We start from the raw sequence: 57,671 nt of genomic DNA, 5'->3' as shown, positions 1-57,671 counted from the left end.
GCGCACGACCTCGCCGTCGCGGATCTCGCCGCGCCAGCCCTCCACCCCGTCCGGGTCGAGGATCGTCCGCGTCATCACGTGGCGGCGGAAGTGCTTGAGCTCCAGACGCACGCGCCGTCCCTGGGCCCGCCACAGGTTGCCGGTCCGCTCGAACAAGCCCTGCGGTCGGTACTCCAGCACCAGGAGGATCCGCGTGAGGTTGGGTGCGAGCTCGTGGAACGTCACCGTGCCGTCGGCCGAGCCCTTGTCGCCCTTGGAACGCCACACGATCAGCTCGTCCGGTACCTGTTCGACGATCGTCGACTCCCAGGTGCGGTGCGAGAGGAAGATCCCGGCCTTCCAGGTGAGCTTCTCCTCCGACGTCTGCTCGACCCGTTCGAGGCGCTTGGTGTACTTCGGGAAGTCCTGGAACTGGGTCCACTGGTTGTACGCGACCCGGACCGGGACACCGACGTCGATCCCCTCCACGATGTTGGTGACCTTGATCTTCTTTCCGCCGCCTCCGCCGCCCTTGCCGCCCCCGCCGAGCTTGCCGGCCACGGCCTGCTTCACTCCGGCGGCGCCCACCCCGAGCAGCGTCTTCGCCATCGACGGCTTGCCGTCGCCGCCCCCGTGGCCGCTGCCGCCGCTCTCCACGTAGTCGACGAGCCGGTCGGTGACGTCCCCGACCTTGTCGGTCGCCACCGCGACCGCCCGCTCCGCCAGCACCGACATCAACTCGCGGGACTGTTCCATCAACCGGTCGGTGGGCAGCGCCTCGAGCGCACCGCCCAGCCCGGCGTTCCGCTGATCAGACTGCCTGGCCATCTGGGTCACCCCTGCCTGCGCGCCGATGTCCGCGTGCCGGCGCTCTTACGGGCCGGTGTGCTGCCCGTCGCCTTCCGCGCGGACGACGAGGACGCCGTCTTCTTCGCGGCCGCCGTGCTCTTGCGCGGCGCCGCCGTCTTCTTCGCCGGGGCCTTGCCCGCGGTCTTCTTCGCGGCCGGCCGTGTCGCGGTGCGCGCCGTGCCGCCCGAGGCCGCCTTGCGCGCCGTACCGCCCGACGCCGCCTTGCGCGCCGTGCCACCGCCGGACGCCCGGCTCGACGCCGTCTTGGACGCGGTCCCGGCGTCGGTCTTGGACGCGGCCTTGGACGCAGTCCTCGACGCGGTCCCGGCCCCGGTCTTGGACGCGGCCTTGGACGCAGTCCTCGACGCGGTCTTCGCGGCGGTACCGGACGCGGACGACGCCGTCCGCTTGGTGGCGGCGGAGGCGCGCTTGGCAGCGCCGCCGGCACTCGACGTCCCACTACGGGACGGCCGGCGCGCCGCCGGCTTCTCCTGCTCCTCCTCCTGTTCGCCGTTCTCCTCCTCGTACTCCTCCTCCGTCTCCGGTTCTTCCTCCGCCTCCGGTTCGTCCGTTCCGCCCGTTCCGCCGCGGCCCTCGCGCAGGGCGTCCGTACGCTGCTGCAGGCGGTCGGTCAGCGCCTCCATCCGGTTGCTCGCCGCCGCGACGGCGGCCTTCTTGCCCGCTTCCTTCAACTCGCCCCGCACGCCGTCCGCCAGGTGGCGCAGCTGTGGTGACGATTCCATGAGCTCCCCGACGAGCACTCCGGGATTGGCACTCAGTTTCTTCCCCGCCGCCATACCTGCCAGGGCCAACGCCCACCGGGCCTTGTGCCAGCGCCCGAGGAGGTAGCCCGCAGCCACCGCAACGGCAAGCTTCGCATTCTTCATGACCATTTCCCCGCATAAAGGCGACGGATCGGTTTCACACGTCCGATCCGGTTCGACGACCACTCCGCCTACCCCGCCCGCCGCGAACGACACACCCTGGCGCCCGGGTCCGGGACCCCGGTCCGGGGACCGCCGGTGCGACCGCGATCCGGCCGTGGTCCTGCCGCGGTGCGGCCGTGGTCCCTGGTGCGGTGCGGCCGTATTCCGGCCGGTGGTCCACGGCGCGCTGGGTAGGCGCGCTGCGGACGAGTTCCGGCTCGCGGCCTTGACGACAAGGGAGACCGTCATGAACCCCGTCGAACGCGCCCTCCGCGCTCTCGACCGCGCCCAACAGCGCCGCACCGCGCCGGGGATGGTCGTCGGCGTGGTCAAGAAGTACGGGGACGACCGGGGCGGCCTGCTCGCGGCCCTGATCACCTACTACGGCTTCGTCGCCCTCATCCCGCTGCTGCTCCTGCTCAGTACCGTCCTCAGCTTCGTCCTGCACGGAAGTCCCGGGGCGCAGAAGGCCGTCGTCGACTCCGCGCTCGCGGACTTCCCCGTCATCGGCGACCAGCTCCGTGAGAACGTCCACACCGTGCAGGGCAGCGGCCTCGCCCTCGTCGTCGCCCTGGCCGGCCTGACGTACGGCGCGCTCGGCATCGCCCAGGTCCTCCAGCACGCCATGGCGGAGGTGTGGAACGTGCCCGGCGTCGTCCGCCCCGGCTACTTCCCGCGCCTGGCGCGCAGCCTGCTGCTGTTCGTCACCCTCGCCGTCGGCCTGCTGCTGGCGACCGCCGCCGCCACGCTCGTCGCCACCACGCTCGGCGGGGTGGCCGCCCGCATCGGCGGCCTCGTCCTGTCCGCCCTGGTCAACACCGCCCTGTGCCTGGCCTGCTTCCGCATCCTCACGCCCAAGGCCGTTCCCACCCGCGCGCTGGTGCCCGGATGCCTGATCGCCGGGCCCTTGTTCACCGTCCTGCAGGCCTTCGGTGCCCTCCTGGTCGCCCACCAACTGCGCCACGCCACCGCGATCTACGGCTTCTTCGCGACCGTGATCGGCCTGCTCTCCTGGCTCTACCTGGCCGCCCAGGTCACCGTGTACGCCGCCGAGACCAACGTCGTCCTGCGGCGGCGGCTGTGGCCGCGGAGCATCCTGCAGCCACCGCTCACCGCGGCGGACGAGGAGGTCCTGGAGTCCATCGCACAGCAGGAGGAACGGCGCCCGGAGGAGCGCGTCGACGTCGGTTTCGAGGACGACCAGGACGACCAGGACGAGGACGAGGACGACGAGGGCGAGGACGACCAGGACGAAGGCGAGGACGCGGGCGGGGCCGGGAAGGACGACGAGGACGAGGGCGCGCCTCCGGCGTCCGTCCGCCCACGCCGGACGGACGCGTGATCCGGCCATGGACCCGATCGAAGCCCTGCGGCGGATCGCCTTCCTCCTCGAGTGGTGCGGCGCCTCCCCGTACCGGGTGCGGGCCTTCCACACGGCGGCCGACGCGGCCCGGAGCCTGCCGCCCGGTCCGGTGGACGCCGCCCGGGCCCGGGAGCTGCGGGGCGTCGGCCCGGTCACCGCCGAGGTGATCGCCCAGGCGGCGGCCGGCGCCACGCCCTCCTACCTCGCCCGCCTGGAGGAGCGGGCCGGGCCGGCCGGGCGGGCCGGCTGGGAGCTGGCGGCCGCGGCGTGCGGCGACTGCCACCTGCACTCCGACTGGTCCGACGGCGGGCACCCGATCGAGGAGATGGCCGAGGCCGCCCGCGCGCTCGGGCACCGCTGGGCCGTGCTCACCGACCACTCTCCGCGGCTGACGATCGCCCACGGTCTGAGCGCCGAACGCCTGCGCCGCCAACTCGCCGTGGTCGCGGCCTGCAACGCCGGGGACGGGGCCTTCCGGCTGTTGACCGGGATCGAGTGCGACATCCTGGAGGACGGTTCGCTGGACCAGGAGCCGGACCTGCTCGGTCAGCTCGACGTCGTGGTGGTCTCCGTCCACTCGAAGCTGCGCGCGGAACCGGAACCGATGACCGCCCGGATGGTGGCTGCGGTGCGCAACCCGCTGGCCGACGTCCTCGGGCACTGCACGGGCCGGATCGTCACCGGGCGCGGCAGGCCGCAGTCCCGCTTCGACGCCGAGGCCGTGTTCACGGCCTGTGCCGAGTCGGGGACCGCGGTGGAGATCAACTGCCGCCCCGAGCGCCGCGACCCGCCCGACGACCTGCTGCGCCTCGCGGCCGACGCCGGCTGCCTGTTCGCCGTGGACACCGACGCCCACGCCCCGGAGCAGCTGCACTGGCACACCTCCGGGTACGCCCGCGCGGCGCGGCTCGGCCTCGGGCCGGACCGGCTGGTCACGACGTGGCCGCGCGAACGGCTGCTCGCCTGGACCGGCCGTTCCCGGCCCGGGGCCGCCGGACCCGGCTGATCACGCGCCCCGGCCGGGCGGGCGTCCCGGTCACCGGGGCGTTTGGCGGAGGCCGCACCGGACAGACGCCGGTTCGGAGGTCCTCGACCGGAGGAGGGAGCGCCCCATGCGCGAATCCATGCGCGCCCCGAGGCACGACACGAAGCGCGACACGAGGCGTGGCCCGAGGCGTGGCCCGAGCGTCCTGAGCGGACGGACGGCCCTGGTGACCGGCTCCTCCCGGGGCCTGGGCCTGCTGCTCGCGGGCGAACTCGCGAACCGCGGCTGCCGGGTGATGCTCTGCGGCCGCGACGAGCTCGCGCTGGAGCGGGCCCTGCGGCGCCTGGGCGGCCGCGCCGGCGAGGTGGCCGCCACGGCGTGCGACCTGACGGCCCCGCAGTCACCGAACCTCCTGCTCGACGCCGTGCGGGACCGCTTCGGAGCCGACGTCGACGTGTTGGTCAACAACGCCGGCCTGATCCAGGTGGGCCCGGTCTCGGCGATGCAGGAGCAGGACTTCCGGCGGGCGCACGAGCTGATGCTCATGGCGCCGCTGCGGCTGGTCCAGGCGGTGCTGCCCTCGATGCGGGCCCGCGGCGCGGGCTCGATCGTCATGATCGGCTCCATCGGCGGCCGGATCCCGGCGCCGCACCTGCTGCCGTACGTGACCGCCAAGTTCGCGCTCACCGGGTTCTCGGAGGGGCTCGGCGCGGAGCTGGCCCAGTACGGGATCCGGGTCACCACCGTGCTGCCGGGGCTGATGCGCACCGGCTCGCACACCGCCGCCGAGTTCGCCGGGCAGGCCGCCGACGAGTACGCCTGGTTCGCCACCGCCGCGTCGCTGCCGCTGGTGTCGATGGACGCCGGGCGGGCGGCGCGCCGGATCGTCCGGGCGGTCGAGGACGGCCGCCGCGAACTGGTGCTGACCCCGCTCGCCAAGGCGGCCGTGCTCGCCCACGGGGTCGCGCCGGCCACCACGGACCGGCTGCTCGGTCTGACGGCGCGGATGCTGCCGTCGGCCGGAGGAGCCCCGGAGCACGGCGTGTCCGGGGTCCGGGCGGCGGCCCGGCACCCCCGCGGCGGCCCGGTCGACCGGCTCACCGTCCTGGGTCGCCGCGCCGGCCGGGCCCACAACGAGCCGACGGCCTCCTGACAACGGACTGTGGTGCCACCGACCCCGGCGCCCGGCCGCGCTCCCGGTCAGCCGTCCCTCCGGATCAGCCGGCCCCTCCGATCAGCCGTCCCCTCCGGGGTCAGCCGTCAGGGTGCCATTCGGTGAGCAGGATGGTGGCGTCGTCGCGCAGCCGGTGCTCCTGGTGCGCGAGGATCCGCAGCATGAGGCGGCGCAGCGCCTCGGGCGCGGGCAGGCCGTCGGCCATGGCTCGGACGACGGTGTCGGCGAGGCGGTGTTCGCCGAAGAGTTCGCCGTCGACGCCGCGCGCCTCGGTGACGCCGTCGGAGTACAGGAGGATCCGGTCGCCGGGTTCCAGCTGGGCGGTGTGGAGCTCGGCCCGGTGCGCGTGGAAAGCCGCGGACACGCCGAGCGGGAGGTGGGGGCGGCGTTCGAGGGCGTGGTCGACGATGCGGCGGTCGCGGATCAACAGGGGGGCGGGATGCCCGCAGTTGATCCACGTCAGGCGGCCGGTGACGGTGTCGAGGTCGGCGATGACACAGGTGAGGAGGCGGTCGGGGATCCAGCGCGCCATGGCGGCTTCGATGGTGTCGGCGATGTCGGGGAGGGTGCCGCCGCCGCGCCGGGTGGAGCGGCAGGCGGCCAGGGCGACGGCGCTGCAGCCGCCGGCGGCCAGGTCGTGGCCCATCGCGTCGACCAGGGTGAGGTGGAGGCCGTTGCCGGCCAGGTTGTGGTCGAAGGCGTCACCACCGATGTCGTAGGCCGGTTCCAGGACCGCGCTGGAGGTCACCCGGTGGGTCCCGATGGTGCGGGGTGGCACGAACGCCCAGAGCAGTTCGGCCTGCAAGGTCATCCGACGGCTGCGCACCGTCTGGACGAGGACGTCGCTGAACAGGGTCTTCGTCGCGATCAGCAGTGCCACCGCGGACGCCAGCGTGCGGCAGTCGGCCAGGAGGCGGTCGTCCAGGGCCGGAGCGGCCACGCGGAGCACGCCGATCCGCCCGATGCCGTCCACCAGCGGCAGCCAGGCGACCGTGCCGGTGGGCGGCACCGGCGCGTCCTCGGCGTCCCCGTCCGGGCCGGGACCGGCACCGGCGCGGATCGGCCCGGAACCGACCTGAAGGGTTTCGGTCCGGTACGCGCGCCCGGCGAGCGAGCCGTCGATGTCCACCGTGTCCGAATCCGGCGGCGCGCCCGCCAGGGCCTGACTCGGCGCGTCCGGTCTGGGGAGGGCGACCAGCTTCTCCTGCTGGACGTCCGCGAGGTAGATCCAGGCGTGGCTGACGCCGATCCTTCGCCCGGCCTGCCAGACCAGGCCCGGAACGTCCCGCGGCCCGGCCCGGTGCGCGGCCTCCAGGAGTTCCGCCATCGCCGGGCCCAGCGGCCCGCCCTCACCGGTGTGCACCGTGATCCTTCCTATCCCCGGGACCTCTGTCCCGGGACCTGGCGGGTGCCCGGTGTCGGTCGGGCCCCGCCAGGAGGCCCCGCTCGCGGGCCCACTCTCACGCCTGCCCGCCCACGCCGGTCTAACGCATCGGCCGGGCATGCGCTCTCGGCCGCCCGGTCCGACCGGGGGTGGCCCGCGCTCGGCGGGCGGGTGGCTTCGGGCCGGCGGGTGCCGTCCGGCCGGTGGCTTCGGGCGGGCGGGTGCCGTCCGGCGGGTGGCTTCGGGCCGGCGGGTGGCCGTCCGGCGGGTGGCTTCGGGCCGGCGGGTGGCCGTCCGGCGGGTGGCTCGGCATCGGTCCAGGCCGCTCTCGCCGTGCCCGGACCGGTCCGAGCATGGATCGGCGGGCCGCCCGCCGCGTGGAGCGGCAGCAGTGCGAGCGCACCGGTGGGACACCACGACAGCCAGCCGGGCCCAGGGACCGTCAGCCGGCACCGGAGCGGTGAGGCGCGACGCCTCCAGCCGGTCGTCCGTGGTGCGCGAACCCCTGGAGGACGGCGACACCGCCGATTCGACGCCCTGCGGCGTCATGGTGGAGTCCGTCCTGCGGTAGCGACGAATTCCGCCTGCGGCGCACTCGGCTCCGGGCGCTCCGGCCCTCGAAACCGAAAGGGTATGGCCTTTTGCGGACATGGCCACAAAAGGCCATGTCCTGATTTCGCCGGGACCGGTCCCGCCGGAAGCCTGCGGAGCCTCCATGTCCTGAAGCGGCCACCGCTGCCTGCGTCGTGCGTGGACGTCCGGACCCGGCGGGAGGGCGACGGGTACGTCAGCGGCTCAATTCCGGGCCACGCGGCGGCTCATGGCGGTGAAGGCGTTCGCTATCGGCGCCGGCACCCCGTACTCGCTTACCGGTTAATCGTGGGAGAACTGTGGCTGGAGAGGTCGTCAGGGACTTGACGGGCCGAAGGTTCACCGGAATGCTGACGGAGGCACCGAGCAGCCGAGGTGCCGAGGGACGGCTCTGCGGGACACCACACCGGCAGAGCGCTCCGACGATCCGGTCGAGCACGCAGCGGACCGGCGTCGGGCCAATTGGGGGAGGCGGAATGAACGGGCGGGTGTGCGGCGCGCCGCGCGGCGGACCTGCCCGTTGTTCCGGCCGCCCCCCGGCGCCGGGCAGGCGCCGGGGCTGGTAGGTCAAACAGCTTGTGACGTCGGCCGTTTGCGCCGGGAGCCGTGGGGACGGCGACCGGTGCGGGCGGTCGGCGCACGGCTGCGCCCGACGCGCCGGGGCGAAACGGCGCGATCGTCTTGCGGCGCTGTGAATCGGCGCCGCGGTGAATTGTTCATAACCAGTGGGGGATTGTTTCAATGGCGAAACCGCGCGTTCTGGTTATTGGCGACAGCATTCGACTCGTCAGCAAGGCCGGCCCGGCCGGCGTCGACGTCGTCTACGCACAGAAGCCTTCGCAATTCGATCCGGCGGTCATTCCGCACTGCTCGCAATTGCTGCTGGTCGACTACCAACAGGTGCCGACCGTGGTCGCCCTGGCCCGGGCCCTGCACGAGGTGCGGCCGTTCGCCCGGGTCGTGACGCAGTCCGAGGCGGCGCAGCTGGTCGGCGGCCATCTGGTCGACCTGCTGGGACTCCAGGGCAACGGCGCCCGGACGACGCGGCTGCTGCACGACAAGTCCGCGATGCGCGCGCTGCTGAACGAGCGGGGGATCGCGGCGGTGCCTTTCGCGGTGAATCCCACCCGCGAGCAGCTGGCGGAATTCGTCGCCGCGCACGGTGCCGCGATCGTCAAGCCGACCAAGGGGTCGGGCAGCCTGGGCGTCCGTCCGGTGCGCTCCGCCGAGGAGGTCGACGAGGTCTGGGCCTGGTGCGAGGAGTTCGGCATCGGCGACTTCCTGGTCGAAAAGCTCTTGGTGGGGCCCGAGTTGAGCGTCGAGGCGTTCTCGGAGGCGGGCCGGCACACGGTGGTGGCGGTGACCGCGAAGGACACCGACTCCGGTGTGGTGGAGCTCGGCCACGTGGTGCCGGCGCCGTTCCCCGCCGAACAGCTCGACGCGATCCGCGATCTGACGATCGATCTGCTCGACGCCGTCGGTCTGCAGGACGGGCCCTCGCACACCGAGATGATCCTCACGGCCGAGGGGCCGCGGATCGTCGAGTCGCACTGCCGGCGTGGCGGCGACTTCATCAACGACCTGGTGCGCATGGTCCACGGTGTGGACCTGGAGGAGGCCACCTACCGGCTCGCCGGGACCGGGGCGCCGCTGGCGGACCTGCACCCGGCACGCGGCGCGGCGGCGGTCCGCTTCCTCACCGCCGAGCCCGGAACGGTCGTCTCGGTGGAGGGGCTGGCGCGGGCGCAGCGCATGGAGGGCGTGGTCCGGGCCGTCGTGAGTGTGGAACCCGGGTCCGTCGTCGGCGAGTTGCGCTGGTCGGAGGACCGCTGCGGCCATGTGATCGTGCACGCCGAGGACGCCGAGACGGCGGTGCGGCTGGCCCGGAAGGCGGCCGACTGCATCGTGGTCACCACGGAGCCGGATCCGGCGGCCACCGCCCGACCGGCCACCCTGGACGGTCTGCTGGGTGCCTTCGACGAGGTCCTGGACCCGTTCGAGGCGCGGCCGGCCGAGTAGGCCGCCGGGCAGCCCCGAACCGCCGTACGGGCCCGGGCGGCCGCAGCCGCCGCCGCCCGGTGCACCGGCACGCCCTCACGCCCCCGGCCCCGACGCCCGCCGGTCCGCCCCACCCCGCTCGTTCCGGCCCGGCCCCGCCCCGACGGGCCGCACCGCACCACCCGGCCCGGCCCCGACGCCCGGTGGCCGTGCCGATCCCGGCGCCGCCACCCTCCGGCCCCGTGCCCCGGCCTCACCCCGGGTCTCCCACGTCTCCGGCAAACACGCCAGCCCGTTCGCAACAGATGGAATCATGATCATGAGCCCTGATCCGCACGACGACGGTTTCCTCTCCTACACCCAGGAAAGCCTCTGGCTGTTCCAGCACCTCGCCCGTCCGGACGAGCCCGCGTACAACGAGTCGCTGGCCTTCGAGCTGACCGGCGCGGTCGATCCGGCCGCCGTGCGCACCGCCGTGCGGGCGGCCGTCGAACGCCACGAGGCGCTGCGGACCAGATACCTCACCGGCCCGGACGGCCGGCCGCGCGCCGAGGTCCTCGCGCCGGCCCCGGACGCTCCGGACGCCCTGCACTTCGCCGATCTGCGCGCACTCGCGCCCGCCGACGCCGAGGCCGACGCCGAGCGGCTCCTCGCCGACCACCACCACCGGCCGTTCGACCTCGGCGCCGCCCCGCTGCTGCGCGCCCTCCTGGTGGCCCTGCCCGACGACCGGTGGCTGCTCGCCCTGACGGCCCATCACATCGCCGTCGACGACTGGAGCCTGCGGCTGCTGCTGACCGAGATCGGCGAGGACGTCCGGGCGATCGCCGGGACCGGCGCCCCGGCCGTGCGCACCGCGCCGGCCACCACCTTCCGTGACTACGTGCGCCGGAGCCGGGCCGCGTTCGAGCGGGGCGAGTACGCCGAGCAGATCGAGGCCTGGCGGCAGTCCCTGGCGCACAGCCCGGACCTGCTCGGCATGCCGCTGGACCGGCCGCGGCCGGCCCGCCAGACCTTCCGGGGCAGCAGCCGCACGCTCACCGTCCCGCGCTCCGACGTGGAGCCGCTGCTGGAGGCGGGCCGGCGCGAGTGCCGGGCGACGGCGTTCCCGGTCTTCCTGGCCGCCTACGCCGTCCTGCTCAACCGGTACACCGGACAGGACGGGTTCGCGATCGGCACCACCGTGCTGAACCGGCCGTCCGCCGAGGACCTGGACGTGGTCGGCTGCTACGTCAACACCCTGCCGCTCCACCTGCCGGTCGACCGCGACGCCACCACCTTCCGCGACCTGCTCGGCGCGGCCCAGGAGGCCACCGACCGGCTGCTCGACGACGGCGACGCCCCGTACCCGAAGGTGCTGGAGGCGCTCGGCGCCGAGCGGGCCGTCAACCACAACCCGGTCTTCCAGACCATGCTGACCCTCCTCGGCCCCCAGCCGGACCTCGACCTCGGCCCCGCGGTGTCCGCCCGGTACCGCCCGGTGCGCCGGACCGCCGCCAAGTTCGACCTCATGCTCTACGTCGGGCAGACCGGGGACGACTACGAGTTCGAGATCGAGTTCAACACGGACCTGTTCGACCCGGAGACCGCCGAGCGGCTGCTCGGCAACTACGCGCGCCTCCTCAAGGCGCTCGCCACCGCCCTCGACGCCCCGGTCGGCAAGCCGTCGATGCTCGGCGAGGACGAGGAGCGGCTGATCCTCGACGTCTGGAACGACACCGCCACCGAGTACCCGCCCGGCACGGTCGTCGACCTGATCGAGGAACGGGTCCGCCGCAACCCGGACGCCGTCGCCGTGGAGTACGGCGGACAGCTGCTCACCTACGACCTGCTGAACCGCCGGGCCAACCAGGTCGCCCGGACCCTGCGCGCCCGGCTCGACGGCGCGGGGACCGGGACCGGCCCGTTCATCGGCGTCTACATGGAGCGCTCCGTCGAGATGGTGGTCGCGCTGCTGGCGATCGTCAAGGCGGGCTACGCCTACGTGCCGATCGACCCGGACTACCCGCGCGCCCGGATCGAGTTCATGATCCAGGACGCCGCGCTCCCGCTGATCCTCACCCAGGAGCGGCACCGCGCCGCACTCGACGACGCCGGCACCACGGTCCTGGTGCTGCCGGACCCCGCCACCGACCGGGCCGACGACACCGACCCCGTGCGCGAGCTGCGCCCGGACTCGCCGGTCTACATGATCTACACCTCGGGCTCCACCGGGCAGCCCAAGGGCGTGATCAACCGGCACGACTCGCTGGCCAACCGGCTCCTCTGGATGCAGGACGCGTTCGGCCTCACCGGCGACGACAAGGTCCTGCAGAAGACCCCGTACAGCTTCGACGTGTCCGTCTGGGAGTTCTTCTGGCCGCTGATGTTCGGTGCGGCGATCGTCGTCGCCGAGCCCGGCGGGCACCGGGACCCCGAGTACCTGAAGCGCACCATCCGCGACCACCGCGTCACCACGGTGCACTTCGTCCCGTCGATGCTGAACGTCTTCCTGGAGGCGGAGCAGCTGGCCGAGCACTGCGGCTCGCTGCGCCGGGTGGTCTGCAGCGGGGAGGCGCTGCCGCGCCGCACCCTGGAGGTGTTCGCCGAGGCGCTCGACTGCGAACTGCACAACCTCTACGGGCCGACCGAGGCCGCGATCGACGTGTCGCACTGGCCCTGCACCCTGGACTACCCCGGCCAGGTGGTGCCGATCGGCAAGCCGATCGCGAACGTCCGGCTGTACGTCATGGACCGCGATCTGACCCTGCAACCCGTCGGCGTGCCGGGCGAGTTGTGCATCGGCGGGGTGGCCGTCGCGGCCGGCTACCACCGGCGCGACGAGCTGTCCGCGAAGGTGTTCGTCACCGACCCGTACGGCACCGGGCCGGACGCCCGGCTCTACCGCACCGGCGACCTCGCGCGCTTCCTGCCCGACGGGCAGATCCAGTACCTCGGGCGCATCGACAACCAGGTCAAGCTGCGCGGGCTGCGCGTCGAACCGGACGAGGTCGCGGCGGTGCTGCGCGGCCTGCCGGGGGTCAAGGACGCCGCCGTGATCGTGCACACCACCGGCGCCGCCCAGGCGCTCGCGGCGTACGTCGTCCCGGCCGCGACCGGTGCCGGCCCCGAGGGCGCGGGCGCGGACGGGTCCGTCACGCCGCCCCTCGACCAGGAGGGCCTGCGGTCCGCCCTGCGCGGCCGGCTGCCCGAGTTCCTCGTCCCGCAGTACCTGGTCGCCGTCCCCGACCTGCCCACCACCCCGAACGGCAAGCTGGACCGGCGCGCCCTGCCCGACCCGGTCGCCGCCGGCGCGGCGGACCGCGTCGCCGCGCGGCTCAGCGGCGTCCGCCAGCACGAGGTGGCCCGGGTCTGGCGCGAGGTCCTCGGCGTGCCGGCGGTCGGCGCCGACGACCGGTTCTTCGCCCTCGGCGGCGACTCCATCCTCGCCCTGCGGGTCGCCGCCCGGCTGCGCGAGGCCGGCTGGGCCGTCGACCTGCGTGACGTGATCGCCCACCCCACCGTCGCCGAACTCGCCACCGCGCTGACCGAACGCGACCCGGCCGCCCCGGAGGAGGCCCCGGTGGAGCCGTTCGCGCTGCTCTCCCCCGCCGACCGGGACGTGCTGCCCGCCGACGCCGAGGACGCGTGGCCGCTCACCAGGCTCCAGTCCGGCATGATCTACCACTCGCTGCTCGACGAGGACTCGCCGGTCTACCACGACATCTTCGACTACGAGTTCGCCGGCGCGGCCCGGCCCGAGCTGCTCCGCCGGGCGGTCGCGGCGACGGTCGCCCGCCACCCCCAGCTCCGCTCCCGCTTCGACCTGGACGAGTACGGCGAGCCGCTGCAGATCGTGTCGACGCGGGCCGACGTCGAGGTGGAGGTCACGGACCTCACCGGCCTCGACCCCGCGGAGCAGGACCGGGCCGTCGCCGAGTGGGTCGAGCGGGAGAAGCTCCGCCCCTTCGACCTGTCCCGTCCGCCGCTGCGCTTCCGCGTCCACCTGCGGGGGCCGGAGCGGCTGAACCTCGGCGTCTCGTTCCACCACCTGATCCTCGACGGCTGGAGCGTGGCCCTCGTGGTCGCCGAGATCCGCCGCCGGTACGCGGCCCTGCTCGCCGGCCGGCCGGAACCCGCCGAGGCTCCGGCCGTCCGCGAGCCCGGCTACGGGACGTACGTGGCGCTGGAGCGGGCGAGCCTGGCGAGCGAGGCGGACCGGGAGGCCTGGCAGCGGCTGCTCGCCGGGTTCCCCGCCACCCGGCCGGCCGGCCCGCAGCCGGACGGGTCGGTCGAGACGGCGACCGTCGAGCGGACCGTCCCGGCCGACCTCGCGGACCGGGTACGGAGGTTCGCCGCCGAGTTCGGTGTGCCGGCGAAGTCGGTCCACCTGGCGGCGCACTGCGCGGCCCTGGCCGACCTCACCGGAGGCGCCCGCCTGATCACGGGCCTGGTCGGCCACGGGCGCCCCGAACTCCCGGGCGGCACCGAGATGGTGGGCCTGTTCCTGAACACCCTGCCGTTCCCCGTCGAGGTGCCGGAGACGCCGGGTCCGGAGCTGGTCGGCGCGGTCTTCGCGACCGAGCGGGCGATCGTCCCGCACCGACGCCTCCCGCTCGCGGAGATCGAACGCCTCCTCGGCGGGCCGCAGTTCGACGTGGTGTTCAACTACACCGACTTCCACGCCTACGCCGAGGCGGACGAGGGCTCCCCGGCCGACGGCGGCGTCCGGATCGACGGCGCGCGGTACTTCGAGCTGACCAGCTTCCCGATGACCGTGCACGTCCACCAGGACCAGTTCGACGGCGTGCTGCGGCTGGACGTCTGCCACGACCCCGGCCGGATCAAGACCAGCGTCGTCGAGGGCTTCGTGGACGGCTACCTGGCCGCCCTGGAGTCGCTCACGGCGGGCGTGGCGCGGCCCGAGCCGGCGCCGGTGGCTTCGGGCGCCGCGCCGCAGGAGCGCACCGCGCGGTCGGAGACGGCGGTCGCCGAGATCATCGCCACCGCCCTCGGCGCCGGCACCCTGGCCGTGGACGCCAACTACCTGGACGCCGGGGTCGACTCCATCACCTCGATCCGCGTCCTCGCCAAGCTCCGCAAGCTGTTCCCGGCGGCCGTCCTGCGGGACGTGATCGAGTCGCGGACCGCCCGCGCCCTGGCCCTGCGCCTGGAGAGCCACCCGGACGCGGCCACCGCGCGGGCCGACGGCGGCGAGGAGGCCGGCGCACAGCCGGCCGCGGCCGCCCCGGCGCCGGCGGCCCTGCCGGACGGCGTCGAGGACGCCTACCCCGCCACCGCCATGCAGCTGCGGATGATCGAGGCCACCCGCCGCGACCCGGCCCAGTCCGCGTACCACGACGTCTTCGCCTACACCGTCGAGCTCCCGCTGGACGAGGCGGCGCTGCGCACGGCGCTGCGGGCCATGACCGACTCCTGCCCGACCCTGCGGACGGCCTTCCTCCTGGACGCCGACCCGCTGCCGCTCCAGCACGTCCACGCCGCCGTGGAACCCGACCTCACCGTCGTCGACGCCACCGGACGCCCGGACGCCGCCGACGAGTGGTTCGAGCGCGAGCGCGGTTCGGGCTTCGCCTGGGACCGCCCCGGGCTGATCCGCTTCGCCGCGCACCGGACCGGACCGGAGGCCTTCGTCCTCTCGCTCGGCTTCCACCACGCCGTCGTCGACGGCTGGAGCCTCTCCCTGCTCATCCGCGACCTGCTCACCTCGTACGCGGCCGCCGTCACCGGCACCGCCCCGCAGCCGGGCGCCGAGGGCGAGCCGGCCCCGTCCGGGTCCAACCCGCCCGTGCCCGCCTACCGCGACTTCGTCCGGGCCGAGCTCGCGGCCCGCGACGCGCAGCAGTCCCGCGCCTTCTGGCGCGACGTCCTGCGGGACCACGCGGGGACGGTGCTGCCCGGCTTCCGGCCCGACGGCACCGGCCGGCGCTGGACGGAGTGGACCGTCACCGTGCCGGAGGCCCGGGAGGAACGGCTGCGCGAGATCGCCCGGCAGGTCGGCTACCCGTTGAAGCACCTGATGCTCGCCGCCCACCTGCGCGCGCTGGCCCTGGTCACCGGCGAGGCGGACCTCGTCACCGGTGTCTTCACCCACGGCCGTCCGGAGGCGGAAGGCGCCGAGCGGATGACCGGCATGTTCCTCAACTTCCAGCCGCACCGGGCCCTGCTGGCCGGACGGACCTGGCCGGAGCTGATCGAGGAGGTGTTCCGGGCGGAGGCCCGCGCCCTGCCGCACCGCCGCTACCCGACCTCCGCCATCGCCCACGACGCCGGGCGCGAGGAGCTCTTCCCGGCGCTCTTCAACTACACCGAGTTCCCGGCCTACGCCGAGGCGGCCGACGGCGGCGCACTCATCACCGACGTCCGCTGGTTCGAGCACACCGACGCGCCGTTCCTGGTCAACGTCGGCCGGGACATCAGCCAGGCCCGGCTCGAACTGACCGTCAACGCCGACGGCCGCCTGCTCGCGCAGCCGGTCACCGAGGCCCTCGCCCGGCTCCACACGGCCGTGCTGGGCCAGATCGCCGCCGACCCCGAGGGCGCCGTCCTCGGCACCACCGACGAGCTGCGCGCCGTCGAGGCCGAACTCCGGGCGTACGCGACCACCGGCCTGCCCGCCCTCACCGAACCGCTTTCGACCGACACCCCCGGAAAGGACACCCCGAAGCGATGACCACCACCCACGACCCCGCCACCGAGCAGGTGCTCAGCTTCGAGCAGCCCGACGGCTACCGCACCCACTACCGTGTGTGGGGCCCCGACCGGGCCGCGGACCTCGTCGTCATGCTGCACGGCGGCATGAGCCACTCCGCCTGGCAGGCGCCGCTGGGCACCCGCCTCGGCCGGCTGCCCGACACCGCGTTCGCCGCCGTCGACCTGCGCGGCTCCGGCCTCAACGCCGGCCGCGGCCACATCCCCTCCGGTCAGCTCGCGGTCGAGGACATCGCCAACCTGCTGCGCCACCTGAAGGGCTCCTACGACCGGGTCCACCTGGCCGGCTGGTGCTTCGGCGCCCAGGTCGCCACGGTCGTCGCGGCCGGCCTCGCCGGCCAGGACGTGATCAGCAGCGTGGTCATGACCTCGCCCGGCTTCTTCTTCACCGACCGGTACGGCGACGTGCTCGACCGCTCCATCGACGCCGCCCTGACCGTCGTCGAGGAGCTCGGCCTGACCCCCGAGCCGACCCGCGCCTTCATCCAGATCCCGCTGCGGACCCCCGACTTCACCGACCGCGAGGAGTGGCGGGAGTTCATCGACGCCGACGAGCTGCGGCTGCTGCGGGTGACCGTGGGCACGATCGACGCCTGGGAGGACATCGCCGTCCGCTCGGAGAAGGACTACGCCGCCATCGGCCCCGTCCCCGTCCTGGCGGTGTTCGGCACCCGCGACAAGCTGGTCGACAACGCCCGGGTCCACGCGTTCCTGACCGCCCACGAGGACCTGCGGGTCCACGAACTGGACACCGGCCACGCCCTCCAGTTCGAGGAGCCGGACGCCCTGGCCGGGCTGATCGGCGACTTCATCGGTCACCCGGTGGCGGGCTGATCCGATGACGGCAGGACGTGAACCCGAGGACGGCGCACCCGAGGACGGCAACCGCTACCGTCAGGCCCTGTCCACCCCCGGCGCGCTCGGCTTCGTGCTCCCCGGGCTGCTCGCGCGGTTCCCGATCGGCATGACGGGCCTGAGCATCCTGCTCCTCGTCAAGTCGGTCCGGAACGACTACGGCACCGCCGGGGCGGTGTCCGCCACCTCCGCCCTCGGGTACGCGGTGGCCGCGCCCCAGCTGGCGCGGGTGGCGGACCGGATCGGCCAGCGCCCGATCCTGCTGCTCTGCGCCGCGCTGTGCGCGCTCGACGGCACGGCGTTCGTGCTCAGCGTGCAGCACGGGGCGCCGCTGTGGGTGCTGTTCCCCACCGCGGCGCTCCTCGGAGCCGCCACGCCCGCGATCGGCTCCATGGTCCGGGCACGGTGGAGCGGGCTGCTCTCGGGCTCACCGGTCCTGGCCACCGCCTTCGCGCTCGAATCGGTCGTCGATGACGTGATCTTCATCCTCGGACCGGTCATCGCCACCGCCCTGGCCGCCGGGTCCCACCCGGCGGCCGGGATCATCTGCTCGCTGGTGCTGGTGTGCGGCGGCAGTGCCGTCCTGGCACTCCGCCGTGACACCGAACCCCCGCTCGCCACCGGCCCCCGGCCGACCGGCAGCGCGCTCCTGCTCGGACCGGTGCTCGTCATCGGTGCGGTCAACGTCTGCCTGGGCGCCATGTGGGGCTCGGTCGACGTCGCGACCGTCGACTTCACCGCCGACCTCGGCCACCCGGGCCTGGCCGGCGTGCTGCTGGCGGGCTACGGGATCGGCAGCACGGTCGCCGGCCTGGCCTACGGGGCCCGCGAGTGGAACCTGCCCACCACCCGCATCCTGCAGGGGGCGACGGCTCTGATGGCGCTCGGCATCGCGCCGATGCTCCTGGTCGACGGCCTGGTCGGCGGCGCCCTCGTGCTCTTCCTCGCCGGCGCGGCCTCGGCGCCCGCCATGGTCGCGGGCATGCTGCTCGTCCTGGACGGCGTCCCGGCCTCGCGCCGCACCGAGGCCATGGCCTGGCAGTCCACGGCGATCTGGCTCGGCGTGGCCTCCGGCTCCTCGGCCGGCGCCCGGCTGGCCGACACCGTGGGGCCGCACGCCGCCTACGGCTGCGCCCTGGCCTTCGGCGGCGTCGCCTTCGTCGTGGCCGCGGCCGGGCGGCGCCGGGTCGCCCTCGGGCCGGCCGTGGAGGCGGTCTGACGCTCCGGCGTCCCGGTGTCCCGGCGCCCTGGTGCCGGGACACCGGGACGTTCCGATGTCCTGACGTTCTGATGTTCGGATTTTCCGCCGTCCTGACATTCCGACCTTCTGACGTTCTGACCTCCTGACATTCCGACGGTCGGCGCCCACCGCTTCCAGGCTCCGACCACGCGTCGGCCCGCGGCCGTCGCCCACCACCCCGTCCGCTCCTTCCCACCAGAGATGGACCGATGACCGACACGACCTCCCCACTCCCCCGGACCGGTTCCCCGCTCACCGGGACCGCCCACACCTGGGTGCCGGACCTCATCGACGCCCGGGCCGACGCCGACGGCCCGGCGGTCGCCCTGCGCACCGCCGACGGCGAACTCGGCTACGCCGAACTCCGGGACCGCGCCGACCGCACGGCCCGCGACCTCACCGACCTCGGCGTCGGCACCGGCGACCTCGTCGGCATCCGCCTGCCCGCCGGGCCCGCCCTGGTCGTCGCGATGCTCGCCGTCTGGCGGGCCGGCGCGGCCTTCCTGCCGATGGACGCCGCCGCCCCGGACGAGTACTGCGCCCGCCTCCTGCGCGACTCCGGCGCAGCCGCCGTCTTCGACCGCGGCGAGCGGCCGGCCGCCCTGCCCACCGCCCGGCGCGGCGCCGCCCTCGACCCGGCGCCGGCCCCCGGCGACCGGCCCGCCTACGTGATCTACACCTCCGGCTCGACCGGCGCGCCCAAGGGCGTCGTGGTCGGGCACCGGGCGCTGGCCGGCCACGTCGCCGCCGCCGTCGACCTGTTCGCGCTGGACCGGCAGGACGTCGTCCTCCAGTTCGCCAGCGCGGGCTTCGACGTCGCCCAGGAGGAGATCTGGCCGACCCTCGCCGCCGGCGGCACCCTCGCCTTCCGCAGCGCCGGCGCCCCCGACGCGGCCGCCCTGGCGGCCCAGGCCCGCGCGCTCGGCGTGACCGTCCTCCAACTGCCCACCGCCTACTGGCGCCTGCTCTGCACCGAGACCGCGGGCGGCCCGGACGGCCCGCGTGGAACCGGCGCCGCCTCCGGGGACGCGGCCGGCCCGGACTTCACGGGCGTCCGCACGGTGGTCATCGGCGGCGAGAGCGCCACCGCCAACGACGTCGACGTCCACCGGCGTGGACCGCTCGGCCACACCACCCTGGTCAACGGCTACGGCCCGACGGAAACCGTCATCACCGCCACGGCCCTCGTCCTGCGGCCCGGGCAACCCGTCCCCGGGAGCACCGGACTGCCGATCGGCGGCCCGCTGGGCGAACGGCTGCTGTACCTCCTCGACGAGGAACAGCGCCCCGTCCCGGACGGCGTGCCCGGCGAGCTGTGGATCGGCGGCCCGCTGCTCGCCGCCGGCTACCTCCACGACCCCGGCCGCACCGCCGAGCGCTTCCGCCCGGACCCGTTCGCCGCCCCCGCCGGGACGGGCTCCGGCCCCGACGCCCGGATGTACCGCACCGGGGACCAGGTCGTCCGCCGCGCGGACGGCGAACTCGAGTTCCTCGGCCGCCTCGACAACCAGGTCAAGGTGCGCGGCCACCGGATCGAGCTCGACGAGGTCGACCGCCACCTGCTGGACACCCCCGGCGTCACCGCGGCCGCCGCCGTCACCCTCGACGACGGCGCCGGCGGCCTGACCCTCGGGGCCGGCATCTCGCGCACCCCCGACGGCCCGACGGCCGAGGAGCTCCGCGACCGGCTGCGCCCGCGCCTGCCCGCGTACATGGTCCCCGGCCCGATCTTCGTCTTCGACCGGCTGCCGCTGACCCCCTCCGGCAAGATCGACCGCCGGGCCGTCGCCGCCCTGGCCGCCGCCGAACACACCCCGGCGCCGGCCGACCACCCGGCGCCGGAGGGCCAGGCCGGCGCGGACGCACCGGTGGTGGACCAACTCCTCGGCCTCCTCCGGGAGCTGCTCCGCGATCCCGCCTTCGGAGTGGACGACGACTTCCTCGCCCACGGCGGGGACTCGCTGATGGCCCTGCGGGTCAGCGGCACCCTGCGCGAACGCGGCTGGCGCCTGCGCCCCTCCGACCTGCTGACCGGAGGCACCGCCCGCGTCGCGGCCGAACGCGCGCGGGCCCTGACGGTCACGGCGTAACGGCCCGGACGGCGGTGCACGCCCGGGCGGCCCGGACGGCCAGGCCGCCCGGGCCGCTTCGCGTGGCCGGCGGCGGCACCGGCCGCGCGAAGCGGGGGCCGGGGCTCAGACGAGGCCCGCCCGGCCGCCGGAGGCGATCGGCACGGTGGCGAGGAACTCCTCCGGCAGGTCGAAGGCGTCCGCCAGCGTCAGCGCGTGCGGGGCGAGGCGGCCGATGACGGCGCTGACGGTCGGCGCGAGCGCGCGGACGTGGTCCGCCGTCAGGTGGCCGTCCGCGAGCAGGAGCCCGGTGTGCGGGTCGAGGTGCCGGAGCAGGAAGAGCCGGCAGAGGTCCTCCAGCAGCTCCCGCGCCCCGGCGGTGGCCGCGTCGGCCGCGGCGGCGATGAACGCGTCGGCGGCCTGGAGACAGGCCGCGGCCTCGATCATCTCCAGGGCGGGGCCGGAGGCCTCGTTCCAGCGGTCGAGCGGGTCCCCGGAGGGGCCCTGGCGCAGGGCCTCCCGGGCCCGGGCCTGCCGGCCCGCGACCAGCTCGGCCAGCAGGCCGCGCAGGAAGGCCGGGTCGGTCAGCGGCCGTCCCTCCGGGGCGGGGGCGGCGGGGCGGTCGGCGATCGTACGGTCGAAGAGCAGTTCGGAGGCGGCCTTCAGCCAGATCACCAGGTTGTCGCCCTCGGCGGTGATGCCGCCTTCGATGTTCTGCCCCAGCTCGGAGAGCCCGTTGGCGGGGAACAGGCCCTGGGCGCCGCAGCGCTCGCGGGCCTCGGCGGTGATCGCCCGGGCCTGCCAGGTGATCCAGCCCTTGGCGATGGCGATCCGACGCGCGACGTCCTCGCGCTCCTCCGGCGTGTGGCGCACCCACCGGTCCGTCACCGACCGGTGCAGGAACGTCATCGCGTAGGCCGTGGCCATGCCGTCCAGCAGCCGGGAGTGGTGACTGCGGTGGGCCATCAGCGGCACGCGCTGGCCGAGCCTGGGCCCGCTGACCTGCCGGGTGTGGGCGTGGCGCACCGCGAAGACCAGGGCGGCGCGGGCCATCCCGAGGGTGCCGCCGCTCATGCAGAGCTTGCCGGTGGTGACGCGGTCGATGGACTCCAGTAACCGCTTGCGCCGGCTGCCGACGCTGCTGGTGAAGGTGCCGTCGGGTGCGACCCGGCCGTGGTCGGCCTGGAGCATGGCCTCCCGGGGCAGCCGGACGTGGTCGAAGGCGGTGAGGCAGTGGTCGACGGCGGTGCCGGTGCGGTAGGGCAGTCGGCGCACGTGCACGCCCGGCAGGTGGCCGTCGGCGTCGCTCAGGGGCGTGAGGAAGAGGAAGACGCCCCGGTCCGTGCCGTCGACCAGCAGCCGCGCGGCGACCACGGCGCTCTTGGGGCCGCCGGCGAGGCTGGTGTTCGGCATGAACTTCTGCGCCCCCTCGGTCGGCGTGTTCAGGACGAACTCCCCGGTGGCCCGGTCGAACTCGGCCGTGGTCTCGAGGGCGGAGGCGTCGTTGCCGTGGTCCAGCTCGGTGCAGAGGAAGGTGCCGGTGCGGCGCAGCGCGGTGTACTCGGAGAGGTCCCGGCCGCCGGGGCCCTCCTCGTGGTCGAGCAGGCTGCCGAGGAACAGGTTGTAGTGGATGCTGGCCAGCGTGCACAGACCGCCGTCCACCACACCGGTCCACTCGTGCAGCGCGGCCAGCCGGCGCGGGTCGCGGGCGAGGTCCTCGGGGGCGCCGGCCACCGCGTTGACCGCGCGCAGGCGCTCGTAGGAGAGCCCGACGCGCTGCCCGGGCGTCAGACCGTCACGGTGGTGGAACGTTTCGTCGGCGAGCAGGGCGCGCCAGGGGCCGTGCACCCGCTCGCGGTCCTCCCGGTCGAACAGCAGGCCGGTGAGTTCCCGGACGAGCGCCCCGGCCGGCTCCCGGGCTCCGGCCCGGCCCCCGGCCCCGGCGGGCCCGCCCGCGTCCCGGTCGGACGGGAGGCCGACGACCTCGGACGAGGTCTGGTCGCGGAGTATCGCAGTGGTCATGGAACCCTCGGTATGACGACGGGTAGAAAGGTGGAGGTCCCGACCGTTGCAACAAACGTACCAATCGGTTTGGACCGGACCTGGCACATCTTGCCGGGAACCGCGGCCTTCGGTAAAGGTCGGTTCGTACTTGAGATACCGATCGATCGGTTTTAAAGTGGCATCGACCGGTACCATCTGTGAAAGGATCGGACTTCCCCGGGGTCCGGGGCTCGTGCCTGCACCCGCGGTCCATTGCGACGGCGGACGCTGAGCAACATGCCGAATGGTTTCAAGACTCCCGGAGGTCGGGGCGGTGGCGCTGCAAGAACGTGCGGTCAGGACGAAGCGGGCGATCCTGGTCGCCGCGGCCGAGGTCTTCGACGAGCTCGGCTACGAGGCCGCCACCATCTCCGAGATCCTCAAGCGCTCCGGGGTGACCCGCGGCGCGCTGTACTTCCACTTCAGCTCCAAGGAGGAGCTGGCCCAGGGCGTGCTGGCCGAACAGGTGGGCGCCCTGCCGCCCGTCCCGGGGCGGGACCTCAAGCTCCAGCAGTCCCTGGACGAGGCGCTGCTGCTGACCCACCTGCTCCAGCGCGACACCGGGGACCCGATCGTCCGGGGCAGCGTCAGACTGACCGTCGACCAGGGCCCGGCCCAGGGCGGATTCGACCGGCGCCTTCCGATGCAGGGCTGGATCGAGCACACCCACGCGCTCCTCGAAGAGGCCAAGGCCAACGGCGAACTGCTGCCCTACGTCGACACGCTCAGCCTCGCCAAGCTGACGGTCGGTGCGTTCACCGGCGTACAGGTGCTGTCCGACATCATGACCGGCCGGACCGACATGCCGGAGCGGGTGAGCGACCTCTACCGGGTCCTGCTGGCCTCGGTCGCGGCGCCGACCGCGCTCTCCCAGCTGGACTTCAGCCCCGAGCGCGGACTGCGGGTCCACCAGCAGATCATGAAGCTCCGTCAGGAGGCGGAGGAGTCCCCCGAGGCGTAGGGCCCGCCCGGTGGATTGGCGCCGGTCAGGGCCGATCCACTAGAAACAGGCCCCGGGCCCGTCCTCGCGTTCCCGCCGGCCAGGCGGCTCCGGGGGCGGGCCCGAGGGCTCGTGCGACCGTGCCCGGCGGGAACGGTCGGACGCGCCCGAGGCCTCGCGGCGCGGTGCCGACGGGGGACGAAACGGCGCGAACGCCGTTGCATGGAAGAGGCACTGATGGAGACCACGACCACCTGCCCGTACGCGCTCGACGTCCTCGGGCGCGATCTGAACGGCGAGGCGGCGATGCTGCAGGGCCGGGGGCCCGCCGTCGAGGTCGAACTGCCCGGCGGGGTCCGCGCCTGGGCCGTCACCCGCCAGCGGTACGTCGTACGCCTGCTCACCGACCCGCGGGTGTCCAAGGACGCCCGTCAGCACTGGCCGGCCTTCATCGAGGGGCGCATCACCTCCGAGTGGCCGCTCTACCCGTGGGTCGCCAACGAGAACATGCTCTTCGCCTACGGCGATAGACACACGCGCCTGCGCCGCCTGGTCGCCGGGGCGTTCACCGCCCGCCGGACCGAGGCCCTGCGGCCCGCCATCGAGCGCAACGTCGCCGAACTGCTGGACGACCTGGCCGCCCTGCCCGCCGGAGAGCGCGTCGACCTGCGCCTCGCCTTCGCCAAGCAGCTGCCCATGCGGGTCATCTGCGACCTCTTCGGCGTCGCCGAGGAGCTCCGCGAACCGCTGTGCACCGCGCTGCAGCTGGTGTTCAGCACCTCGACGTCCGCGGAGGAGATGGCCGCGGCGCAGCTGGAGGTCTTCGGGATGCTCGGCGAGCTCGTCCAGGAGAAGCTGCGCGAGCCCGGCGACGACCTGACCTCCGCGCTGATCTCGGCCCGCCACGAGGGCCAGACGCTGAGCGAGCAGGAGCTGCTCGGCACCCTGTACCTGATGATCGCGGCCGGTCAGGAGACGACCTGCACGCTGATCGCCAACGCGCTGGGCGCGCTGCTCGCCGACCCGGCCCAGCTGGAGCACGTGCGCACCGGGCGGGCCGGCTGGGCCGACGTGATCGCCGAGACCATGCGCAGCCGCAACCCGGCCGCGTACTCGCCGATGCGCTTCGCGGTGGAGGACATCGACCTGGACGGCGTGCTGATCCGCAAGGGGGAGCCGATCCTGGTCTCCTTCGCCTCCACTGGCATCGACGCCGAGCACCACGGCGAGGACGCCACCCGGTTCGACCTGCTGCGCCCGGGCCGGCGGGACCACCTCGGCTTCGGGCACGGCGTGCACTTCTGCGTGGGCGCGCCGCTGGCCCGGATGGAGGCCACCGTGGCGCTGACCGGGCTGTTCGAGCGGTTCCCGCAGGTGGCGCTGGCCGTCCCGGCGGACGAGATCGAGCCCATACCGTCGTTCATCGTCAACGGCTACGGCTCGCTGCCCGTGGTGCTGGGGGCCGCTGCGGAGTAGCACGGCCCGGGGGGGTGGCGTGGCGGGCGCGGGCCGTCCGTCACGCCGCCACGGCCGCCATGGGCCGCCACGGGCCGCTGCGGTCGCCGTGGGCCATGGCGAGCCGCCGCGAGCCGCCGCGAGCCTCCGTGAGCCCCACCCATGACGCCTCTTCAGAAGAAACCGACATGATGGTTTAATATTCGTGTAGTCCGGGTGAAGGTTCCCGCCGGACGGTCGGGATTGGGTCGGGCCGCTGCCTCCGCGCAGCCGGCCCGCGGTCAGGAGGCCTCGCGATGGTGAAAATGGTGAAGCAGAAGCGCGCCGCCCAGACCCGACGGGCGTTACTTGTCGCCGCCGGCGAGGAGTTCGCCACCGAGGCCTTCGAGACCGTCTCGCTCGCCCGGATCGCCAAGCGGGCCGGAGTCAGCTACGGCGGCCTGCACTACCACTTCGGCACCAAGCAGGACCTCGCCACGGCCGTCGTGGCCGAGGCCGCCGCCGTACTGCGCGACGAGGTGTGCGCGCCCGGTGGCCTCACCGGCCCCGGCCGGCTCGACGCCCGCCCGCCCGCGCTCGGGCGGCTGGTCGAGGCCACCCACCGGCTGTTCGCCCGGCTGGACCAGGACCCGCTGATCCAGGCCGGGTTCGCGCTCACCCGGGACGCCGGCCGCCCGCTGGGCGAGGACCTTCGCGAGCAGTGGCGGCGCTGGGTCGAGGAGGTCCTGGCCGAGGCCGAGCAGGCACGGGAACTCGACGAGGGCGTCGCCGGAGCCGACGTCGCGATCGCCGCGGTGGCGGCCGCGGCAGGCTTCGCGGCGCTGGCCGTGCGCGACCGGTCCTGGCTGAAACCCGATGTCACCGCCCGCTTCTGGGGCCTGATCCTCCCCCGGATCGCCTCCCCCGAGGCAGCGGCCGCAGCCGAGCTGACGGCCGCCGCGGCCCGCTAGAACCACCGGGAAGCGTCATCGCCCTCCTGTTCTTCCCCGGCCGGGGCCTACTGAACCGGGCCGGCCAGGGTTTCCACCGGCTGGAACGGCCACTTGGGCGCTTTCCGGGTGAGCGCCGCCAGGTCCTCCGGCGGTTCGGCGCCGTCCCGGACGACCGCGACGTACGCCTTCGCCTGCTGCAGGCTGAGCCGCGGCGCCTCCTTGCGAAGGTGGCTCATCGCGGCCACCACCCCGGCGGACCGCACGAGTTCGCGGACGGCGGCCGCCAGGGGGTCGGGCGGCCTGACGCCCCTGGTCTGCCACAGGTAGTCGTCCTCCCACCCCTCGTCCAACCCCCTGACGGCGGGGACGAAGTGGATGCTCCCGTCGTGACGGTCCACCAGGTAGTGGCTGCTGCTCCCGAAACCGAGCCGCGCGTCGCCGGTGCGGGCGAACTCCGCCGTGTCCCAGTAGAAGACCCAGCCGACCGAGTACTCCTCCACGCTGTGGATGGCCAGCTCGGGAACGGGACTCCACGGCCACGTCATTTGCTCCCTGGCCAGGAGGGATTCGGCGAGCTCGACGGCACGTTCCTTGGAGATCACGCCTTCATCCTCCCCCACCGGTCAACCGGTCTCCGCCGGAGGGCACCGCCCCGATCGCGAGCGGGCGGCGCGTCAGCTCGCGACGGCGGCGACGGGTGGTCCCGCTCGCCGGGCTCCCCGCGCCGGGTGCTGGCGGCGGGCTTGAAAGTCCGTTCACCGGTCCCCTCCGCACCGCCCTGGCCGCGCAGGACCCTCCACCGGCGGGTCGGCGTTGTCCCCCCGGCCACCTGGCTGCGATGACCCTCGCCACCCGCGGCGACCTCGTCTGCCCGGTGTCCGCCGCATCCCCGGCGCAGCGCGAACCCACTCCTCAGAACCAGTGCAGGCAGTGCGGGGGGCGCTCGGCGCGGAAGAGGGTGTCGGCGAGGGCGGCCGCGCCCGGGTGGTGGGCCCGGATGTGGCCGGCCCGCACCAGCGTGCTCAGGGTGGTGCCGCCGAGGTAGACGGAGCCCAGGTCGCTCACGTCCAGGGACAGGTCTGGCTCCCGGTCGGTCGGCACGCACTCGGCCTTGCCGTCCCGGACGGTCAGCAGGTAGCGGCCGTGCTCGCCGAGGAACGGGTCGTCGACGTCGAGGACGAGCTCGCCGTCCGTGAACCAGCCGCGCGCGGTCAGCGCCCGCGGGACGTCCAGCAGCCGCACCCAGAGCCAGTCGGTGTCGCCGCTCACCTCGCCGGCGCGGAAGTCCTCGAACTGCCAGCGCAGCGGGTGCCCGGTCGGGACGTGCTTGAACACGACCTTGGTGACCAGGTCGTGTTCGAGCAGGAACCGCGCCAGGGCGGTGTGGACCCGGTCGTCGGCGGCCACGGTCTCGTCGACCGTCAGGGTCTCGGACTCGCCGATCGAATAGCTCGCGTACCCGTCCGGGACCCCGTCGGCGTCGCGGTGGACGGCGACGTAGCGCGGTGCCGGGGCGATCGGGGGCTGCCCGGCTCCCGAGGCCCACCAGCGGTGCGGCCGGGACAGCGCGCCGGGCTGCGAACGGCGGTACCGGTCGTAGACCTCTTCCAGGATCGCGCCGCACTCCGCCCGCCGCAGCACCTCGACGGTGCCGGCCTCCGGGCCGCTCGCCGGCGTGTCGGCCGTCCCCCGCGCCCGGGGACGGGCGAGGGACGCCTGGTGGCGCGGCACCGTCAGCCGCGCGGTGTACGTCGCCGGCCCGTAGCCGAACCTGCGGTAGATCAGGGCCTCGGAGGCCAGCAGGACGGAGAGGAACTCCCCGCGGTCACGCAGCTCGGTGAGCTGACGCCGCATCATCGCGGTCAGCACGCCCCGGCGTCGGTGCGACGGCAGGACGCCGACGGCGGTAACCCCGGCGGTCGGGGCGATGACCTCACCGGGCAGGGTGAGCTCGAAGGTGTACGCGCCGGCGGTGCCGATGGGCCGCCCGTCCGCCGTCACGGCGAGCAGGCCGCGGTCCATCTCGAACACCGACCACCACACCCCGCGCCCGCCCTCGCCCGGGGTCTCCGGGAAGCGCCCGAACGCGGCGTGAAGGGTGTCGACGAAGACGTCGAGGTCCTCGTCGGTGGTGGAACGAATCTCCATCCTGCCGTTGCCTCCCGGATATCGGCACCACGACGCGTGGTGTCCCCCGCACAGTGCAGCGCCACCGCTCCGCCGGGTCAAACGAATTACGGGCAGGGGGCGGCGCAGTACCGGCCGCCGGGAAATGCGAGAGGACCCGGGAGCGTAGCCAGCTCCCGGGCCCCTGTGTGCCGCCCAATTGCGCACACCGGCACGTTTAAGGGTCGCGGATCAGATTGAAACCGACGCGTTCTACCTTTGAACTACCGTGCCACGGAGCGGCACAGACAGGACTTGAACCTGCATTCGTCGATATTCGTCCACACCCCGTCGATCCGGCGTTCGGCGGCGAATGCTGAGACTGGAGCGAGAGTCTGAGGTTCACGAGGTCTGCCTCTGCCTGCTTGGGCTACCCCGGCTCGTGGTGCCGGGGGGAGGGATCGAACCTCCACTGTGACCCCTGGTCAGCTTCAACATCAGTGTCAGCTTTTCGCACCGCGCAGCGCCCCCGCCCGGCTCCCCGGGCCTGGGTTCTCGGCGCGCCCGGTGCACCCGCCCGGCTCCCCGGGCGGGCGATCATGGGGCTACCGGAACAGGTAGCCGAAGACGGCGTCACCCACCCGCTGGTCGGTGACCTCCACGGCGTTGGCCTCCTCGCGGGCGAACTTCACCGCCTGCTGGAGCTTCTCCACCCGCTCGGCGAGCTCGTTCACCCGGCGGGCCGGCAGCGCGCCCGAGAACTTGACCGTGGTCCAGTAGCCGACCGCGATGTCCTCGTAGTAGACCTCGACCTGGGCGGGGTGCTTCTCGGTGGCCTCGGCCTTGACGTGGTTGCGCGGCACCTTCTTGGTCCGGATGGTGCGCACCGGCTCGGTCTTCCACGAGTCGGTGGACGGGTCGAGGTTCCACGACTCGGAGGCGTCCAGCACCGGGAGCTTCTTCACGAAGGTGAACAGGTCGGTGAGCTGCTTCTCCAGGAAGAGCAGGTACGGGACCGGCACCTGGGCGAGCAGCACCTGGCCGTCCACCACGACGTCCGCCCGGGCGCCGATGTTGGCCCAGTCCTTGGTGGCCGTCACGTCGAACAGCCGGGTCAGGGTGGCCGCGGTGGACCGCAGGATGTCCTCGGCCTTGAGCTGCACCCGGGTCGACTCCGGCGGCAGCTGCTCACCCTCCTCGTCCTTGGGCTGGTACGTCCGGGAGATGCCGGCCAGCAGTGCGGGCTTCTGCAGGTCCTGGTGGGCCTGGGTCAGCTCCTGGAAGGACTTGGACTTGACGCCCTTTTCAACGGCGATGATCTGGTTCAGCTTTGCCACGTCGAGGACGCTACCAGCGCCGAACTGGTGCGCGACACCGAATTGTCGATCGAGGCCTCGCCGAGTCCCCGCCGATCCGCTCCGGCCGCGAGCGGGCCGGGGCGGATCGAGGACGAGGGGCGGCCGGCCGCGGAGGTGCGGCAGCGCCTGGCCGCCCGCGCGGCCGCACGTCCGGCAGCAGCACGCGCTCTTATGACAACAGCATTGACGTGAAACGGGTGCGGCGGTTTCATGGCCACCCACCGGCCGTTCGGCCGCCCCCACCCCCCATCACCCCCTCACGCAAGGCGGTGTTCCCTTGGCAGAAACCGTCCAGGACACGGGTACCGGTCCGAGAGCCCACTCCGACTCCCCCGTCTCCATGCGCAAGTCCCTCGGCCTGCTCGACGGGGCGGCGATCGCCGCCTCCAGCACGGCCGCCACCAGCAGCATCGGCATCGGCCTCGGACTGACGGCCGGCATCGTCGGCCTCCACCTCCCGGCGATCATGCTGCTCGCCTTCCTGCCCGTGCTCGCCATCGCCGGCGGCTACGGCCGGCTCAACCGGGTCGACCCCGACGCCGGCAGCAGCTACCGCTGGGTCGGCCAGACGCTCAACCCCTGGCTCGGCTTCCTCACCGGCTGGGTCAACACCGTCGGCACCGTCGTCTTCATGGCGTACACCACCACGGTGACCGGCTCGGCGATCATCCAGCTCCTCGGCCAGGCCGCCGTCCACTCCGTCGCCGGCCTGCGCCTGGACCCGGACTCCACGCTCCAGTGCACCCTGCTCGGCCTGGCCGTGCTGATCGCCGCCGCACTGGTCGCCGTCCGGGGCCTCGAACTCGCCGCCCGCCTGCAGAAGTACCTGCTGGTCTTCGAGTACGGCGTGCTGCTCGCGTTCTGCGGCTACGGCCTCTTCGCCGGCGGCCAGCCGTTCTCGCCGCAGTGGTTCAACCCCTTCGACATCCCCTCGCTCAGCGCGCTCGCCCAGGGCATGGTGCTCGCGGTGTTCTGCTACTGGGGCTTCGAGTCGGTGTTCAGCGTCGGCGAGGAGGTCCGCGACCCCGAGGACGCCTCGCGCGGCGGCCTGCTCGCCCTGGTCGTGATGATGCTGCTCTTCGTCCTCGCCGGCACCGCCTTCCAGCGCGTCCTCCCGCTGGACGAGCTGGCCGACAACGGCGCGCAGGGGCTCGCCTACTTCGGCACCAGGCTGGCCGACCAGCCGCTCGCCGCGCTGCCGCTGATCGCCCTGACCTTCTCCGCCGTCGCCTCACTGCAGGCCTCGGTCATCCCCACCGCGCGCGGTCTCTACGCCATGGGACGCGACGGCGTGCTCGGCCCGGTCTGGACCCGGCTGCACCCCCGGCACGGCACCCCGGCCGTCGGCACGCTGCTGATCACCGGCATCGCCTGCGTGCTCGCCCTGCTCTCGATCGCCATCCCCACCGTCGGCGACCTCATCTCCGCCGCCGTCAACGCGATCGGCATCGTGGTCGCGCTCTACTACGCGCTCACCGCCGTCGCCGCGGCCGTGCGCTTCCGCCACCTGCTGCGCACCGCGCCGCTGGAGGGCCTGCGCGCGGTGGTCGGCCCGCTGCTCGGCGCCGCCGCGCTGCTGCTCGTCGGCGGCTACCTCGCCTGGACCTTCTACGCCTCCGCCGACCACTTCGAACTCGCCGCCGACAACGGCTGGTTCGAGCTGCTCGTGCCAGTGCTGATGATCGGCTCCGGCCTGGTGGCGGCGGCCTGGGCCCGTTGGCGGCGCCGCTCGGACTACTTCCTCCGGCCCGTCGGCGAGGGCCCCGCACCGGCGGCCCCCACCGTCTGACCAGCGAGGCGGGTGCCACAGGCGCGTCCTGCGGCACCCGCCTCCGCCGAACCCGTCCTGCGCCACTCCCGCCACCCTCGCCGCAGGACCCACCGGACCACCCGCACCCCAACCGTCTGGAGCACCACCATGAACAAGGCCGACCTGGTCTTCACCCACGGCCCCGTCCACACCGGCGACCCCGCCCGCACCCGGGCGAGCGCCCTGGCCGTGACCGGCGAGCGCATCACCGCCGTCGGGCACGACGAGGTGCGGGAGCTGATCGGGCCGGGGACCGAGGTCGTCGATCTCACCGGCAAGCTGCTGATCCCCGGGTTCCAGGACGCACACATCCACGCCGTCTACGGCGGCACCGAACTCGCGGGCTGCGACCTGACCGGCACCGTCGGGGTCGACGACTACCTCGACCGGCTCCGCGCGTACGCCGACGCCGAACCCGGGCAGTCCTGGATCACCGGTAGCGGCTGGTCGATGGAGAGCTTCGAGGGCGGCCTGCCCACCCGGCAGCTGCTCGACTCCGTCATCCCGGACCGCCCGGTCTACCTCGTCAACCGCGACCACCACGGCGCCTGGGCCAACACCCGGGCCCTGGAGCTGGCCGGCCTGACCAAGGACACCCCCGACCCGGCGGACGGCCGGATCGAGCGCGAGCCGGACGGCACCCCGAGCGGCGTCCTCCAGGAGGGGGCCACCAAGCTGGTCGCCCGGCACGTCCCGCCCGCCACCGCCGCCGACCGGCTCGCCGGCCTGCTGCGGGCGCAGCGGCTGCTGCACTCGCTGGGCATCACCGGCTGGCAGGACGCGCTGCTCGGCGAGTTCAACGGTCAGCCGGACCCGTCCGACGCCTATCTCGCGGCCGCCCGGGACGGTTCGCTGACCGCCCGGGTGACCGGGGCACTCTGGTGGGACCGCGAGCGCGGGGCCGAGCAGATCCCCGAACTCGTGGCGCGGCGGGAGGAGTTGCGGGCGGGCCGGTTCCGGGCCGGCTCGGTGAAGATCATGCAGGACGGCATCGCCGAGAACTTCACCGCCGCGATGACCGCGCCCTACCTGGACGGCTGCGGCTGCGCCACCGCGAACTCCGGCCTGAGCTTCGTCGACCCCGAGGCGCTGAAGCGACACGTCACCACGCTGGACGCGCTCGACTTCCAGGTGCACTTCCACGCCCTGGGCGACCGCGCGGTGCGGGAGGCGCTGGACGCGGTGGAGGCGGCGATCGCGGCGAACGGCCGGCGCGGCAACCGGCACCACCTCGCCCACCTCCAGGTCGTCCACCCGAGCGACATCGGCCGGTTCGCGCAGCTCGGCGCGATCGCCAACCTCCAGCCGCTCTGGGCCGCGCACGAACCCCAGATGGACGAACTCACCATCCCCTTCCTCGGCCCCGAACGCGCCACCTGGCAGTACCCGTTCGGCGACCTGCTGCACGCCGGCGCCACCCTGGCCGCCGGGAGCGACTGGCCGGTCAGCAGCCCCGATCCGCTCGCCGGCCTCCACGTCGCCGTCAACCGGATGGAGCCGGAGGCCACCGACGGCCGCGTCTTCCTCCCCGACCAGCGCCTCGACCTCGCCACCGCCCTCGCCGCCTACACCGCCGGATCGGCCCACGTGAACGGCCACGACGACGCCGGCAGCCTGCGACCGGGCCACCTCGCCGACCTGGTCGTCCTCGACCGCGACCCCTTCGCCGCCCCCGCCGAGGAGATCGCCCAGGCTCGCGTCGAACGCACCTACGTCGGCGGCCGGTTGGTGCACGCCGCGGACTGACCCTCCGCAGCTGGGCGCGGCCCGAGGGGGTGGAGAGCCCCCCTCGGGCCGTCGCGGCCGGCTGGGCCGGAACCTTGAATCCGGCTCCGTCATGGCCGACCGAACCTCAGGAATCCGCCCCGGCACATAGCTTGAGCACAAAGCTCCTTCGGCGCCGTCCCGTGCGAGAAGTTCGCCGTCAACGGGAACGGCACGCAGATCACCTGCTACCCGCCCTCGGGAACGGTCGAGACCAGGTCTCCCGCTCGGCGTCGAGCTGTGACGACACGCTGCCAGGAGCCCTCCGCATCGGTTGCACCACGATCTGCCGGCCCTCCGGTAGCCGATCCACGCCACGGCCGAGCTCGACCGCGTCGTCCCCGAGCCGGAAGGTCAGTCCAGCCAGATCTCGCGGACGGCGCGCAGCGGGTCCTGCTCGACGTGTGGCTCGTCGTCCCAGAGCATGGTGGCCCGGCCGGCCGCGTAGCGCGGCCAGTCCCGGCCCGGGTCGAGGTCGCGGACGAAGGCGACCCAGGCGCCGTGGATGGCCTCGGCGAGCCGCTGCGGGGGCTGCCCGCCGAGTGCCGCCTCGACGCCCTCCGCGTGCAGCAGGTCGAAGGCGAACGGCAGGTCCGTGCAGTGGTAGGCCTGCCCGGCGCGGCCGGGGGCGGTGCCGGACCAGTCGAACTGGTAGAGCCAGGTGGGCAGTTCACGCGCCGCGCGGGCCTCGGCGAGCGCCACGGCGGGGGCGCGGAACAGCAGGTCGGTGATCGCCTGGCCGCCGACCGTCCGGGGGTCGGCCGGCCGCCCGGTCGCCCGGTGGTGGGCGAGGAAGCGCGCGGCGTGCTCCTCGTCCAGGCCCAGTTCGGCGAGGAGCCCGGACAGCGCCGGCCCGTTCGCCGCCATCGGCACCGCCGCCGCCTCCGCCGCCACCGCCGCCGCCTCCGCCTCCGCCTCCGCCTCCGGGGCGAACTCGTGCGCGGTGAAACCGATCAGCAGCGGCACGTCCGCGCCGGCCTCCCCCTCGACCAGCGCCTCCGGCAGCGGGACCGGGATCAACTCGCCGTCGGCGAAGGGCCCGAGGAGCAGCGGCGGCAGCTCGTCCCGGCCGGGTCCGGGGGCGTTCAGCGCGTCCTGGAGGGCGAGCAGTTCCCCGTCGGTGGCGTCGCGCAGGGCGGCCGCGGTCGCGGGCACTCCGGCCCGCGCGGCGAACAGCCGGGAGACCGCCCGGGCCGTCTCCCGGTCCTGCGGTCGCGGCACCGCGCCGGAGGCCGAGACGGCCGCGCGGAACAACCCGCGCGCCGCCGGGGTGGCGAGCAGGGTCTGCACGGCACCGCCACCCGCCGACTGGCCGGCGATCGTGACCTTGGCGCCGTCCCCGCCGAAGGCCGCGATGTTGTCGCGGACCCACGCCAGGGCGGCGATCCAGTCCAGCACGCCCCGGTTGTCGGGGGCGTCCGCCAGGTGCAGGAACCCCTCGACGCCGAGCCGGTAGCCCACCGAGACCAGGACCACGCCGTCCCGGCTGAAGGCCGCGCCGTCGTACCAGGGGCTGGCGGAGCAGCCGGCGACGAAGCCGCCGCCGTGGATCCAGACCAGGACCGGCAGCCCGGCCGAAGGGTCCGCCGCGGGAGTGAAGACGTTCAGGTTGAGGACGGCCTCGCCGGGGACGGTCGGCTCGGGGATGGTGGTGACGCCCGCGAGCGGGCGGCGCTGGGCGGTCGGACCGTACGCGGTGGCGTCGAGCACCTCGGTCCACGGCCGCGGCGGGACGGGCGCCGCGAAGCGCAGGTCGCCCACGGGCGGCCGGGCGTAGGGGATGCCGAGGAAGCGGAGGCCGCCGGCGCGGCGCTCGCCGCGAACCGGGCCGCTGCGGGTCCGGACGACGGGGTGGTCCTGCCGTGCTGCGCTGGTCATTCCGGGCTTCCCTCGTGTGTGGGGGTCGCGGCTCCTCGGCACCGCGCTCCTTGGCACCCTAGGCACGATCGGCGTCGACGGGGGTGGTTGACGGGGGTGGTTGACGGGGGTGATCGCCATCATGGCGGCATGAGCAACCCGCATCTGGCCGCCGGCAGTGTCTGGCGGCTTCACCACGACGGCCAGGAGATCGCCCGGCTGTCCGTGACCGACGCCGATATGCCCTGGACCCACGCCGAGGTCGAGGCACTGCCCGGCTTCGCCTCGTTCCGGCCGCTCTTCGCGGCGCAGGAGCGGGCCGTCGAGGAGGAGGACTGGGAGGGGGCCGACGCGTGCTACACCCAGATCCGCCGTGCGCTGACCATGACGTTTCCCGACGGCAGCCCGGTCGCCGAGTTCATGCTGCACATCCACGACGACGGTACCGCCGGCTGGCGCTGGCACGACGAGCCCTTCGACACCGCGGACGAGTGACGCGCCGGCGGCTGACCGCGGAGCCGCCCGTCTCGGAGCGGGAGGGGCGAGGTGATCCGCGGCTACCCGCTCAGCACCCGTCAGCGGCCCGGTTCCGTACCCGGAGCCGGGCCGCGGCGCGTCCGGTTCGCATGGCCGGCCTCGGGCACGGCCGTCGTCCTGACGCCCTGCTAGATTCGGCGCGCTTTTGACAGAACCACGCAAAGGGGGGGGCGCATGAGGCGCGCACGAACGGGGGCGGCACTCGCCACCGCCATGACGATGGCGGTGCCCGTCTGGCTGGCACAGCCGGCCGAGGCGGCACAGCCCCGGGCGAGCATCGTCCAGATCGTCGCCCACGAGGACGACGACGTGCTGTTCATGAATCCCGATCTGGCCAACGGCATCAAGGCCGGCGTGCCGATCACCACCGTCTACCTCACGGCCGGCGAGAACAACTCCGCCGCCCGGGCCGGCGCCGGTCTGACGGACGTCGGTTACGCCAAGGCCCGCCAGGACGGTGCCAAGGCCGCGTACGCTCAGATGGCGGGCGTGTCGTGCCCGGACAACTCCTGCTGGAGCGGCGGTGACCTCCCGGTCGGCCAGAACGTCGTCGAGCACTACCGGCTCAACGGAGCCGACGTCCACCTGTACTTCCTCGACCTCCCCGACGGCGGGGAGGACTCCTACCAGGGTGGCGGCGCTCTCCGCCGGATCTGGACCGGCAGCTCGCAGTCCGTCGACACGCTGACCATGTCGGACAACGGGAGTTGGCCCCAGCACTACAGCCGCTCCGGCCTGCTGGACGTCCTGACCGCGCTGATCGGCACCAGCGGGGCCACGCTGGTGCGGGTACAGGACCCAGCGCCGGACCCGCTGCTGCTCGGCGAGCTCCCCGACCTGCCGGAACACGACAACCCGGACCACGTCTCCGCCGCCTTGTTCGGCGACGAGGCCGTCCGCCGCTACGCAACGCCGCAGACCCCCCGGGTGGTCCTGGACCACTACCGCGACTACAACATCCAGGACACCCCCGCCAACCTGTCCGGGGCGGCGACCGCCGAGAAGGTCACCACGTTCGAGGGCGCCTACGCGCCGGACGACGTGCTGCTGCCCTGGGGAACCGGAACGCCCCCCACCACCTGCGACCCGGCCACCCGGTACTACCAGTGCTGGGAGTCCCGGGAGCAGTTCCGGACGCCCCGCTCCACGCAGTCGGTGACCAGCGACCCCAACGGCCGGCTGCACGCCTTCGCGGTGGAGAGCGGCAGCCTCTACGAGTGGGCCGAGGACGCCGACAAGGTGTGGCAGGGCCCGTTCGCGCACGGCAACCAGGGCGGGCCGCTGACCGCTGCCGTGACGGTCGGGCGCGACCAGGACGGCCGTCTCGAGGTCTTCGGCCAGCGCGCCGACACCGGCGAGATCGTCTCCAACTACCAGTCCACCGCCCCCGGTGGCTGGAGCTGGGGTTCCCTCGGCAGCCCGAACCCCGGCCCGGGTGACGCCCTCCAGGTGAGCGCGCCCACCGTCGCCTCGAACGGCGACGGCCGGCTCCAGGTCTTCGTCCGCAACCGGGGCGGCGGGATCAGTTCGACCTGGCAGACCTCCCCCAACGGGGGGTGGAGCGGCTGGCTCGCCGACCTGGGCGGCAGCGGGATCCAGGAGGCACCGGCCGCGTTCACCACGCGGGACGGCCGGATCGAACTCTTCGCCTGGGCACCCACGACCAGCACTGCCTCGGTCCTGCACTGGTTCCAGCCCGCGCCCAACCAGTCGTTCCAGCGCGACGGCGACTTCCCGTTCGTCGCACCGACCAGTGCGCCGACGGTCGCGATGGACCTGGACGGCAGGCTGGAACTGCTCTACCGCCAACTCGACGGCCAGGAGCCGCTGACCCAGACCGCGAACTCCTCCACCATGACGCTCTGGCAGACCTCCACCGGCGGCGGGTGGACACGGGCGGCCGGCGCGCTCGGCGGCGGTCCCGACCAGGGCGGAATCGGCGCGCCCGCTGCGGTCACCGCAGGCGACGGGCGAATCGTCGCGGCCGTCCGCAACCGCGGCGGAGGGGTCAGCGTGACCCGCCAGGCGAGCCCGAACTCCGCGTTCGGCGGCTGGACCGACCTGGGTGGCCCCGGCGTCGGCATCATCGCGGGCGTCCCCGCCGCAAGCGTCGACCGCAACGGCCTGACCGACCTGGTGGTCATCGGCCTCGACGGTCGCCTCTACGACAACCGCCAGCGCACCGACGGCTCGTTCGCCGGCTGGAAGGCCATGGGCACGTCCTGACCGCGCCACTCCCCGGACGTGCCCGGCCCGCCCCTGCGGCGGGCCGGGCACGTACGCCGTTCAGACGCCGCGGGCCGCCTGTGCCGTGGCCGACGACCTCCTCCCGTACCTCCGCACCGGTGGCACCAGGCCCCGCCCTCTCCCGCTGTGAGTGACTGGGCGACAAATCCCGAGACGCGAACACCCTCGCCGCTGCCGTAAGCGGGGCGGGGAAGTGAGCCAACGGGCCATGTATCGGTACACCGGGCGACTTCCCGAGCGGGCTCCTTTTCGCCCGTCGGCAGCGTCACCCGAGGTAGACCCTCTGCCACTCCAAGGAGGTCATGGTCAGTGCGGCCTCAGCAAGGGTGCGAGCCGACTCGGTTTTGAGGCTGCCGAGGCTGCTGTCGATCCACGGCTGAACGTTCTGGTATCCCTGCTCGCGGTACTCCACAGCCTGAATCAGACATTCCAGCTTGTCCGCGTCGTGGGCGACGGTGACTTCCAGGCTCTCGGCGTTCTCGTACTCCTCCACGATTGCCTGCACCCCGGCAACGACGGCCGGGTGAGCAGCGCTGACCTGGTCGGCGGTCACGCGTTCGTTCGAGGCGGCGGTGAGGTAGCGCCGGCCGATGTGCGGGATGTCGCTGACCCGGGTCTCCTGGGTGTCGTGGAAGAGGCACAGCAGGGCGACCTTGGCCGGGTCGGCCCCCTCCATCATCGCGAGCACCGCGCCGACGACACCCGTCCGGAACGAGTGCTCGGCGATCGTCTCGGGGTCTTTGACCCCAGCGATCCACCAGCCGGAGCGCTTGGCCCGCTTGAGCATGCCCGCCTCGAACAGGTAGCTCGCGGTGCCCTTCGCCTGCTTGTCGTCCGTCATCGCTGTCCTTCACTGTCGGATCGGTTGTCGCGATAACCGCCTACCCGCAGACCGTAGTGCACAGACTCCAGCTCGCGGCGGGACTGCTGTGAAAGGCCGTCACCATCAAGCAGCCTGACCACTCGTGCGGCCAGGTCACGGGCTGTACGAGGGTCCGCGTCGGCCAGGCCACTTCGGGTCAGCATCAGTGCCCAGATCGAATGGACGTAAAGGTCGGTGTACTCGCCCGCACGGTCCAGCCGGATGGCGAACTGTCGCAACAGCGAGGAGGCGTCCCACGCCGGGCGCTCGTGCTCGGCCATGAAGTCGTCGCTGGTCTGGGGACGTGAGTCGAGCCCGAGCCAGTGAGCCCAGTAGTTCAGGTTCGCGGTTTCGAAGTCGTCGTTGTCAGTGATCGAGCGGGCGATGAAGTCCCGGAGTAGCTCGGGATCCCCCTGCCGCGCCAGTGCCGCCGCGACCGACCGCGCCTCGGCCCAGCGGGGTGACCACCCCGAGCCGGCCGAGGGGATCCGGCCTCGGCGCCGCATCCCACCGAACCACTCGCCCACATCGCGGGCCCGGTCGTAGGAGGACAGGTACCAGACCTGTCTACGGAGCAACGCGGCCTCCTCACCTCCGGCCTCCACCAGGTCGGCGGTATGCCGGAGATTGTCGAAGAAGCGCGAGCGCACGTCTTGCCCGAGGAGCGGCGCAGTGGAGACCGGCCCGCGGCGGGCGGCAGGGATGCTCAGCTCGGCGGCCACCGCGCCGGGCAGAACCCCGCTGACGGCCCAGCCGATCATGTGCGTGGTGTCCCGGGTAAGCACCCACCCGGCCAACGGATGCTCCAGAACCTCGGAGCTCGTAGGCCGTGACCGCAGTATCTCGCCGAGGACGAAGTCCGCGTCCATCGCGAGGCTGATCAGGTCCACCAGCCCAGCCGGCGCGCCGAGCAGAATCAGCTTCCGGCGCAGCACCACCAGGTTCCCGGCCCTGGTGGAGGAGAGCGGTCGACGGCCGGACTCCCAGCCCTGGACGGTGCTCTTGTCAATGCCCAGGTCCACCGCCAACTCGTCCTGAGTCTTCGGGATCTGCTCCCGGACGACCTTGAACAGGAAGCCAGAGATCACTCCTTCGGGGAGCCGCACGGCCTCGGGCTGACTGCCAGTCAGTGTTTCGTTACGCCTCGGTGGTGTCCGAGCAGCCATTCCGGGCCCCCCTTGGCCTCGATCGTCCCGGTAACTCGTACTGGCAGTCCGTCGAACCCTGGAGTCACCGGCCGTAACTTCATGACTACGGCATCGCCGATGACAGCGGAAGCCTAATACCCACTCCGTCTCCCGCGAACAACAGTGATGCCCGGCCGCCCAGCCCACACGATCGGATGGCCCCATTGCCCACCCGGAAGATCCGGATTCGCTCACCTCCGCGGCCTCTTCAAAAAGCAGGGCAGCCACGGCGAGGCGCAACCCCCAAGCACGCCCCTCGGCCGCCCTACAAGCCCCCGGCCCGTCGGGAAGGGTCTTCTGCCGGGTCGGGCCGTACCACCCCGCCAGACTGCTCGCCCGCACCCGGGCGAGCAGAGCCAACCAGATGGGAGAGACACATGAGCACCACCATCATCAAGCCCGGTGACCCGGAGGTCACCGGCCTGACCCGCCGCCTGGACCACTCGGTCCCGGACGGCGACTTCACCCCGGCGGCGTCCGTCGCGTCCCTGACCCGCCGCCTGGACCACTCGGTCCCGGACGGCGACTTCACCCCGGTGGACACCCAGGTCTGACCTTCATCGGTTCTGAACTGATGCCGCCTGATTGACGGCATGGCGGGCCGACTCGGCTGTTCGTTTCCCGAGTCGGCCCGCCACCCCCTGATCCGACATCTGCACGTTTCGACCAAGGAGAGTCCATCGTGTCGACCACGATTGCCACCCGCGTCCCCGCCGGCTCCTTCTTCGACCTCGGCCGGAAGGACTCGATGCTGACCCGGCTCCGCGAGGAGGGCGCCGAGTTGGCTCTCCCGTTCGCCCTGATGGAGCACTTGGTGAAGTCGGGCACCCCTTACTCGGAGCACGCCCGTTCCCTGCGAAGTGAGCCGGTGCCCGTGGCCGGAGTGACCTTCGACTGGTTCGACGGGAAGCTTCCCGACGAGATCGCCAACGAGATCAACCTCGCGGACTACGAGATCGTCACGCACACCCACGAGCGCCGTGTGGCACTGACCCGGGCCCTGGACCGCCTGTCGCTCGTCCACCCCGAGGGAATCGCCCGCGTGCGCGAATTCGTCCGTGGGCTGCTGTGGGTGGGCCTCAAGCCCGGCGTCCACATGTCCTCGCTGACCAGCTCCAGCGACCCGGCGCTCCCGTACGTCATCGTGTTCTCCGACAAGGCCCGGCACCACATCCCGCCGAACACCGTCAGCCCGGAGTCCTCACCCCTCTTCCTGGCGGAGAACCTGCTGCACGAGGGAACCCACCAGTCGATCAGCTTCCACATTCTCCAGCACCAGGTCTTCGCCGACGGTTACTCCTCCCAGGAGTCCCCCAAGATCGAGATCAAGTGGCGGGCCGGGCAGGGCATCGCGCGCAACCAGTTCTGGGAGGTGGACCGGGCCTTCCACGCGACCTGTGTGTACAACCAGCTGCTGCGGTTCCGCCGTACCGAGCTCGACCGCGACGACCTGACCGCCAACGAGCGTGCCTGCTTCCAGACCGCGTACGACGACGGGCTGCCGGCCGTCCGTTACCTCATGCGCGAACTCGAACTCCTGAGTGAACAGTTCTCCCCGCACGGGGTGGCGCTGCTGGCCGACCTGCGCCACCAGACCGACCAGCTGTAGTGCCACGCTGAGCAGAACCGAACGAGGGAAGGTCCAGTGCTCCAGCACCTCATCACCCAGGACGATCACCTGCGGATGGCCCCCACCGACCGGAACGCCCTGACCACCGCGGTCAGGCAACTCCACGAGGAGCTGCGGAACTTGTCCAAGGGGTGCGACCCCACCCGGGCCCGTGTCCTGACCAGGTGGATCGGCATCGGCCAATTGAGCCTGGGCAACCACGACAAGGCCCGTACGTTCTTGCGGCAGTCGCTCGACCTGGCCGCAGCGATCGGGAACACCCGCGCCCTCGTAGCCACCAAGCTGAACCTCGGCGACGCACACCGCTACGCCGGGGACATGCAGGCTGCGGACGCGCTCTACCGCAGCGCGCTGGACACCGCGCGAAGCCAGCACCCGGAACTCGTTGACTTCGCACTTCAGCACACTGGCAAGCACCTCATGGAGTGCGGCGACCTCGCAGGTGCCCAGGCTCACCTGCGAGAAGCGCTGCGGCTGCGGATCGCCAAGGGGGACACAGAGCTGGTCAACTCCACGCAGGCCGCACTCGACCGGGTCGAGCTGCTGATCGGCCACTGCCATGCATCAGCGGCAGACGGCGCGGCACCGAGCCGGTGGAGCAGTCGGTGGACCTCATGGCTCCAGTCCCGCACCACGGCTCGGACGCCGGCCGGGTGGGAGGAGGACTTCCCCGCCCTCCGGGACGCTGTGCGCGGGCTCGCTGCACAGCAGCGCGTACACCCACGCCTCCTGCGCCACCTCGGTGACCAGTCGCTCCCCACCGAGTTGCTCGTTGCAATGGCGGAGGAGGCCGAGAAGGCCGTAGCCACTGACGGATACCTCCACAACGGCAAGTGGAACGCGGCCGTCGGGGACGCCGCGAACCACTTCGCCGGGCAGGTCGATCTCGCCGCTGTCGTGGCCCGGTCCACCGGCCTACAGGTCGACCATCCTCACACCGCCGTCTACATCGCGTACCTGGAGGAAGGACAGTTCCTCGATTTCCACGTTGACGAGTTCGGCTTCGGCGAGGCCAACCTGATCCTGTGTCTGAAGCACGAGCGCCCCACCGCCGCGCCCAGCGTCAGCACCACGGTCTTCATCACCGCCGACGGCTACCTCGAATGCGACCTCGCCGCAGGTGACTGTGTCGTATTCGACGGCGCGCTCACGCCGCACGGCCGGACACCACTCAATAGCGGAGAGAGCGTCACTCTCATCAGCTTCGGCTTCCGCACGCGTGATCATGCTCTGCGAATGCCCACGCACCTCCCGCCGGTCCCGGCGTAGCCGAGGTGGCGCGCCCTGCGCCCGGTCGCGGGGTGGCTGTGAGAAGCTCGGAGCCTCCGGTCGTCTACACCGTCCCCACCACGATGCGACTCCTGCTGACCTCGGACACCCACGTCCCCACCCGGGCGCGGTCCTTGCCCGCACCGCTCCTCGCGGCCATCGCCGACGCCGACGTCGTGTTCCACGCCGGCGACTGGGTGGACACCGCCACGCTCGACCTGTTCCAGGCCCGGTCGAAGCGGCTGGTCGCCGTGCACGGCAACAACGACGGGCCGGCGCTGCGGAAGCGGTTGCCCGAGGTCGCGCGCGTCGAGCTCCAGGGTGTCCGGTTCGCGGTGGTCCACGAGACCGGTGCCGCCCGGGACCGCGAACGGCGGTGCGAGGCGCGCTTCCCGGAGGTGGACGTCCTGGTCTTCGGGCACAGCCACATCCCGTGGGACAGCCGGGCCCCGGGCGGCCTGCGGCTGCTCAACCCCGGTTCGCCGACCGACCGGCGCCGCCAGCCGTTCGCCACCTACCTGACCGCCCGCCTGGACGACGGCCGCCTCACCGACGTGCGGCTCCACCGGCTGCCGCACCCTCCGTCCGGGCGTCAGCGCGGCCCTGCCGACGCCGACCCGGATCGGCCCGACGGCCGCCCGTGAAGCGGTGACGAGCGGCGCGGATCGTGCCGCGCCGGCTACAGCAGGACGAGCAGCTTGGTGCCCGGCACCAACTTCCGGTTGACGGAGGTCGACTGGACGAACACGGTGTAGGACGGGTTCTCGCCCGGCTTCACGGTGGCCTCCGACGTCGGCAGGCCCAGGAGCCGGCGGGCCGCCGGGCCCGAGAACACCCTGCCGGTCATCCGGCCGGTGGCCGGGTCCTTCTCCGCCACGGCGAGCTGCTTGTTGCCCTGGATCTTCTCGCGCTTGGACAGCTCGTAGAAGGCGCAGCCGCTCTTGTACGCGTGCCCGGCGCTGGTGACGAAGTCGCGGATCTGCGTCTGCTGGTCGACCGGGATCAGGATGTACTTGCCGGTGTCCAGGGCATCGAGGCTGCCCGTCACGTCGGCGGCGTTCAAGTCCTGGCCCATGGCGAAGAGGTTCCGGGTGCCGCGCACGCCCTGCTCGCGCCCGCGCAGGAAGCTCGTGGCGGCCGTCTTGACGGTGCCGATGGCCTCCTCGACGCCCTTGCTGGAGTCGGCGTCCCAGATCGCGATGTTGCCCGCCGGGAACCCGTACTCCTGCGCGGTGCGCTTGGCCAGCGAGTTCGGGACCAGGATCGCCGAGGTCCAGTGGTCGGGGAGGTCGTCCATCGCGCCCTGGATGCGGTCCATCCACTTGCGCAGCACGGCGCTGCCCTTGCCGGCGCTCATCCGGGTGTGCATCTGGCCGCTCTCCGAGCAGCCGGAGGCGTTCTCCTCGCCGTCGGTGACGACGACCTGGAGGAAGGAGTGCTCCCCGTAGCCCTCCCAGATGTTCTTCAGGTCGTCGACCGACTTCACGGCCGCCTCGATCAGCGCGGTCGCACCGTTGTCGACCGCGTAGAGGCCCCGCAGGGACGGCAGGTGCTTCACGTCCATGTCCCAGACCAGGTTCTGCACCTCGTGGTCGAAGGCGTAGAGACTGATCCGGGTCTCCTGACCGAGGCGGTCCGACTCCTCCTGCAGGCCCTTCACGAACTCGTCGACCACCCGGACGAGTTGCGCCTCGTGCTGGCGCATCGAACCGGACTTGTCGACGACGAGCGAAACGTGGTTGACCTTGTGCTTGATCCTGCTCGCAGACATGCCGCTACCCCTGTTCCAACGCCTCTTCGGCGCCTTTCCGGCGCCCCCTCCAACGTTGCTCCCACACTACGGAGGACCACTGACAATCCCCTCTGACCTGGGATTTCACAGCGGCCGGCCGCCCCGCACCGTCCGGCCGTCAGGCCTTCCGCAGGCACAGGGCCAGGGGGCCCAAAGAACTGGGGCAATAGGAGTATTTGATACGACGTCAGTTCACGAGCGGGCAGCGGTCAGCCGCCGGCCGTGGCGCGCCCGCCCGTGCGGTGGGCGTTCAGCTCCAGGCCCAGGCGGAGCAGGCTCATGCCGAACATCAGGACGCCCAGCGGGACGTGCAGGCTCGGCACGTGGGCGATGCCGAGGACCACCTGCACCGACGCGAGGGCCAGGAAGCCCGTGCCGTAGAGGATCGACGCGGGTGAGCGACCGCCCGGGCGCCACGCCAGGACCGCGGCGAGCACGTGGAGCATCGCCGCCGCGTACATCACCCGGGCGCCGACGCCGTGGAGCACCTCGCCGTGCGAGGACGACAACAACAGGCCCGCGGTGGCGGCCTGGAAGAAGATGGTCGCGGTCTGGAGGGCGATCGCGATCCGCAGGAGCTTCGGATACACGGCGCCGCGCTGCTGGGCTGCCCCTGTGTCGGCCATGACGGTCCCTTTCGTCTTCCTTCGGTGTTCCTTCGGGTGGACCGGTGGGTGATCCCGCCCTCGTCCTTACGACGACGCAGCCCCCTGGAACGTCAGGCCACCCCGGCCGAACGCCCCGGCGGCGGGTTCGCGATCATGGGGGCGGACCCGATCGAGAAGGCAGGGACGACCATGACCATCCGGCCCCGCTCCGGACAGCCCCGACCCGAGGTGCCACGGGACCCGGTCGCCTCCGAGCGCCGGAGACTGACCAACCTCGCCTACCGGCTGCTGGGCTCGCTGGCCGAGGCGGAGGACGCCGTGCAGGAGGCCTACGCCCGCTGGTACGCGCTGCCCCCGCGGGATCGGGAGGCCGTCCGGTCCCCCGGTGCCTGGCTCACCACGGTGACCGGGCGCATCTGCCTCGACGTGCTCGGCTCGGCGCGGGCCCGCCGGGAGAGCTACGTCGGCGCGTGGGTGCCGGAGCCGCTGCCCGACGGCAGGGAGTGGATGAACGGGCGGAGTGGCGGCAGCGGGGACGACCCGGCCGACCGGATCACCCTCGACGAGTCGGTCGACATGGCCTTCCTCGTCGTCCTGGAGACGATGACCCCCGCCGAACGGGTCGCCTTCGTCCTCCACGACGTCTTCCAGTACTCCTTCGCCGAGGTGTCCGGGATCGTCGGCCGCACCCCGGCCGCCTGCCGCCAGCTCGCCTCGTCCGCCCGCCGCCGACTGCGCGCCGAACGCGTCCCGGCACCGGCGGGCAGCCAGCAGGGCCACCTCGTCCGAGACTTCAAACAGGCGTGGCAGGCCAACGACATCGCCGCCCTGATCGGTCTGCTCGACCCCGCCGCGGCCATGGTCGCCGACGGCGGCGGCGTCGCGAACGCGGTACTGCGCCCGATCACGGGCGCCGAGCAGATCGCCCGCTTCATCGTGGAGATGGCCCGCCGTGCGCCCGGCACCGAGCTGCTGGAACGGTCGGTCAACGGCCGTCCCGGACTGGTCGCCCGTTTCGCCGGCCGCACCGTGACCGTCGCCGCCTTCGCCACCGCCGGCGACCGGATCACGCACATCTGGGCCGTCCGCAACCCCGACAAGCTCCACCCCTGGACCGACCTCCCCCACGACTGACCGTCACCCCGCCGGCTCGACGACCGCGACCGCCGCCGGGGGGAGCCACCCAGGCCCGGCAGGTCTGGGCGGCGTCCGTCCGACGACGACGCCCGCCGGGACCGCCGGGACCGCTTCGGCGGGCCGTGGCGGCCGTCGTCAGGTCATCGTCGCAGCCACCACGGCGGCGGTGGTGGCAGCCACCAGGGCGGCCTGGGTGGTGCGGATCGCGTCGCGGACGGCGTCGCCCGCCCACTGGCCCTCGGCGATCGCGGCCATCCTCGGCTCGACCTGCCCGCGCGGCAGGTCGGGGAAGGCCAGCCCGTGCAGGCGAGCGCCGTGGAGCAGCCCGATCAGTGCGCCGGTGCGCTCGTCGGGCTCGGCGCCCTCCAGCACCACCCGGGCGAGCCGGCCGCGCAGCTCGCGCTCGACCGTGCCGTCCGCCTCCGGGTAGCGGCGGACCGGGAACAGGCCGAGCACCCGGTGCCGCTCCTCGGTGACGATGCCCCGCTCGCGCAGGCTCGTCAGGGTCGCCTCGACGGTCTTCCACTGCTCCTTCCGCAGCCAGTTCGCCACCGTCGCCGACCGGCTGGTCGGGGCCCAGGCCGCGATCCGCTCCAGGCGGCCGTCGAGCAGCGCGTCCCCGGTCGGCGAGGCGTCGGTCACCTCCAGCAAGCCGTCGTCCACCCCGACGCGCCCGGCCCGGGCCAGCTCCAGGAGGAGACCGCTGGCCACGGCGCAGGCGGCCGCCCACTTGTCCTTCGCCTGGCCGCTCTCGTCGTCCAACGACAGGAGCATGACCTCCTCGCCCAGTGTGACGGGCATGTCCCACCCCTTGTGATCACGAAACGCCTGCATGCCGGACGGGACGATCACACGACCGGGAAGGTTCCCGGAATCCCGCCGGGACGGGTCGGCACCCCTGGCGCGGGCGGGGTCAGCCGTCCACGTGCGGCCGGGCCGGTGGCGTCCACGGACACGACTACCGCTCCTCCGACCCTTCACCTCTCGCAGTAGGCTGAGCGGGAAACATGATCTTCAGGAGGGCCATGTCCACCGCCAAGCCCCGCGTCCTGCTCGTCACCGACCTGGCCTACCAGGCCCGGGGCCGCCGGTACTGCGACGAGGACATCCGACTCTCCGCCCGCCTGCGCGAGGACTTCGACGTCGCCCTGTGCCACCCGCTCGACGCCGCCTCGCTGATGGACGCCTTCGACGTGGTCCTCGTCCGCAACAGCGGCCCGGTGCTGAACTACCCCGCCGAGTACGAGGCCTTCCGCGACCGCGCGCTCGCGCGCGGCACCCGCGTCCACAACCAGCTGACCGGGCGCGCCGACATGGCCGGCAAGCAGTACCTGCTCGACCTCAGCGCCGCCGGGTACCCGGTCATCCCCACCATCGACCGGGCCGAGGACCTCGCGCGCCTGCCCGTCGTCCCCGACTACGTCGTCAAGCCGAAGCTCGGCGCCGACTCGATCGGCCTGCGGATCGTCCCCCGCGACCGGCTCGCCGCCGTCGAGTACGACGGCGTGCTGGTCCAGCCACTGATCCGCTTCGTGTACGAGGTCTCGTTCTACTTCGTCGACGACGCCTTCCAGTACGCCCTCCACGCCCCCGACCCCGGGCAGCGCTGGCGCCTCGTCCCCTACGAGGCCACCGCCGCCGATCTGGAGTTCGCCCGCCGCTTCATCGCGTGGAACAGCATCGAGCACGGCATCCAGCGGGTCGACGCCTGCCGCACCCCCGAGGGCGAACTCCTCCTCGTCGAGTTGGAGGACCTCAATCCCTACCTCTCCCTGGACCTCGTCGCCGAGGCCACCCAGGACTCCTTCGTCGCCGCTCTCAAGGCCTCGTTGCGCACGATGGCGACCGCGCCCCGGCCCTGACCCGCCGTGCCGCGGGACGTGCCGGGGCGTCGGGAGGCTCAGGCGCGGTGGTACTGGACGGGGCCGGGGACGGGGGCGCCGAGCTCGGCGGCGGCGTGGCGCGCCCAGTACGGGTCGCGCAGCAGCTCGCGGCCGATCAGGACGGCGTCGGCCCGGCCGCTGGTGAGGATGGACTGGGCCCGGGCGGGGTCGGTGATCAGGCCGACGGCCGCCACGGGCATGCCGGCCTCGCCGCGCACCGCCGCGGCGAAGGGCACCTGGTAGTCGGGCCCGGCCTCGACCCGGGCGTCGGGGACGATGCCGCCGGTGGAGACGTCCATCAGGTCCACGCCGTGGGCCTGGAGCTCCTTGGCCAGCCGGACGGTGTCCTGCGAGGTCCACCCCTCGCGGCCGTCCTGCGCGTTCTCCGTGAGCCAGTCGGTCGCGGAGACGCGGAAGAAGACCGGCAGTTCCTCCGGCCACACCGCGCGGACGGCGTCCACGACCTCCAGGGCGAAGCGGATCCGTCCCTCGAAGGAGCCGCCGTACGCGTCGGTGCGGTGGTTGGTGACCGGGGAGAGGAACTCGTGGATCAGGTAGCCGTGGGCGCCGTGGATCTCGGCGACCTGGAAGCCGGCGTCGAGCGCGCGCCGGGCGGCGTCGGCGAACTGTCGCACGATCGCGCCGATCTGCTCCGCAGTCAGCTCGTCGGGCGTGGTGTGCGCGGAGGAGAAGGGGACGGCGCTGGGGCCCACCGGCGTCCAGCCGTGGGTCTCGTGCGGGGCGAGGGAGCGCCCGCGCTCGACCCAGGTCCGTTCGGTGGACGCCTTGCGTCCGGCGTGGGCGAGCTGGATGGCCGCGACGGTGCCCTGCGCCCTGAGGAAGGCGGTGATCCGCCGGAAGGCCGCGGCCTGCGTGTCGTTCCAGATGCCGAGGTCGTACGGGCTGATGCGACCCTCGGGGCTGACGGCGGTGGCCTCGGTGATGATCAGGCCCGTGCCGCCGGTGGCGCGCGCCGCGAGGTGGGTGAAGTGCCAGTCCGTCGGGACGCCGGCCTCGGCGCCGTCCGGCGCGGCACTGTACTGGCACATCGCCGGCATCCAGATCCGGTTCGCAACGGTCAGCGTCCGCAGGGTGTAGGGGCTGAAGAGGGTGGCGGTCATGTCGGGCTCCTGGTGGGGCGTCCGGCGTCGTCCGGCGCCGGGTGACCGGGCTCGGAGGAGCGCGGGCGGCGGCGGCCGTGCCGAATGACGGCAGGTGCTACTTGCTTGACCAAACAATAGTTGCACGCGCGCACCACTTGCAAGCGCGGACTGTCCGCTCGCTCTCGCACCGGGAGCGACCCAACCGCGGGCCCCCCGATTCACCACGGGTCGACGCTGCCGCCCACCACGAAGCCGATCGCGAGGAGCACGAGCAGCACCACCGCCGCCAGCAGCAGGACGGAGCGGGTCAGCGCACGCGCCAGTGTCCGCCGCGGCCCGTTGCCGCCGCGGCCGGGGCGCCAGAAGAACCAGGTCAGCTTCCAGACCCGGCGCAGCACCCAGCGCGGAAGCCTCCGCCGGGCCAGCAGGACGTCCAGCGCCGTGGTGCCCGCGTCCCGTAGCAGCGCGACCTCGGTGGCGCCGAGCAGCGTGGAGTCGTCCGGGCTGCTCAGCCGGTGCAGTCGCCCGGTCATCTCCGCGACCGGGTCCTCGGCCACGCAGCGCTTGCCGGCGTGCAGGATGAGCCGCTGGAGCTGCAGTTCCTGGTCGGCGTCGCACTCCGGCAGGAGCAGCGGCAGCAGGTGGTGGGCGGCGTCCAGCCGGCCCCAGGTGAAGTCGGAGCGCCGCCAGTCCCTGTTGATGAAGGCGCCGAAGTGCTTGAACCGGATGCCGAAGAGCTTGCGGTCGCGCAGCACACCCTCCCAGGTCTCCCGGAAGAGCTGCCCGGTGGAGTCCGGCCCGAGCCGCATGAACCGGAACCGGGGTGTCGGCGCGGCGAGCACCCCGACGGCAGGGGCGCACGCGGTGGTCACCACTTCGATCTGGAGGAAGGCCGACACGACGTGCTCCGGGGTCGGCCAGCGGTGCGCCGCCTCGGGGCCGAGGGCGGCGAGGAAGGCGGCGGCCCCCTCCCGCACCTGCCGGGCCACCACCGTCGGGACGTCCAGCTCGGCGTAGACCCGGCCGGCCAGGGCGGCGGCCTCGACGGCGCCGAGCTCCCCGCCCGCGAGCCTCAGTTCGCGGGTCAGCGCCTCGGCCGCGTCACGGACGGCGATGACGCGCAGCAGGCACCGGTTGACCGTCTTCGCGGCGCCGGTGATCCGCTGGAAGCCGTCGTGGTCGGCCGGGACGCCCTGGGCGGGGGTGACCGGCGGCGCCGACCGCTCGCGGCCCGGGCCCGGCACCAGGCGCTGGTTGAGGTGACCGCCGAGCGTGGTCAGCAGCCTGGTCGCGGCGCTGAGCCCCCACCTCCAGGCGGCCAGGTCGGGCGCGGCGAGCGCGCTCGGATCCTGCGGCGGCAGCCAGTTGTGCGGCTGTCCGAGGACGAGCTCCACCGCGTCGTCGTCCGCCTGCGGCGGGGAGGCGATCGGGGTGGCGGCCTCGACGGCGCCGCGCAGTTGGAGGTTCTCCAGCACGACCGCCCTGGCCCGGCTGCGCCGGTACTCGCCGACCAGGCACGCGGCCGCGTCGGCCACCTGGGCCGCCAGGGCGGCGGCGGCCGCCTCGCCGGCGCCGGTGCGCGGCAGCAGCCGGTCGAAGAGCTCGTCGCGGGGGCTGCGGGCGCTGCCCTTCAACCGCCGGTCGAGGTCCTCGGCGCTGGAGCGGAAGTCCGCCTCCTGCGGGTAGTTGAGGGCGTTGAAGGCCACGGTGAGGACGCCGACCTCGTCGCACGGGGTCTGCTTGACCTTCTCCTCGGCGAGTTCGCCGGCCGAGGGGACGACGTAGACGAGGACGCGGTCGACCGGCCGGTCCTCCAGCGGCCGCCGGGCGATCTCGTCGAGCACCGGCCCGAAGGGCGCGTTGTTCAGCACACCGCCGTCCATGACGCAGCTGGCCGTCTTCGCGCAGCCCTCCTCGGGCAGGATCCGGTTGTCGATCAGCGGATCCTCGCTGACGGGCGGGAAGGCCCCCGGGTAGCCGGCCGTGACGCGCGCGGCCAGCACGAGCGGCTCGTCCGCCGCGAACTGCTGCGCGCCCTCGCCGGCGAAGGCCCACTGCGGCGGGGTCTGCCGCCGGTCGAGGACGTAGCGGGGGCTGTCCTCGGGCCGCTGGTTGCCGAAGCGGTAGACCCGTCGGTGGTCGCGGACGTCGAAGTGCTGGTCGAAGCCGTCCTTGAACTTCCGCGGCGGCCCGTCCAGCGCGGTGGCCGTGACGAACAGCGTGACGTTCTCGGGCCGGCCGCCGCCCTTGATCTGCTGGACGGCGCCCCGGATCCTGTCGCTGAAGAAGGTGCCGTTGAACAGGCTCCGCGGCGGCTCCGTCGAACCGCCGTGCCGGGTCAGCAGGCTGCGCAGGTCGGCCGACTCCTCCCACAGGCCGCGCAGATCGGGCAGCCTCCCGCCCCGGGCGATGGTGGTGGCGAGCAGCAGCCCGTTGAGCCCGCCCGCCGAGGTGCCGGAGATGATGTCGATGGTGACGCGCCGGTCGGTCCGGCGCAGCAGGTCCCGCCACATGTCGAAGACCGGGAGGTCGGGATCGGTCGGGTCCAGGCCGGCGTCGGTGCCGGCGAGGTGCTGGGAGGCCAGCCGGAGCAGGTTGAGCTCGTGCACCACTCCGCCCATCCAGACCGCGAGGCTGACACCGCCGTTCATCACCAGGGCGAGGCGCAGTTCCACCGAATCGCCGTCAGGCCCACAGGTGCGGGGAGTGTGGTTGTCGACCATGCGTTCACCGTGCCCGAACCGCGCGGGGGCGGGGGTCGCGCGGCCGCCCGGAGCCGGACACGTTCACCCGGACGGCGCCCCCGGCCGGGCCGGGGCGCCGTGGCGCCCCCGCCCGCCGCCGCTCGGGCGAGGCGACCGGGCGCCGGCTACGCGCCGGTGGCGTCCCCGGCGCTGCGGTCGAGTGCGTCGAGCAGGACGTCGCGCAGGCGGGTGATGTCCGCCGCCATGTCGATCGACGGTTCGAGGAGCCACTGCAGCTGGAGGCCGTCCGTGGCGGCGAGGAGCATCCTGGCCGCCCAGTCGGTGTCGATGTCGCGGGCGGTCGACGGGGCGCGCCCGGTGTCCGGGGGCGGGGTGGCGGCGGCGTCGGCGATGCGCCGGCGGAGGGTCCGGTAGCGCTCGGTGAAGAAGTCGTGGGCCGGGTGGTCGGGCTCGGCGGCGGCCGCGGCCAGGTCGACGAAGAGTTTGACCAGGCCGGGTGTGCCGGCGTTCTCGATCAGCATGGTGGGCTGCCAGAAGGCGTCGTTCCCGCCGTGGGTCTCGGCCGCGGCGGCGTCGCGGGCCTCGAGGACGGCGGTGAGGAGCGCTTCGCGGTTCGGGAAGTGGTGCAGGACCCCCGCGTCGGTCATGCCCACGCGTTCGGCGATGTCCCGGACGGACACGGCTCTGGTGCCGGCCTCGGCGTAGGCCGCCAGCGCGGCATCGATGATCGTCTTCCGCTTGGCGGCGCTCTTGGCGTAGGGGCCACGGGGGCTGCGGGTGCTCACGCGCAGAACTGTAGCCCCGCTCCGGGCGGCGGCCCCGCACCGAACCACGCCAATTCCTAGACTTACAAGGTTTTCGGATTTACCGTGGCAGGACCGGGCGGTGACGCGCCACGCGCGTCGACCCCGCTGCTCTCCACCCGAAGGATTCCGCGATGCTGTGCCACGGCTACGGACGGATGCTGTCCGACGACTTCCTCTTCGGCACCTCCACCTCCGCCCACCAGACCGAGGGCAACAACACCAACAGCGACTGGTGGCTCCTGGAGCACGCCGGCGGGCGAGTGACGGAGCCGAGCGGCGACGGCGCCGACAGCTACCACCGCTGGCGCGAGGACATGGACCTGCTGGCCGGACTCGGCTTCACCGACTACCGGTTCGGCATCGAATGGGCGCGGATCGAACCGGCCCCCGGCCGCTTCTCGCACGCCGCCCTGGCCCACTACCGCCGCATGGTCGACGGAGCGCTCGAACGCGGCCTGCGGCCCATGGTGACCCTGCACCACTTCACCGCACCCGCCTGGTTCGCCGACCGCGGCGGCTGGACCGCGCCCGGGGCCGTCGACCTCTTCGCCCGGTACGTGGCGGAGACCGCCCCGGTCATCGCCGTCGGCGTGCGCCACGTCTGCACCATCGACGAACCCAACACGGCCGCCGCCCTCGGCGCCCGCGCCGCGTCGGGCGCCGAGGCCCTGCCCCCGGCCGGACTGCCGCTGCCCGACGAACGGACGACGGCCGCCCTGATCGAGGCCCACCGCAGGGCCTTCGCCGTCATCCGGGCGGTCAACCCGGAGATCCGGATCGGCTGGTCCGTGGCCGGCCAGGTCTGCCAGGCCCTGCCCGGCGCGGAGGAGGCCGCCGTCGCCTACCGCCACCCGCGCGAGGACGTCTTCCTCGAAGCCGCCCGCGGGGACGACTGGGTGGGCGTCCAGGCCCACACCCGAACGCTCGTCGGGCCGAAGGGACCGGTCCCCGTGCCGCCGGAGGCCGGCCGCACGCTCACCGGCCGGGAGTACTACCCGGCCGCGCTCGGCCACGCGCTGCGCCACACCGCCGCCCTGGCCCCCGGCGTGCCGATCATCGTCACCGGGAACGGCGTCGCCACCAACGACGACGCGCGCCGGATCGCCTACACCACCACCGCCCTGGCGGACCTCGCGGCGGCGATGACGAACGGGCTCGACATCCGCGGCTACCTGCACGGGAGCGCGCTCGACACCTACCGGTCGGGGTCCTCCTGCCCCGCCTTCGGGCTGATCAGCGTGGAGCCGAAGACCTTCGTCCGCACGCCCAAGCCCTCCGCCACCTGGCTCGGCGGGCTCGCCCGCACCCGGGTGCTCTCCGTCGGCTAGCCGCTCCCCACCGGGCTCCCCCGCCGCGCCGGCGAGGGAGCCCCTTGCCTGCCCGGGTAGCCCGGAGCGGACGCTACCCGGCGCCCAGGATCCGCAGCAGGCGGGCGACCTCGGCGGCGACGGCACCGCGGGCCGGGGCCAGGTAGAGGCGGGTGTCGGCGGCCTCGGCGTGGGCCGCCAGGTAGGTGCGGACGGCCAGCGTGAACGCCTTGTTGAGGTGGGTGGCGATGTTGACCTTCGTCATGCCCGCGCGGACGGCCCCGGCCAGACCGGCGTCGCCGACGCCCGAGGACCCGTGCAGCACCAGCGGCACGGGGACGGCCCCGCGCAGCCAGGTGATCAGCCCGAAGTCGAGCACGGCGTCGCGGGTGAGCATCGCGTGCGAGCTGCCCACCGCCACGGCGAGGCTGTCGACCCCGGTCGCGGCGACGAACTCCCGCGCCTCGTCCGGATCGGTGCGCACGCCGGGCGCGTGGGCGCCGTCCTTGCCGCCGACCTCCCCGAGCTCGGCCTCGACGGGGACGCCCCGGCCGTGGCAGTACGCCGTGACCTCCCGGGTGGCGGCGACGTTCTCGCCGTAGGGCAGCCTGGCCGCGTCGAACATCACCGAGGTGAAGCCGAGGGAGACGGCCTCGCGCACGAGGTCGACGGACTCGGCGTGGTCGAGGTGCACGCCCACCGGGACGCTCGCGGCCCGGGCGATGGCGAGCGCGGCGAGCGCGATCGGTTCGAGCGCGCCGTGGTACCGGACCGTGTTCTCGCTGATCTGGAGGATCACCGGCAGCCCGGCGGCCTGCGCTCCGGCGACGATCGCCTGCGCGTGCTCGATCTGGATGACGTTGAAGGCCCCGACGCCCACCCCCTTGTCGGCGGCGTCGCGGACGATCTCATCGGTCGGGGTGAGTGGCATGGATCTTCTCCACGGGTGCGGTGGTGCGGAATCGGCGGTAGAGGCCGAGGTCGACGTCGCCGGCCCGCGGGCACGGAACGGCCGCGGCGGACAGGGCCACCGCGTCGCGCAGCAGCTCGGGCCACGGCGTGCCGGCGGCGAGCCCGGCGGCCAGGGCCGCGACACAGGCGTCGCCCGCCCCGGTCGGGTTGCCGGTCAGCCGCTCCGGGGGTGCGGCCCGCCAGCCGCCCTGAGGGGTGGTCGTGCGCAGCCCGTCCGGGCCGCAGGAGGTCACCACCGCGTGCGCGCCCAGCCGGAGCAGCTCGGCGGCCGCCTCGCCGAGGTCCAACCGGCCGGTGGCGGTGACGAGTTCGGCGGCATTGGGCTTGACCACGTCCGGTCCGGCCGGCAGGGCCGCGCGCAGCGGAGGGCCACTGGTGTCCAGCACGGTGACGGCGCCGGCCCGCGCCGCCACCGTCACGAGCCGGCCGTAGGCGTCCGGCGGCAGACCCGGTGGCAGGCTGCCGGCCAGCACGACGGCCTCGGCGTCGCGGGCCAACCGGGCGTAGTGCGCGAGGAACTCCGCCCACTCGTCCGGCAGCACCGCGGGACCGCTCTGGTTGAACACGGTCGCGTCGCCGTCCTTGCGGGAGACCACGGTGACGGTCCGCCGGGAGTCGCCGGCGATGGGGACGAGCTCGTCCCGCAGGCCGGCCGCGCGGAGTTCGGCCCGCAGCAGACCTCCGGTCGGCCCGCCGGCGAGGCCGGTCACGACCGCCGGCCGTCCGAGGGCCGAGAGCACCCGGGCGACGTTGACGCCCTTGCCGCCCGCCCGCTCGTGCACCGCGTCGACGCGGTGCGAGGTGCGCGGGACGAGGTCGTCCACCAGGTAGGTGACGTCCAGCGCGGCGTTCAGCGTGACGGTGAGGATCACAGCGACACCACGCCCTCGGCCCGGTCGGCCGCCCGCCAGGCGTACAGGCCGGCGCCCAGACAGCCGGCCTGGTCCCCCAGCGCGGCACGCTCCAGTCTCGGGCGGCGCTGGACGGTCAGCCGCCCGGCCAGCCGGCCGCGGACCGGGTCCAGCAGGAGGTCGCCCGCCTCGGCCAGGCCGCCGCCGAGCACGATGAGTTCGGGGGCGAGCAGGGCCGCGGCGGCGGCGAGGGCCGTGGCGAGGGCGTCGGCCGCGCGCGCCCAGACCGCCCGGGCGTGCGGGTCACCCTGCCGCAGCAGTGCCGCGACCTCGTCGGCGCCGCTGACGGCCCGGCCCGAGCGGGCGGTGAAGGCGGCCGCCACGGCCGCGGCGGAGGCCGCCGTCTCCAGGCATCCGCGCCCGCCGCAGCCACAGGGCTTCCCCTCGGGCTCCACGCACAGGTGGCCCAGCTCCCCCGCGTAGCCGCCGGCCCGGACGGGCCGGCCGTCGCAGAGGACGGCGGCCGCGATGCCCGTCCCGATCGCGACGAAGAGGACGTCGCGGGCACCACGGGCGGCACCGAGGGCGGATTCGGCCAGCCCGCCGGCCCGGACGTCATGGCCGAGGGTCACCGGCAGCCCCGTGCGCCGGGCGAGGACGGCGGCGAGCGGGAGGTCGCGCCAGCCGAGGTTGACCGAGTGCACCGCCCGGGCGGCGTCCTCGTCGACGATGCCCGGGACGACCACGCCGGCCCGGCGGGCCGTCAGCCCGCGCTCGCCGGCCTGCCGGGCGAGCAGTTCCAGGGTCACGGCGATCTCGTCCACCACCGCGTCCGGCCCGGCGTGGCGCGGGGTCGGCCGACGGAGCGTCAGCAGCGGGTTCAGCGAACGGTCCACCAGGGCGCCCTTCATGCCGGTGCCGCCGACGTCCAGGGCGATCACGCACTCGTGCGGGGACCGGCGCTCACGCACGGCGGTCCTGGAGGACGACGGAACGGGTGAGGTTGCGCGGGCGGTCCGGGTCACAGCCGCGCGACTCGGCGACCGCGACGGCCAGCCGCTGCGCCCGGACGAGGTCGGCCAGCGGGTCCAACCCGGTTGCGGCGTCCTGGGAGTCGGCGACCAGCAGCCCGCCGGCCCGGGCGATGTCGTCGGCCAGTCCGGTGGGCAGCGCCCCGAACATCCAGGCCACCCGGCCGGGCGCGGTGATGCTGATCGGCCCGTGCCGGTACTCCATGGCCGGGTACGCCTCGGTCCACGCACCGGCCGCCTCGCGCATCTTGAGCCCGGCCTCCAGGGCCAGCCCGTACGTCCAACCGCTGCCGAGGAAGGTGAACTGCTCGGCGCCGCGGACCTCGTCGGCCAGGGGCGCCGAGACGGCCCGTTCGGCGTCCCGGACCGCCCGGGCCAGCGGGAGGACCTCGCCCGGCAGCGCGCCCTCGGCCTCCAGGTGCGCCCGGAGCAGCGCCAGCGTGGTGGTGGCGTATCGGGTCTGCACCACCGACCGCTCGTCGGCGAAGTCCAGGACGGCGACGGTGTCGGCCACCGTCATCACGGGGGTGGCGGGGTCGGCGGTGATCGCGGACGTGGTCACTCCGGCCGCCCGGGCCGGGCCGAGCAGGTCGAGCACCTCGGTCGTGGTGCCGGACCGGGAGATGGCCAGGATCCGGTCGTACGCGCGCCCCCGGGGGAACTCCGAGGCGGCGAAGGCGTCCGTGACCCCGTGGCCGCCGCTCTCGCGGAGCACCGCGTAGGCCTGGGCCATGAACCAGGAGGTGCCGCAGCCGATGACGGCGACCCGCTCACCCCGGCGGGGCAGTGCGGGCGCGAGCCGGGGAAGGGATTCGGCGGCGCGGCGCCAGCAGTAGGGCTGCGAGGCGATCTCGACCGAGGTGCGGCAGGGCGCGGTGGAGGTCATGGCGACGGTTCCTTCGGAGGTGAGGGGGTGCTGGGGCCTTGTCGGCGCAGCACGGGGCGGCGCGGTCGGATGTTCCGACCGGGCGAACGGGCCGGGGAGAACGGCTACTTGACGGAGCCGGCGGTGAGTCCGGAGACGACGTGGCGTTCGATCAGGGCGAAGAGGATGACGACCGGGATGATGGCGACGACGGATCCGGCGAAGAGGTAGTTCCACTGGACGGTGTAGTTGCCGATGAAGTTGTTGATGCCGACGGTGAGGGGTTGGCTGCTCGGTTCGGTCGTCAGGGTCAGGCCCATGACGAACTCGTTCCAGGCGGAGATGAAGGTGAAGATGACGGCGGTGACGACGCCGGGCATGGCGAGGGGGAGGACGACGCGGCGTAGGGCGCCGGGGCGGCCGAGGCCGTCGAGCATGGCGGCTTCTTCCAGTTCGACGGGGATGGAGGCGATGTAGGCGGTGAGGATCC

43 protein-coding genes and 1 pseudogene (1 of these 44 running past the window's edge) are annotated in these 57,671 nt (G+C 73.5%); 22 read left to right on the top strand and 22 right to left on the bottom strand.

Features of this window, described 5'->3' with window-relative positions; genetic code table 11:
* Positions 1–807: the 5' portion of an SRPBCC family protein gene (locus ACFVHB_RS05905; protein WP_380315717.1), read on the bottom strand. It extends 465 nt beyond the left edge of the window; the window shows 807 of its 1,272 coding nt (coding positions 1–807); its start codon is at positions 805–807; its stop codon lies beyond the left edge, outside the window.
* 5 nt (positions 808–812) lie between these two features.
* The gene (locus ACFVHB_RS05900; RefSeq protein ID WP_380315714.1) at positions 813–1,778 is read right to left on the bottom strand and encodes a hypothetical protein; all 966 of its coding nucleotides are present in this window, start codon (positions 1,776–1,778) and stop codon (positions 813–815) included.
* A 223-nt stretch (positions 1,779–2,001) separates the two neighbouring features.
* Between ACFVHB_RS05900 and ACFVHB_RS05895 the strand changes: the two genes are divergently transcribed.
* From ACFVHB_RS05895 to ACFVHB_RS05885, 3 genes are all read left to right on the top strand, one after another.
* On the top strand, positions 2,002–3,096 hold the full coding sequence (locus ACFVHB_RS05895) for a YihY/virulence factor BrkB family protein (RefSeq protein ID WP_380315711.1): 1,095 nt from the start codon (positions 2,002–2,004) through the stop codon (positions 3,094–3,096).
* Positions 3,097–3,103: 7 nt separating this feature from the next.
* The gene (locus ACFVHB_RS05890) at positions 3,104–4,123 is read left to right on the top strand and encodes a PHP domain-containing protein (RefSeq protein ID WP_380315708.1); all 1,020 of its coding nucleotides are present in this window, start codon (positions 3,104–3,106) and stop codon (positions 4,121–4,123) included.
* A gap of 205 nt (positions 4,124–4,328) precedes the next feature.
* Positions 4,329–5,255 carry an SDR family NAD(P)-dependent oxidoreductase gene (locus ACFVHB_RS05885; RefSeq protein ID WP_380315705.1) on the top strand — a complete coding sequence of 309 codons (927 nt, stop codon included), beginning with the start codon at positions 4,329–4,331 and terminating at the stop codon, positions 5,253–5,255.
* 100 nt (positions 5,256–5,355) lie between these two features.
* Here ACFVHB_RS05885 and ACFVHB_RS05880 read toward each other — a convergent pair whose 3' ends face one another.
* Complete coding sequence (locus ACFVHB_RS05880) at positions 5,356–6,639, bottom strand: PP2C family protein-serine/threonine phosphatase (RefSeq protein ID WP_380315702.1); 1,284 nt, start codon at positions 6,637–6,639, stop codon at positions 5,356–5,358.
* A 1,353-nt stretch (positions 6,640–7,992) separates the two neighbouring features.
* Between ACFVHB_RS05880 and ACFVHB_RS05875 the strand changes: the two genes are divergently transcribed.
* From ACFVHB_RS05875 to ACFVHB_RS05855, 5 genes are all read left to right on the top strand, one after another.
* Positions 7,993–9,270 carry an ATP-grasp domain-containing protein gene (locus tag ACFVHB_RS05875; protein WP_380315699.1) on the top strand — a complete coding sequence of 426 codons (1,278 nt, stop codon included), beginning with the start codon at positions 7,993–7,995 and terminating at the stop codon, positions 9,268–9,270.
* A 298-nt stretch (positions 9,271–9,568) separates the two neighbouring features.
* A complete protein-coding gene (locus tag ACFVHB_RS05870; protein WP_380315696.1) occupies positions 9,569–15,922 on the top strand; it encodes an amino acid adenylation domain-containing protein in 6,354 nt (2,117 codons plus the stop codon).
* Positions 15,919–16,794, top strand: a complete 876-nt coding sequence (locus ACFVHB_RS05865; protein WP_380315693.1) for an alpha/beta fold hydrolase — start codon at positions 15,919–15,921, stop codon at positions 16,792–16,794. Before ACFVHB_RS05870 ends, ACFVHB_RS05865 begins: the two co-directional genes overlap by 4 nt.
* Before the next feature lie 4 nt (positions 16,795–16,798).
* Positions 16,799–18,034, top strand: coding sequence for an MFS transporter (locus ACFVHB_RS05860; protein WP_380315690.1), 1,236 nt, complete (start codon positions 16,799–16,801; stop codon positions 18,032–18,034).
* 230 nt (positions 18,035–18,264) lie between these two features.
* Positions 18,265–20,145 (top strand): non-ribosomal peptide synthetase, encoded by a 1,881-nt coding sequence (locus ACFVHB_RS05855; protein ID WP_380315687.1) that lies wholly within the window; start codon positions 18,265–18,267, stop codon positions 20,143–20,145.
* A gap of 105 nt (positions 20,146–20,250) precedes the next feature.
* On the opposite strand, the gene ACFVHB_RS05850 is transcribed toward ACFVHB_RS05855, so the two are convergent.
* Positions 20,251–22,146: an acyl-CoA dehydrogenase gene (locus ACFVHB_RS05850; protein WP_380315684.1), complete on the bottom strand. Its 1,896-nt coding sequence runs from the start codon at positions 22,144–22,146 to the stop codon at positions 20,251–20,253.
* Positions 22,147–22,441: 295 nt separating this feature from the next.
* On the opposite strand from ACFVHB_RS05850, the gene ACFVHB_RS05845 reads away from it, so the two are divergent.
* The 3 genes from ACFVHB_RS05845 to ACFVHB_RS05835 all read left to right on the top strand — a co-directional run bounded on the left by ACFVHB_RS05845 (position 22,442) and on the right by ACFVHB_RS05835 (position 25,512).
* Positions 22,442–23,128, top strand: coding sequence for a ScbR family autoregulator-binding transcription factor (locus ACFVHB_RS05845; protein ID WP_380315681.1), 687 nt, complete (start codon positions 22,442–22,444; stop codon positions 23,126–23,128).
* A 216-nt stretch (positions 23,129–23,344) separates the two neighbouring features.
* Positions 23,345–24,583 carry a cytochrome P450 gene (locus ACFVHB_RS05840; RefSeq protein WP_380315678.1) on the top strand — a complete coding sequence of 413 codons (1,239 nt, stop codon included), beginning with the start codon at positions 23,345–23,347 and terminating at the stop codon, positions 24,581–24,583.
* Between the two features lie 275 nt (positions 24,584–24,858).
* Positions 24,859–25,512 carry a TetR family transcriptional regulator gene (locus ACFVHB_RS05835; protein ID WP_380315676.1) on the top strand — a complete coding sequence of 218 codons (654 nt, stop codon included), beginning with the start codon at positions 24,859–24,861 and terminating at the stop codon, positions 25,510–25,512.
* A gap of 47 nt (positions 25,513–25,559) precedes the next feature.
* Here ACFVHB_RS05835 and ACFVHB_RS05830 read toward each other — a convergent pair whose 3' ends face one another.
* The 4 genes and pseudogenes from ACFVHB_RS05830 to ACFVHB_RS05815 all read right to left on the bottom strand — a co-directional run bounded on the left by ACFVHB_RS05830 (position 25,560) and on the right by ACFVHB_RS05815 (position 28,937).
* The gene (locus tag ACFVHB_RS05830; RefSeq protein WP_380315673.1) at positions 25,560–26,096 is read right to left on the bottom strand and encodes a YrhB domain-containing protein; all 537 of its coding nucleotides are present in this window, start codon (positions 26,094–26,096) and stop codon (positions 25,560–25,562) included.
* Positions 26,097–26,406: 310 nt separating this feature from the next.
* Positions 26,407–27,642 carry a GNAT family N-acetyltransferase gene (locus ACFVHB_RS05825; RefSeq protein ID WP_380315670.1) on the bottom strand — a complete coding sequence of 412 codons (1,236 nt, stop codon included), beginning with the start codon at positions 27,640–27,642 and terminating at the stop codon, positions 26,407–26,409.
* A gap of 401 nt (positions 27,643–28,043) precedes the next feature.
* A pseudogene (locus ACFVHB_RS05820) lies at positions 28,044–28,134 on the bottom strand.
* A gap of 71 nt (positions 28,135–28,205) precedes the next feature.
* Positions 28,206–28,937, bottom strand: a complete 732-nt coding sequence (locus tag ACFVHB_RS05815; protein WP_380315667.1) for a hypothetical protein — start codon at positions 28,935–28,937, stop codon at positions 28,206–28,208.
* A 361-nt stretch (positions 28,938–29,298) separates the two neighbouring features.
* Here ACFVHB_RS05815 and ACFVHB_RS05810 point away from each other — a divergent pair, with 361 nt between their 5' ends.
* Positions 29,299–30,747: an APC family permease gene (locus ACFVHB_RS05810; RefSeq protein WP_380315664.1), complete on the top strand. Its 1,449-nt coding sequence runs from the start codon at positions 29,299–29,301 to the stop codon at positions 30,745–30,747.
* Between the two features lie 129 nt (positions 30,748–30,876).
* Positions 30,877–32,514: an amidohydrolase gene (locus ACFVHB_RS05805; protein ID WP_380315661.1), complete on the top strand. Its 1,638-nt coding sequence runs from the start codon at positions 30,877–30,879 to the stop codon at positions 32,512–32,514.
* Between the two features lie 372 nt (positions 32,515–32,886).
* Here ACFVHB_RS05805 and ACFVHB_RS05800 read toward each other — a convergent pair whose 3' ends face one another.
* On the bottom strand, positions 32,887–34,410 hold the full coding sequence (locus ACFVHB_RS05800) for a carboxylesterase/lipase family protein (protein ID WP_380315658.1): 1,524 nt from the start codon (positions 34,408–34,410) through the stop codon (positions 32,887–32,889).
* A gap of 129 nt (positions 34,411–34,539) precedes the next feature.
* On the opposite strand from ACFVHB_RS05800, the gene ACFVHB_RS05795 reads away from it, so the two are divergent.
* Together ACFVHB_RS05795 and ACFVHB_RS05790 are read left to right on the top strand one after the other, a co-directional pair.
* Positions 34,540–34,884, top strand: a complete 345-nt coding sequence (locus ACFVHB_RS05795) for a hypothetical protein (RefSeq protein WP_380315655.1) — start codon at positions 34,540–34,542, stop codon at positions 34,882–34,884.
* 216 nt (positions 34,885–35,100) lie between these two features.
* A complete protein-coding gene (locus tag ACFVHB_RS05790; protein ID WP_380315652.1) occupies positions 35,101–37,152 on the top strand; it encodes a PIG-L family deacetylase in 2,052 nt (683 codons plus the stop codon).
* A 286-nt stretch (positions 37,153–37,438) separates the two neighbouring features.
* On the opposite strand, the gene ACFVHB_RS05785 is transcribed toward ACFVHB_RS05790, so the two are convergent.
* Complete coding sequence (locus ACFVHB_RS05785) at positions 37,439–38,014, bottom strand: HD family hydrolase (RefSeq protein ID WP_375941613.1); 576 nt, start codon at positions 38,012–38,014, stop codon at positions 37,439–37,441.
* Positions 38,011–39,141, bottom strand: a complete 1,131-nt coding sequence (locus tag ACFVHB_RS05780) for a helix-turn-helix domain-containing protein (protein WP_380315649.1) — start codon at positions 39,139–39,141, stop codon at positions 38,011–38,013. The genes ACFVHB_RS05785 and ACFVHB_RS05780 overlap by 4 nt, the downstream gene beginning before the upstream one ends.
* A 458-nt stretch (positions 39,142–39,599) precedes the next feature.
* Here ACFVHB_RS05780 and ACFVHB_RS05775 point away from each other — a divergent pair, with 458 nt between their 5' ends.
* The 4 genes from ACFVHB_RS05775 (at position 39,600) to ACFVHB_RS05760 (ending at position 42,765) form a co-directional block, all read left to right on the top strand.
* The gene (locus tag ACFVHB_RS05775) at positions 39,600–39,776 is read left to right on the top strand and encodes a hypothetical protein (protein ID WP_380315646.1); all 177 of its coding nucleotides are present in this window, start codon (positions 39,600–39,602) and stop codon (positions 39,774–39,776) included.
* A gap of 128 nt (positions 39,777–39,904) precedes the next feature.
* A complete protein-coding gene (locus ACFVHB_RS05770) occupies positions 39,905–40,831 on the top strand; it encodes a hypothetical protein (RefSeq protein WP_380315643.1) in 927 nt (308 codons plus the stop codon).
* A 36-nt stretch (positions 40,832–40,867) separates the two neighbouring features.
* Positions 40,868–42,121 (top strand): tetratricopeptide repeat protein, encoded by a 1,254-nt coding sequence (locus tag ACFVHB_RS05765; protein ID WP_380315640.1) that lies wholly within the window; start codon positions 40,868–40,870, stop codon positions 42,119–42,121.
* A gap of 83 nt (positions 42,122–42,204) precedes the next feature.
* Complete coding sequence (locus tag ACFVHB_RS05760) at positions 42,205–42,765, top strand: metallophosphoesterase family protein (protein WP_380316103.1); 561 nt, start codon at positions 42,205–42,207, stop codon at positions 42,763–42,765.
* A 35-nt stretch (positions 42,766–42,800) separates the two neighbouring features.
* Here the strand turns inward: ACFVHB_RS05760 and ACFVHB_RS05755 are convergent, their stop codons facing one another.
* Positions 42,801–43,892, bottom strand: a complete 1,092-nt coding sequence (locus ACFVHB_RS05755; protein ID WP_380315637.1) for a VWA domain-containing protein — start codon at positions 43,890–43,892, stop codon at positions 42,801–42,803.
* Between the two features lie 230 nt (positions 43,893–44,122).
* A complete protein-coding gene (locus tag ACFVHB_RS05750; RefSeq protein ID WP_380315634.1) occupies positions 44,123–44,539 on the bottom strand; it encodes a hypothetical protein in 417 nt (138 codons plus the stop codon).
* A gap of 171 nt (positions 44,540–44,710) precedes the next feature.
* Here ACFVHB_RS05750 and sigJ point away from each other — a divergent pair, with 171 nt between their 5' ends.
* Positions 44,711–45,655, top strand: a complete 945-nt coding sequence (gene sigJ, locus ACFVHB_RS05745; protein ID WP_380315631.1) for an RNA polymerase sigma factor SigJ — start codon at positions 44,711–44,713, stop codon at positions 45,653–45,655.
* A gap of 138 nt (positions 45,656–45,793) precedes the next feature.
* On the opposite strand, the gene ACFVHB_RS05740 is transcribed toward sigJ, so the two are convergent.
* Positions 45,794–46,459 (bottom strand): GPP34 family phosphoprotein, encoded by a 666-nt coding sequence (locus ACFVHB_RS05740; RefSeq protein ID WP_380315628.1) that lies wholly within the window; start codon positions 46,457–46,459, stop codon positions 45,794–45,796.
* A gap of 224 nt (positions 46,460–46,683) precedes the next feature.
* Here ACFVHB_RS05740 and ACFVHB_RS05735 point away from each other — a divergent pair, with 224 nt between their 5' ends.
* The gene (locus tag ACFVHB_RS05735) at positions 46,684–47,520 is read left to right on the top strand and encodes a hypothetical protein (RefSeq protein ID WP_380315625.1); all 837 of its coding nucleotides are present in this window, start codon (positions 46,684–46,686) and stop codon (positions 47,518–47,520) included.
* Between the two features lie 38 nt (positions 47,521–47,558).
* Here ACFVHB_RS05735 and ACFVHB_RS05730 read toward each other — a convergent pair whose 3' ends face one another.
* The 3 genes from ACFVHB_RS05730 to ACFVHB_RS05720 all read right to left on the bottom strand — a co-directional run bounded on the left by ACFVHB_RS05730 (position 47,559) and on the right by ACFVHB_RS05720 (position 52,134).
* On the bottom strand, positions 47,559–48,662 hold the full coding sequence (locus tag ACFVHB_RS05730) for an NADH:flavin oxidoreductase/NADH oxidase (RefSeq protein WP_380315622.1): 1,104 nt from the start codon (positions 48,660–48,662) through the stop codon (positions 47,559–47,561).
* Between the two features lie 200 nt (positions 48,663–48,862).
* Complete coding sequence (locus ACFVHB_RS05725; RefSeq protein ID WP_380315619.1) at positions 48,863–51,367, bottom strand: DUF3376 domain-containing protein; 2,505 nt, start codon at positions 51,365–51,367, stop codon at positions 48,863–48,865.
* A 146-nt stretch (positions 51,368–51,513) separates the two neighbouring features.
* Entirely contained in the window at positions 51,514–52,134 is a 621-nt protein-coding gene (locus ACFVHB_RS05720) for a TetR/AcrR family transcriptional regulator (RefSeq protein ID WP_380315616.1), read from the bottom strand.
* A gap of 152 nt (positions 52,135–52,286) precedes the next feature.
* Here ACFVHB_RS05720 and ACFVHB_RS05715 point away from each other — a divergent pair, with 152 nt between their 5' ends.
* Positions 52,287–53,483 carry a family 1 glycosylhydrolase gene (locus ACFVHB_RS05715; RefSeq protein WP_380315613.1) on the top strand — a complete coding sequence of 399 codons (1,197 nt, stop codon included), beginning with the start codon at positions 52,287–52,289 and terminating at the stop codon, positions 53,481–53,483.
* Positions 53,484–53,556: 73 nt separating this feature from the next.
* On the opposite strand, the gene ACFVHB_RS05710 is transcribed toward ACFVHB_RS05715, so the two are convergent.
* The 5 genes from ACFVHB_RS05710 to ACFVHB_RS05690 form a co-directional block, all read right to left on the bottom strand.
* On the bottom strand, positions 53,557–54,393 hold the full coding sequence (locus tag ACFVHB_RS05710; RefSeq protein WP_380315610.1) for a ketose-bisphosphate aldolase: 837 nt from the start codon (positions 54,391–54,393) through the stop codon (positions 53,557–53,559).
* Entirely contained in the window at positions 54,371–55,306 is a 936-nt protein-coding gene (locus ACFVHB_RS05705; RefSeq protein ID WP_380315607.1) for a 1-phosphofructokinase family hexose kinase, read from the bottom strand. The genes ACFVHB_RS05710 and ACFVHB_RS05705 overlap by 23 nt, the downstream gene beginning before the upstream one ends.
* Positions 55,303–56,256, bottom strand: coding sequence for an ROK family protein (locus ACFVHB_RS05700; protein ID WP_380315604.1), 954 nt, complete (start codon positions 56,254–56,256; stop codon positions 55,303–55,305). Before ACFVHB_RS05700 ends, ACFVHB_RS05705 begins: the two co-directional genes overlap by 4 nt.
* Positions 56,249–57,202 carry an SIS domain-containing protein gene (locus ACFVHB_RS05695; protein ID WP_380315601.1) on the bottom strand — a complete coding sequence of 318 codons (954 nt, stop codon included), beginning with the start codon at positions 57,200–57,202 and terminating at the stop codon, positions 56,249–56,251. Before ACFVHB_RS05695 ends, ACFVHB_RS05700 begins: the two co-directional genes overlap by 8 nt.
* A 104-nt stretch (positions 57,203–57,306) precedes the next feature.
* The coding region (locus ACFVHB_RS05690; protein WP_380315598.1) for a carbohydrate ABC transporter permease at positions 57,307–57,671 on the bottom strand (365 nt) is incomplete at its 5' end.

The sequence above is a fragment of the Kitasatospora sp. NPDC127111 genome (genome assembly GCF_042677465.1).
Lineage (GTDB): Bacteria > Actinomycetota > Actinomycetes > Streptomycetales > Streptomycetaceae > Kitasatospora.
The sequence above is the reverse complement of the archived record's forward strand: the minus strand, read 5'-3'. Positions and strand labels throughout refer to the sequence as shown.

Bases quoted from the DNA above. Each gene is read 5' to 3' on its own strand.
- ACFVHB_RS05775 (WP_380315646.1), top strand. From the start codon at position 39,600: ATGAGCACCACCATCATCAAGCCCGGTGACCCGGAGGTCACCGGCCTG.
- ACFVHB_RS05895 (WP_380315711.1), top strand. From the start codon at position 2,002: ATGAACCCCGTCGAACGCGCCCTCCGCGCTCTCGACCGCGCCCAACAG.
- ACFVHB_RS05695 (WP_380315601.1), bottom strand. From the start codon at position 57,202: ATGACCTCCACCGCGCCCTGCCGCACCTCGGTCGAGATCGCCTCGCAG.
- ACFVHB_RS05855 (WP_380315687.1), top strand. From the start codon at position 18,265: ATGACCGACACGACCTCCCCACTCCCCCGGACCGGTTCCCCGCTCACC.
- ACFVHB_RS05850 (WP_380315684.1), bottom strand. From the start codon at position 22,146: ATGACCACTGCGATACTCCGCGACCAGACCTCGTCCGAGGTCGTCGGC.
- ACFVHB_RS05825 (WP_380315670.1), bottom strand. From the start codon at position 27,642: ATGGAGATTCGTTCCACCACCGACGAGGACCTCGACGTCTTCGTCGAC.
- ACFVHB_RS05890 (WP_380315708.1), top strand. From the start codon at position 3,104: ATGGACCCGATCGAAGCCCTGCGGCGGATCGCCTTCCTCCTCGAGTGG.
- ACFVHB_RS05795 (WP_380315655.1), top strand. From the start codon at position 34,540: ATGAGCAACCCGCATCTGGCCGCCGGCAGTGTCTGGCGGCTTCACCAC.
- ACFVHB_RS05860 (WP_380315690.1), top strand. From the start codon at position 16,799: ATGACGGCAGGACGTGAACCCGAGGACGGCGCACCCGAGGACGGCAAC.
- ACFVHB_RS05840 (WP_380315678.1), top strand. From the start codon at position 23,345: ATGGAGACCACGACCACCTGCCCGTACGCGCTCGACGTCCTCGGGCGC.
- ACFVHB_RS05710 (WP_380315610.1), bottom strand. From the start codon at position 54,393: ATGCCACTCACCCCGACCGATGAGATCGTCCGCGACGCCGCCGACAAG.
- ACFVHB_RS05750 (WP_380315634.1), bottom strand. From the start codon at position 44,539: ATGGCCGACACAGGGGCAGCCCAGCAGCGCGGCGCCGTGTATCCGAAG.
- ACFVHB_RS05740 (WP_380315628.1), bottom strand. From the start codon at position 46,459: ATGCCCGTCACACTGGGCGAGGAGGTCATGCTCCTGTCGTTGGACGAC.
- ACFVHB_RS05800 (WP_380315658.1), bottom strand. From the start codon at position 34,410: ATGACCAGCGCAGCACGGCAGGACCACCCCGTCGTCCGGACCCGCAGC.
- ACFVHB_RS05875 (WP_380315699.1), top strand. From the start codon at position 7,993: ATGGCGAAACCGCGCGTTCTGGTTATTGGCGACAGCATTCGACTCGTC.
- ACFVHB_RS05725 (WP_380315619.1), bottom strand. From the start codon at position 51,367: ATGGTCGACAACCACACTCCCCGCACCTGTGGGCCTGACGGCGATTCG.
- ACFVHB_RS05785 (WP_375941613.1), bottom strand. From the start codon at position 38,014: ATGACGGACGACAAGCAGGCGAAGGGCACCGCGAGCTACCTGTTCGAG.
- ACFVHB_RS05865 (WP_380315693.1), top strand. From the start codon at position 15,919: ATGACCACCACCCACGACCCCGCCACCGAGCAGGTGCTCAGCTTCGAG.
- sigJ (WP_380315631.1), top strand. From the start codon at position 44,711: ATGACCATCCGGCCCCGCTCCGGACAGCCCCGACCCGAGGTGCCACGG.
- ACFVHB_RS05760 (WP_380316103.1), top strand. From the start codon at position 42,205: ATGCGACTCCTGCTGACCTCGGACACCCACGTCCCCACCCGGGCGCGG.
- ACFVHB_RS05735 (WP_380315625.1), top strand. From the start codon at position 46,684: ATGTCCACCGCCAAGCCCCGCGTCCTGCTCGTCACCGACCTGGCCTAC.
- ACFVHB_RS05730 (WP_380315622.1), bottom strand. From the start codon at position 48,662: ATGACCGCCACCCTCTTCAGCCCCTACACCCTGCGGACGCTGACCGTT.
- ACFVHB_RS05755 (WP_380315637.1), bottom strand. From the start codon at position 43,892: ATGTCTGCGAGCAGGATCAAGCACAAGGTCAACCACGTTTCGCTCGTC.
- ACFVHB_RS05805 (WP_380315661.1), top strand. From the start codon at position 30,877: ATGAACAAGGCCGACCTGGTCTTCACCCACGGCCCCGTCCACACCGGC.
- ACFVHB_RS05870 (WP_380315696.1), top strand. From the start codon at position 9,569: ATGAGCCCTGATCCGCACGACGACGGTTTCCTCTCCTACACCCAGGAA.
- ACFVHB_RS05835 (WP_380315676.1), top strand. From the start codon at position 24,859: ATGGTGAAAATGGTGAAGCAGAAGCGCGCCGCCCAGACCCGACGGGCG.
- ACFVHB_RS05810 (WP_380315664.1), top strand. From the start codon at position 29,299: ATGCGCAAGTCCCTCGGCCTGCTCGACGGGGCGGCGATCGCCGCCTCC.
- ACFVHB_RS05715 (WP_380315613.1), top strand. From the start codon at position 52,287: ATGCTGTGCCACGGCTACGGACGGATGCTGTCCGACGACTTCCTCTTC.
- ACFVHB_RS05790 (WP_380315652.1), top strand. From the start codon at position 35,101: ATGAGGCGCGCACGAACGGGGGCGGCACTCGCCACCGCCATGACGATG.